This is a genomic window from Telluria sp. PB2R4 (genome assembly GCF_059685695.1).
Genome location: NZ_JCASIC010000018.1, coordinates 1 through 56391 on the forward strand (window position 1 = coordinate 1; position 56391 = coordinate 56391).

The 56391-nt window shown below is 65.4% G+C and carries 54 protein-coding genes, 1 tRNA gene and 1 pseudogene (1 of these 56 only partly in view); 40 read left to right on the forward strand and 16 right to left on the reverse strand.

The genetic code is table 11. The features are described 5' to 3' along the window. From AC56LU_RS22370 to AC56LU_RS22430, 13 genes and pseudogenes are all read left to right on the forward strand, one after another. A pseudogene (locus AC56LU_RS22370) lies at positions 1-214 on the forward strand (IS1595 family transposase); the annotation flags it as partial. Between the two features lie 266 nt (positions 215-480). Beyond that, positions 481-565 (forward strand) — tRNA-Leu (locus AC56LU_RS22375). A gap of 106 nt (positions 566-671) precedes the next feature. Further along, positions 672-1466 (forward strand): hypothetical protein, encoded by a 795-nt coding sequence (locus AC56LU_RS22380; protein ID WP_497177803.1) that lies wholly within the window; start codon positions 672-674, stop codon positions 1464-1466. 23 nt (positions 1467-1489) lie between these two features. After that, entirely contained in the window at positions 1490-3748 is a 2259-nt protein-coding gene (locus AC56LU_RS22385) for a penicillin acylase family protein (RefSeq protein ID WP_497177804.1), read from the forward strand. A 21-nt stretch (positions 3749-3769) separates the two neighbouring features. Further along, positions 3770-4312 (forward strand): sugar O-acetyltransferase, encoded by a 543-nt coding sequence (locus AC56LU_RS22390; RefSeq protein WP_497177805.1) that lies wholly within the window; start codon positions 3770-3772, stop codon positions 4310-4312. A gap of 85 nt (positions 4313-4397) precedes the next feature. Continuing rightward, positions 4398-4955 carry a thymidine kinase gene (locus AC56LU_RS22395; protein WP_497177806.1) on the forward strand — a complete coding sequence of 186 codons (558 nt, stop codon included), beginning with the start codon at positions 4398-4400 and terminating at the stop codon, positions 4953-4955. Between the two features lie 38 nt (positions 4956-4993). Beyond that, entirely contained in the window at positions 4994-5527 is a 534-nt protein-coding gene (locus tag AC56LU_RS22400) for a hypothetical protein (RefSeq protein ID WP_497177807.1), read from the forward strand. Positions 5528-5710: 183 nt separating this feature from the next. Continuing rightward, positions 5711-8023 (forward strand): carboxy terminal-processing peptidase, encoded by a 2313-nt coding sequence (locus AC56LU_RS22405; RefSeq protein WP_497177808.1) that lies wholly within the window; start codon positions 5711-5713, stop codon positions 8021-8023. 351 nt (positions 8024-8374) lie between these two features. Then, a complete protein-coding gene (locus AC56LU_RS22410; protein ID WP_497177809.1) occupies positions 8375-9163 on the forward strand; it encodes a PEP-CTERM sorting domain-containing protein in 789 nt (262 codons plus the stop codon). Between the two features lie 148 nt (positions 9164-9311). After that, positions 9312-10514: an acyl-CoA dehydrogenase family protein gene (locus AC56LU_RS22415; protein WP_497177810.1), complete on the forward strand. Its 1203-nt coding sequence runs from the start codon at positions 9312-9314 to the stop codon at positions 10512-10514. 11 nt (positions 10515-10525) lie between these two features. Further along, positions 10526-11665 (forward strand): acyl-CoA dehydrogenase family protein, encoded by a 1140-nt coding sequence (locus tag AC56LU_RS22420; protein WP_497177811.1) that lies wholly within the window; start codon positions 10526-10528, stop codon positions 11663-11665. Between the two features lie 9 nt (positions 11666-11674). Then, complete coding sequence (locus tag AC56LU_RS22425) at positions 11675-12151, forward strand: MaoC family dehydratase (RefSeq protein WP_497177812.1); 477 nt, start codon at positions 11675-11677, stop codon at positions 12149-12151. Continuing rightward, the gene (locus AC56LU_RS22430; protein WP_497177813.1) at positions 12144-12602 is read left to right on the forward strand and encodes a MaoC family dehydratase; all 459 of its coding nucleotides are present in this window, start codon (positions 12144-12146) and stop codon (positions 12600-12602) included. Before AC56LU_RS22425 ends, AC56LU_RS22430 begins: the two co-directional genes overlap by 8 nt. 87 nt (positions 12603-12689) lie before the next feature. On the opposite strand, the gene AC56LU_RS22435 is transcribed toward AC56LU_RS22430, so the two are convergent. The 3 genes from AC56LU_RS22435 to AC56LU_RS22445 form a co-directional block, all read right to left on the reverse strand. Further along, the gene (locus tag AC56LU_RS22435; protein ID WP_497177814.1) at positions 12690-13913 is read right to left on the reverse strand and encodes an acyl-CoA dehydrogenase family protein; all 1224 of its coding nucleotides are present in this window, start codon (positions 13911-13913) and stop codon (positions 12690-12692) included. Between the two features lie 31 nt (positions 13914-13944). Then, entirely contained in the window at positions 13945-15021 is a 1077-nt protein-coding gene (locus AC56LU_RS22440; RefSeq protein WP_497177815.1) for a phosphotransferase, read from the reverse strand. A 71-nt stretch (positions 15022-15092) separates the two neighbouring features. After that, positions 15093-15815 carry a histidine phosphatase family protein gene (locus AC56LU_RS22445; RefSeq protein WP_497177816.1) on the reverse strand — a complete coding sequence of 241 codons (723 nt, stop codon included), beginning with the start codon at positions 15813-15815 and terminating at the stop codon, positions 15093-15095. A gap of 160 nt (positions 15816-15975) precedes the next feature. Between AC56LU_RS22445 and AC56LU_RS22450 the strand changes: the two genes are divergently transcribed. From AC56LU_RS22450 to AC56LU_RS22525, 16 genes are all read left to right on the forward strand, one after another. Then, complete coding sequence (locus AC56LU_RS22450; protein ID WP_497177817.1) at positions 15976-17679, forward strand: GspE/PulE family protein; 1704 nt, start codon at positions 15976-15978, stop codon at positions 17677-17679. Further along, entirely contained in the window at positions 17679-18920 is a 1242-nt protein-coding gene (locus tag AC56LU_RS22455; protein WP_497177818.1) for a type II secretion system F family protein, read from the forward strand. Before AC56LU_RS22450 ends, AC56LU_RS22455 begins: the two co-directional genes overlap by 1 nt. 68 nt (positions 18921-18988) lie before the next feature. Beyond that, positions 18989-19492 (forward strand): hypothetical protein, encoded by a 504-nt coding sequence (locus tag AC56LU_RS22460; protein WP_497177819.1) that lies wholly within the window; start codon positions 18989-18991, stop codon positions 19490-19492. After that, complete coding sequence (locus AC56LU_RS22465) at positions 19489-19956, forward strand: type II secretion system protein (RefSeq protein ID WP_497177820.1); 468 nt, start codon at positions 19489-19491, stop codon at positions 19954-19956. The genes AC56LU_RS22460 and AC56LU_RS22465 overlap by 4 nt, the downstream gene beginning before the upstream one ends. 97 nt (positions 19957-20053) lie before the next feature. Beyond that, positions 20054-20584, forward strand: coding sequence for a prepilin-type N-terminal cleavage/methylation domain-containing protein (locus AC56LU_RS22470; protein ID WP_497177821.1), 531 nt, complete (start codon positions 20054-20056; stop codon positions 20582-20584). After that, complete coding sequence (locus AC56LU_RS22475) at positions 20574-21176, forward strand: type II secretion system protein (protein WP_497177822.1); 603 nt, start codon at positions 20574-20576, stop codon at positions 21174-21176. Before AC56LU_RS22470 ends, AC56LU_RS22475 begins: the two co-directional genes overlap by 11 nt. Beyond that, on the forward strand, positions 21173-22063 hold the full coding sequence (locus AC56LU_RS22480; protein ID WP_497177823.1) for a prepilin-type N-terminal cleavage/methylation domain-containing protein: 891 nt from the start codon (positions 21173-21175) through the stop codon (positions 22061-22063). Before AC56LU_RS22475 ends, AC56LU_RS22480 begins: the two co-directional genes overlap by 4 nt. Continuing rightward, on the forward strand, positions 22060-22515 hold the full coding sequence (locus tag AC56LU_RS22485) for a pilus assembly PilX family protein (RefSeq protein WP_497177824.1): 456 nt from the start codon (positions 22060-22062) through the stop codon (positions 22513-22515). The genes AC56LU_RS22480 and AC56LU_RS22485 overlap by 4 nt, the downstream gene beginning before the upstream one ends. Continuing rightward, entirely contained in the window at positions 22512-25499 is a 2988-nt protein-coding gene (locus tag AC56LU_RS22490) for a hypothetical protein (RefSeq protein ID WP_497177825.1), read from the forward strand. Before AC56LU_RS22485 ends, AC56LU_RS22490 begins: the two co-directional genes overlap by 4 nt. Before the next feature lie 178 nt (positions 25500-25677). After that, positions 25678-26574 (forward strand): type IV pilus biogenesis protein PilM, encoded by an 897-nt coding sequence (pilM, locus tag AC56LU_RS22495; protein ID WP_497177826.1) that lies wholly within the window; start codon positions 25678-25680, stop codon positions 26572-26574. Beyond that, positions 26571-27206: a PilN domain-containing protein gene (locus AC56LU_RS22500; protein ID WP_497177827.1), complete on the forward strand. Its 636-nt coding sequence runs from the start codon at positions 26571-26573 to the stop codon at positions 27204-27206. Before pilM ends, AC56LU_RS22500 begins: the two co-directional genes overlap by 4 nt. Beyond that, positions 27203-27892: a hypothetical protein gene (locus tag AC56LU_RS22505; RefSeq protein WP_497177828.1), complete on the forward strand. Its 690-nt coding sequence runs from the start codon at positions 27203-27205 to the stop codon at positions 27890-27892. Before AC56LU_RS22500 ends, AC56LU_RS22505 begins: the two co-directional genes overlap by 4 nt. Then, positions 27889-28257, forward strand: a complete 369-nt coding sequence (locus tag AC56LU_RS22510; protein ID WP_497177829.1) for a hypothetical protein — start codon at positions 27889-27891, stop codon at positions 28255-28257. The genes AC56LU_RS22505 and AC56LU_RS22510 overlap by 4 nt, the downstream gene beginning before the upstream one ends. Beyond that, a complete protein-coding gene (gene mshL / locus AC56LU_RS22515; protein ID WP_497177872.1) occupies positions 28257-30044 on the forward strand; it encodes a pilus (MSHA type) biogenesis protein MshL in 1788 nt (595 codons plus the stop codon). Before AC56LU_RS22510 ends, mshL begins: the two co-directional genes overlap by 1 nt. Continuing rightward, positions 30044-30934: an ExeA family protein gene (locus tag AC56LU_RS22520; protein ID WP_497177830.1), complete on the forward strand. Its 891-nt coding sequence runs from the start codon at positions 30044-30046 to the stop codon at positions 30932-30934. The genes mshL and AC56LU_RS22520 overlap by 1 nt, the downstream gene beginning before the upstream one ends. 10 nt (positions 30935-30944) lie before the next feature. Beyond that, positions 30945-32072, forward strand: coding sequence for a tetratricopeptide repeat protein (locus AC56LU_RS22525; protein WP_497177831.1), 1128 nt, complete (start codon positions 30945-30947; stop codon positions 32070-32072). A 69-nt stretch (positions 32073-32141) separates the two neighbouring features. Here the strand turns inward: AC56LU_RS22525 and AC56LU_RS22530 are convergent. The 3 genes from AC56LU_RS22530 to AC56LU_RS22540 form a co-directional block, all read right to left on the reverse strand. Continuing rightward, positions 32142-33517, reverse strand: a protein-coding gene (locus AC56LU_RS22530) for an IS3 family transposase (RefSeq protein ID WP_497177873.1) whose coding sequence is annotated in 2 segments (ribosomal slippage) — positions 32142-33058 and positions 33058-33517 — 1377 coding nt in all. Because the reading frame shifts where the segments join, the coding sequence is not laid out codon by codon here. 144 nt (positions 33518-33661) lie between these two features. Continuing rightward, positions 33662-34819, reverse strand: a complete 1158-nt coding sequence (locus AC56LU_RS22535) for a pyridoxal phosphate-dependent aminotransferase (RefSeq protein ID WP_497177832.1) — start codon at positions 34817-34819, stop codon at positions 33662-33664. Between the two features lie 26 nt (positions 34820-34845). Further along, positions 34846-35301, reverse strand: a complete 456-nt coding sequence (locus AC56LU_RS22540) for a putative toxin-antitoxin system toxin component, PIN family (RefSeq protein ID WP_497177833.1) — start codon at positions 35299-35301, stop codon at positions 34846-34848. Between the two features lie 45 nt (positions 35302-35346). On the opposite strand from AC56LU_RS22540, the gene yaaA reads away from it, so the two are divergent. Continuing rightward, entirely contained in the window at positions 35347-36117 is a 771-nt protein-coding gene (gene yaaA / locus AC56LU_RS22545; protein WP_497177834.1) for a peroxide stress protein YaaA, read from the forward strand. A gap of 39 nt (positions 36118-36156) precedes the next feature. Here yaaA and AC56LU_RS22550 read toward each other — a convergent pair whose 3' ends face one another. After that, complete coding sequence (locus tag AC56LU_RS22550; protein ID WP_497177835.1) at positions 36157-36990, reverse strand: outer membrane protein assembly factor BamD; 834 nt, start codon at positions 36988-36990, stop codon at positions 36157-36159. Positions 36991-37087: 97 nt separating this feature from the next. Here AC56LU_RS22550 and AC56LU_RS22555 point away from each other — a divergent pair, with 97 nt between their 5' ends. Then, positions 37088-38125 carry an RluA family pseudouridine synthase gene (locus tag AC56LU_RS22555; RefSeq protein ID WP_497177836.1) on the forward strand — a complete coding sequence of 346 codons (1038 nt, stop codon included), beginning with the start codon at positions 37088-37090 and terminating at the stop codon, positions 38123-38125. After that, a complete protein-coding gene (gene pgeF, locus AC56LU_RS22560) occupies positions 38125-38901 on the forward strand; it encodes a peptidoglycan editing factor PgeF (protein WP_497177837.1) in 777 nt (258 codons plus the stop codon). Before AC56LU_RS22555 ends, pgeF begins: the two co-directional genes overlap by 1 nt. A gap of 25 nt (positions 38902-38926) precedes the next feature. Here pgeF and AC56LU_RS22565 read toward each other — a convergent pair whose 3' ends face one another. Then, complete coding sequence (locus tag AC56LU_RS22565) at positions 38927-39238, reverse strand: hypothetical protein (protein WP_497177838.1); 312 nt, start codon at positions 39236-39238, stop codon at positions 38927-38929. Between the two features lie 60 nt (positions 39239-39298). Here AC56LU_RS22565 and phaC point away from each other — a divergent pair, with 60 nt between their 5' ends. The 4 genes from phaC (at position 39299) to AC56LU_RS22585 (ending at position 44577) form a co-directional block, all read left to right on the forward strand. Next, on the forward strand, positions 39299-41041 hold the full coding sequence (gene phaC, locus AC56LU_RS22570; protein WP_497177839.1) for a class I poly(R)-hydroxyalkanoic acid synthase: 1743 nt from the start codon (positions 39299-39301) through the stop codon (positions 41039-41041). 213 nt (positions 41042-41254) lie between these two features. Next, entirely contained in the window at positions 41255-41821 is a 567-nt protein-coding gene (gene phaR, locus AC56LU_RS22575; protein WP_497177840.1) for a polyhydroxyalkanoate synthesis repressor PhaR, read from the forward strand. A gap of 147 nt (positions 41822-41968) precedes the next feature. Beyond that, positions 41969-43420, forward strand: coding sequence for a 30S ribosomal protein S12 methylthiotransferase RimO (gene rimO / locus AC56LU_RS22580; protein WP_497177841.1), 1452 nt, complete (start codon positions 41969-41971; stop codon positions 43418-43420). After that, a complete protein-coding gene (locus AC56LU_RS22585; protein ID WP_497177842.1) occupies positions 43417-44577 on the forward strand; it encodes a cystathionine beta-lyase in 1161 nt (386 codons plus the stop codon). Before rimO ends, AC56LU_RS22585 begins: the two co-directional genes overlap by 4 nt. A 37-nt stretch (positions 44578-44614) precedes the next feature. Here the strand turns inward: AC56LU_RS22585 and AC56LU_RS22590 are convergent, their stop codons facing one another. After that, positions 44615-44974: a DUF4870 family protein gene (locus tag AC56LU_RS22590; protein WP_497177843.1), complete on the reverse strand. Its 360-nt coding sequence runs from the start codon at positions 44972-44974 to the stop codon at positions 44615-44617. Between the two features lie 119 nt (positions 44975-45093). Next, a complete protein-coding gene (trxC, locus tag AC56LU_RS22595) occupies positions 45094-45531 on the reverse strand; it encodes a thioredoxin TrxC (protein WP_497177844.1) in 438 nt (145 codons plus the stop codon). Positions 45532-45653: 122 nt separating this feature from the next. Between trxC and AC56LU_RS22600 the strand changes: the two genes are divergently transcribed. The 4 genes from AC56LU_RS22600 (at position 45654) to AC56LU_RS22615 (ending at position 48129) form a co-directional block, all read left to right on the forward strand. Beyond that, the gene (locus tag AC56LU_RS22600) at positions 45654-46454 is read left to right on the forward strand and encodes a DUF72 domain-containing protein (protein ID WP_497177845.1); all 801 of its coding nucleotides are present in this window, start codon (positions 45654-45656) and stop codon (positions 46452-46454) included. Next, positions 46448-47230 (forward strand): Mut7-C RNAse domain-containing protein, encoded by a 783-nt coding sequence (locus tag AC56LU_RS22605; RefSeq protein WP_497177846.1) that lies wholly within the window; start codon positions 46448-46450, stop codon positions 47228-47230. Before AC56LU_RS22600 ends, AC56LU_RS22605 begins: the two co-directional genes overlap by 7 nt. A 5-nt stretch (positions 47231-47235) precedes the next feature. Continuing rightward, positions 47236-47655: a hypothetical protein gene (locus tag AC56LU_RS22610; RefSeq protein ID WP_497177847.1), complete on the forward strand. Its 420-nt coding sequence runs from the start codon at positions 47236-47238 to the stop codon at positions 47653-47655. Between the two features lie 84 nt (positions 47656-47739). Next, entirely contained in the window at positions 47740-48129 is a 390-nt protein-coding gene (locus tag AC56LU_RS22615; RefSeq protein WP_497177848.1) for a cupin domain-containing protein, read from the forward strand. 66 nt (positions 48130-48195) lie between these two features. Here the strand turns inward: AC56LU_RS22615 and AC56LU_RS22620 are convergent, their stop codons facing one another. The 6 genes from AC56LU_RS22620 to AC56LU_RS22645 form a co-directional block, all read right to left on the reverse strand. Further along, positions 48196-48648, reverse strand: a complete 453-nt coding sequence (locus AC56LU_RS22620; protein WP_497177849.1) for a hypothetical protein — start codon at positions 48646-48648, stop codon at positions 48196-48198. 86 nt (positions 48649-48734) lie between these two features. Continuing rightward, positions 48735-50069, reverse strand: a complete 1335-nt coding sequence (locus AC56LU_RS22625) for an SGNH/GDSL hydrolase family protein (RefSeq protein ID WP_497177850.1) — start codon at positions 50067-50069, stop codon at positions 48735-48737. Positions 50070-50296: 227 nt separating this feature from the next. Then, positions 50297-51139 carry a phosphoserine phosphatase SerB gene (gene serB / locus AC56LU_RS22630; protein ID WP_497177851.1) on the reverse strand — a complete coding sequence of 281 codons (843 nt, stop codon included), beginning with the start codon at positions 51137-51139 and terminating at the stop codon, positions 50297-50299. Between the two features lie 21 nt (positions 51140-51160). Further along, positions 51161-54607: a transcription-repair coupling factor gene (gene mfd, locus AC56LU_RS22635; RefSeq protein WP_497177852.1), complete on the reverse strand. Its 3447-nt coding sequence runs from the start codon at positions 54605-54607 to the stop codon at positions 51161-51163. Positions 54608-54841: 234 nt separating this feature from the next. Further along, positions 54842-55105: a hypothetical protein gene (locus tag AC56LU_RS22640; RefSeq protein WP_497177853.1), complete on the reverse strand. Its 264-nt coding sequence runs from the start codon at positions 55103-55105 to the stop codon at positions 54842-54844. Positions 55106-55238: 133 nt separating this feature from the next. Beyond that, positions 55239-56391: the 3' portion of a putative bifunctional diguanylate cyclase/phosphodiesterase gene (locus AC56LU_RS22645; protein ID WP_497177854.1), read on the reverse strand. The gene runs 611 nt beyond the window's last position; 1153 of the gene's 1764 nt are visible here — the last part of the coding sequence; its start codon lies beyond the right edge, outside the window; it ends in the stop codon at positions 55239-55241.

A 56391-nucleotide genomic window follows, 5' to 3' on the forward strand; every position in this document is an offset into this window, starting at 1 on the left:
ACGGGTCCGCCATCACGCAGCCGGAGCCATTCATGTCCAGAACGTCAATGCCTACCACCAACGATTGCGCCAATGGCTGGCCCGGTTTCATGGCGTGGCCTCGCGCTACTTGCCGAACTACCTGGGCTGGCATCGGGCACTTGATTGCGAACGAGTTACTACTGCTGAGCAATTGCTGCGCATCGCAGTTGGAGTCATCAATACGAAACGGTGACAGCGCCAAATATTTTGATGTTTGTCCGATCACGCTGACAAACGCGCGGGGAAAAACAGTGCTTGTAAGTCCGGCATCCGGACTTATCTTCGTTATGGTCTCGGGTGCTTCGTTCCACCTTTCTCCGTGTGTCTCCAGCTCAGTATCGACTGAGTTATTGGCCGCTGCCCCAACCAGGCAGCGGCATTTTTTTGCGTGCTTGCTTCCGCCGCCGATGCTCGAGCACTAACACTGTGCTCGCGGCACGGTGTACAATCCCCGCCGGCGCGGGCATGGCGAAATTGGTAGCCGCAGCAGACTTAAAATCTGCCGACGCAAGTCTTGCCGGTTCGATTCCGGCTGCCCGCACCACGATTTCAAGACCTCTACGCTGGCCCATCCATTGGTCTCGGCGCGTGGATGGTGTAGCATGCCGGACGGCGGTTTATCCGTTGCCGCCGCAGCATGAGGACACCAATTGAACATCACCATCAACGACGAACTCCGTGCCTTCGTCGATCCACTGACCGATATCGAATACGCCGCGCTCGAGCGCAGCCTCCAGGCCGAGGGCTGCCGCGACGCGCTGGTACTGTGGCGCGACACCCTGATCGACGGGCACAACCGCTACGAAATCTGCCAGAAGCACGGCATTCCCTTCCGCACCGTCCACAACAACAACTTCGCCTCGATCGACGACGTGATGCTGTGGATGATCGACAACCACCTGGCGCGCCGCAGCGTGTCCGATTTCCAGCGCGGCGTCCTTGCCCTCAAGAAAAAGGAAATCGTCACCGCGCGCATGGCCGAGCAGCTGGCCCAGGAGCCGCCGCAGCCGGAAGCCGACGACATGGACGCGCGCCCGCCGCCGCCGTGGAATACCCGCGAGGAAGTGGCCAAGGCCGCGCGCGTGTCGGCCAATACCATCAGCCAGATCGAACGCATCCAGAAGGCCGCGACGCCTGAATTGCGCGAGGCGGTGCGCACCGGCACCATCTCGATCAACGCCGCCGCCAACGTGGCCCAGCTCTCGGAGCAAGAGCAGAAGGCCGCTGTCGCCGGTGGACGCAAGGAGCTGCAGCAGGCCGCGCGCCAGGTGCGCGAGCAGAAGATGGCGACCCGGCCGAAGAAGGAGACCGCCTCCGGCGACCCGGCCGACGAGCTGGCCGCCGCGCGCGCCGAGATCGCCTCGCTGAAGGACCGCGTCGCAACCCTGCTGACCGAAAACGAAGTGCTCAAGCAGCGCCTGGTGCACGCCGGCGTAACACAATAAGCACAATAAGAAGGAGACCTTGCATGACGACCACCCGCATCATCCTGCCAAGCATTCTGGCCTGCGCCCTCGGCGCTGCCGCTTCTACTGCGCTGGCTGCGCCGGCCGCGCCGGCCACGGCGCCCGCTGAAGGTCAAGCCACTCAGCAGGCAGCCGGCGCGCTTGAGCTGGCGCGCTGGAAACAGACGGCAGGGCGGGTGACCATCATGCGCGACAAGTGGGGCATTCCCCACGTGTTCGGCAAGACCGACGCCGACGCCGTGTTCGGCCTGCTGTACGCGCAGGCCGAGGACGACTTCAACCGCGTCGAGCTCAACTACATCAATGCGATGGGCCGCCTGGCCGAGGTCGAGGGCGAAAAGCAGCTCATGCGCGACCTGCGCATGAAAATGTACATTTCGCCTGCCGACATGCAGGCCAAGTACGCCGCCAGCCCGGCCTGGCTGAAGGAGCTCATGAACGCCTTCGCCGACGGCCTGAACTACTACCTGCACACCCACCCGGAAGTGAAGCCGAAGCTGATCACCCGCTTCGAGCCCTGGATGGCGCTGAGCTTCAGCGAAGGCAGCATCGGCGGTGACATCGAGTCGATCGACCTGAAGGACCTGGAGCGCTTCTACGGCAAGCGCCCGCAGGCCACGATGGGCGTCAAGGTGGCCTCGCTGGACAACAGCCTCGACGCCGAGCCGCGCGGCTCCAACGGCTTCGCCATCGCGCCCAAGCTGTCCGCTTCGGGCAATGCGCTGCTGCTGATCAACCCGCACACCTCGTTCTACTTCCGTCCCGAGGTGCATATGGTCAGCGAACAGGGCCTGAATGCCTACGGCGCCGTGACCTGGGGCCAGTTCTTTATCTACCAGGGCTTCAACGACAAGGCCGGCTGGATGCACACCTCGGGCGGCGGCGACGTCATCGACGAGTACCTCGAAACCGTGGTCGAGAAGGACGGCAAATTCTTCTACAAGTACGGCAAGGAAGAGCGCCCGGTCCAGGCGCGCGCGATCACGCTGCCGTACCGGACCGCCTCGGGCGCCATGGCGAGCAAGACCATTACGGCCTACTTCACCCACCACGGCCCGATCGTGCGCGAGGAGGGTGGCAAGTGGGTGTCCGTCAAGATGATGGACGAGCCGCTCAAGGCGCTCACCCAGTCGTACAGCCGCACCAAGGCGCGCGACTACGACGCCTTCTACAAGGCGATGGAGTTGCGCACCAATTCCTCGAACAACACGGTGTACGCCGACGCGAAGGGCAATATCGCCTACTTCCACGGCAACTTCGTCCCGAAACGCGACCCGCGCTTCGACTGGAGCAAGCCGGTCGACGGCAGCACCCCCGCCACCGAATGGCAGGGCCTGCACGCCATCCAGGAAACCATCACCCTGTTCAACCCGGCCAGCGGCTACATCTCGAACACGAACAACTGGCCCTTCAGTTCCTCGGGCGCAAGCAGCCCGAAGCGCCAGGACTGGCCCGCCTACATGTGGTCGCTGCCGGAAAACGCGCGCGGCCGCCACGCCGAGCGCGTGCTCAAGGACGCCAAGGGCTTCACCCTCGACAGCCTGATCGCCGCCGCCTACGACAGCCACCTGACGGCCTTCGAGCCCCTGGTGCCGCAGCTGCTGAAGGACTACGATGCCTTGCCGGCGAACGACCCGCGCAAGGCGGCGCTGGCAGCCCAGGTGGCGGCGCTGCGCGGCTGGGACCTGCGCTTCGGGGTAGCCTCGGTACCGACCTCGCTGGCGATCTACTGGGGCCAGGACATGGTGGCCCAGCATGCCCCGCGCGCCCGCGCCGCCGGTGTGCCGACCATCGACTTCATCAGCGCCAGCCTCAATGCGGAAGAGCGCCTGGCCTCGCTGCAGCGCGCCAGCGACAAGCTGGCGGCCGACTTCGGCACCTGGCAAACGCCCTGGGGCGAGATCAACCGCTTCCAGCGCATCAGCGGCGACATCGACCAGCAGTACGACGACAGCAAGCCGAGCTGGCCGGTGGGCTTCGCCTCGGCCAATTGGGGCTCGCTGGCCTCGTTCGGCATGGTGGCCAAGCAAAAGACCAAGCGCATCTACGGCGACCGCGGCAACAGCTTCGTCGCGGTGGTGGAATTCGGCCCGCGCGTGCGCGCCAAGAGTATCCTTGCTGGTGGCAACAGCAATAACCCGGCCTCGAAACACTTCGCCGACCAGGCCGGGATGTACAGCCGCGGCGAGTTCAAGGACGTGCTGTTCTACAAGGAAGACATCGAGAAGCACCTGGAGCGCAAGTACCACCCGGGCATGTAGGGATCAACAGGAGCAGCGCAGATGCGGATGAGCGAGCGGCACAAGATGCTGGACGGGCAGCGCTACCACGCCAGTGATCCGGAACTGGTGGCCGAACAGGCCGTCACGGCCGCCTGGCTGGCGCGCTACAACGCCGCGCTTGGCCAGGGCGCCGTGGTCTGGCGCACGCTGCTGGCAGAGCGCCTGGCGGCATTGGGCGAGGGCAGCATCGTGCGACCTCCCTTCCACTGCGATTACGGCTGGAACATCCGCCTCGGCAGCCGGGTTTTCATCAACTTCAATTGCGTGATCCTCGACGTTGCCGCGGTCACGATCGGCGACGACACCCGCATCGGCCCGGCGGTCCAGATCTATACCGCCGAGCATCCCCTCGACGCGGCAGTGCGCCGCAGCGGGCTGGAATCCGGGCGGCCCGTGACGATCGGCCGCAATGTCTGGATCGGCGGTGGCGCGATCATCCTGCCCGGTGTGAGCATCGGCGACGATGCGGTGGTCGGCGCCGGCAGCGTGGTGACGCACGATGTCCCGGCCGGCGCCCGGGTGGCCGGCAATCCGGCCCATTGAAGGCAAAGCCGCTGGTGCCGGGGCAGCACCGCTTGTTATAATCCGGCAATTCTTCAACGTCTAATCGCAGTTTCAGGGCAGCGCCGTGGCTAAACTCTATTTCAGGTATTCGGCGATGAACGCCGGCAAATCCACTGCCCTGTTGCAGGTGGCGCACAACTACGAAGAGCAGGGCCAGGGGGTCAAGCTCTATACGGCGGCGATCGACAATCGTTACGGCGTCGGCCTGATCACCTCGCGCCTCGGGCCGCAGCGCCAGGTCGACCTGTTCGACAGCGACACCGATTTCCTGGCCAGTGCGCCGCCGGTGGCCTGCATCCTGGTCGACGAAGCCCAGTTCCTCAGCACGCTGCAGGTGCAGCAGCTGCACCAGGTGGCGCAGGTGCGCGGCATCCCGGTAATCTGTTATGGCCTGCGCAGCGACTTCCGCGGCGAGCCATTTCCCGGTTCGGCCTATCTGCTGGCGCTTGCCGACGACATCGAGGAAATCAAGAACATCTGCAGCTGCGGCAAGAAGGCGACCATGAACATTCGCGTCGATGCCGAAGGGCGCCGCATCCGCGAGGGCGAGCAGGTCAGTATCGGCGGCAACGAAAGCTACCGCCAGGCCTGCGGCCGCTGCTTCTACTCCGGCGCGCATTGAATCGCGCGGCAGATCTGCCGGACCATTGATCGCCGCAGATGAGCGACATCCTGCTGTACCTGCTTCCTTCGGCCGCGCTGGCGCTGCTGCTCTGGATCGGCTCGGGCGCGCATCCCTTCTTCTTCGTGTTCACGGTCGCCGGCACGCTGTGCCACGAGCTCGCGCATTTCTCGGTCGGCCTGCTCACCAATGCCGAGCCGGTCGGCCTGAGCGTCATCCCGAAGCGCATCAAGACACCGCGCGGCGGGGGAAGTTCGGGTCACAACTGGGAGCTCGGCTCGGTCACTTTCGCCAACCTGCGCTGGTACAACGCGGCGCCGAGCGCGCTGGCGCCGCTACTGGTGCTGGGCCTGCCGTTCGCGGTGGGCTGGTGGCGCACCCGCCACGGCCTGCTGTTCGAGCCGCTCGACCTGGCCTTGGCCTTGTTGCTGGCGCCGCAGTTCCTGTCGTTCTGGCCATCCCCGGTCGACTGGCGGCTGGCGGCGCGCTCCTGGCCCTGGATTCCGGTGCTGCTGCTTGCCGGTCTTGCCACGGTTTACGGCGCCGAGCTACTCCGGCTTGTAAAAGGGTGAGCAAAAGCGCAATGCCTGGCTTATGCCAGCCTTAATTGGCGGGCGTAAATGCGCAGATGGCGGCTCTGCCACCCGCTGGCTTCCTGTAGAATGGCCTTCAAAGGGCGTATTGACCGGCCTGCTTATCTACAGCGATCGCCGGTCGCGCCGAGGCACAGTGATTCCGTTTCGGAGAGACGACCAATGAAGAAGCACCACCTTGTCATGGCCGCAATGGCCTTTGCGATGTCCGCCCACGTGGTGACTGCCCAGCCCGAGAAAGCAGCGACGCTTGCTGCCGCCGTGCCTGCCAAGGCTGCCGGCGCAGGGGGCGGCGCCGGTTCGGCCGCCGCCACGCTGCAGCTCAAGCCGCTCGCCGAGCAGACCCAGGCGGCGTTGTGGGCATCGCGCGTGCTCGGCCGCTACCACTACAAGGCGGTGCCGCTCGACGATGCGATGTCGGTGAAGATCTTCGACAAGTTCTTCGAGGGGCTCGACAGCGAGAAGCTGTATTTCATCCAGGCCGACGTCGACGGGTTCGCCGCGATGCGCACCAAGATGGACGACGCGATCAACAACGAGAACCTCACCGTTCCGTTCGCCATCTACAATCTCTACCAGCAGCGCTTCACCGAGCGCATGAACTACGCGCGCCAGCTGCTCAAGACCCGGCCCGACTTCAGCCTGGACGAAGCGATCGAGCTCGACCGCGAGAAGTCGCCGTGGGCCAAGAGCGAAGACGAGGTCCGCGAACTCTGGCGCAAGCGCGTCAAGAATGACTGGCTGCGCCTGAAGCTCGCCGGCAAGGAAGACAAAGCCATCCGTGAGACGCTCGACAAGCGCTACGAGAACTACGTCAACCGGCTGCGCAAGCTGAACAACGAAGACGTGTTCCAGATGTTCATGAACGCCTACGCCACCGCAATCGAGCCGCACACCAATTACCTGGGCCCGCGCTCGGCCGACAACTTCGACATCGCCATGCGCCTGTCGCTGGAAGGCATCGGCGCCGTGCTGCAGTCGCGCGACGAATACACGGTCATCCGCGAAATCGTGCCGGGCAGCCCGGCCGCGCTGTCGGGCAAGCTGAAGGTGGGCGACCGCATCGTCGGCGTGGCCCAGGGCGACAAGCCGTTCACGGACGTGCTGGGCTGGCGCATCGACGACGTCGTGCAGCTGGTGCGTGGCGAGAAGAACACCACCGTGCGCCTCGACGTGCTGCCTGGCGATGCCGGTCCGGACGCCAAGCATGTCACCGTGACCATGGTGCGCAAGAAGATCAGCATGGAAGAGCAGGCCGCCAAGAAATCGATCATCGAAGTCAAGGATGGCGCCTTCAAGCGTCGCGTGGGTGTGATCTCGCTGCCGACCTTCTACCTCGATTTCGAGGCGCGCCGCCGCGGCGACAAGGATTACCGCAGCGCCACCCGCGACGTGGCCCGTATCCTCGGCGAACTCAAGAAAGACAAGGTGGACAACGTCCTGATCGACCTGCGCAACAACGGCGGCGGTTCGCTGACCGAGGCGATCGAACTGACCGGCCTGTTCATCGACAAGGGCCCGGTGGTGCAGCAGCGCGACGCGCAGGGCCGCATCGAGGTCGAGTCCGACCTGCAGCCCGGCCTGGCCTGGGACGGCCCGATCGGCGTGCTGATCAACCGCGGTTCGGCCTCGGCGTCGGAAATCTTCGCCGCCGCCGTCCAGGACTACGGCCGCGGCCTGGTCATCGGCGAGCCGAGCTTCGGCAAAGGTACTGTGCAGACCCTGATCGACCTGGACCGCTTCTCGCCGGCCGAGAAAGTGCGCTACGGCGAACTCAAGATGACCATCGCCCAGTTCTTCCGCATCAATGGCGGCACGACCCAGCTGCGCGGCGTGGTGCCGGACATCAAGCTGCCGGTACTGGCCGACATGGAAAGCTTTGGCGAATCGTCCTACGACAATGCGCTGCCATGGGTGGCGATCAAGCCGGCCAGCTACCAGGCAGCCGGCGATCTCAAGGAGCTGATCGGCCCGCTGCAGAAGCGCCATGAAGCCCGCATCGCGAAGGACAAGGAGTTCCAGTTCCTGCAGGAGGACATCGCCGAGGTGCTGAAAATCCGCAAGGAGAATTCGATCTCGCTGAACGAGACCGTACGCCGCAAGGAACGCGATTCCCAGGATGCCCGCGCCAAGTTGCGTGAAGCACGCCTGGCCGGCGCCAGCGGCATCAATACCGACGAGCCGGCAGCCGGCCCGGCGGGCAAGGAAGCGCGCGGCAAGGTGCCGGCGCCGACCAAGCCTGCCAAGGCCGTGACCGCCGTGCGCGGCGCGCCACGCCAGGATGACGGCCTGCAATACGACGAGCGTGACCTGGCGGCGGAACTGGCGGCCGAAAAAGCGGCCAAGGACGCCAAGGACATCCTGCTGCAGGAAGCCGCCAATATCCTGGCCGACGAAGTAGGCATGCTGCGTACCGATACCCGGATGGCGTCTCGCGCGATGCCCTATATGGCGACCCCGCGCAGCGGAAACTGAGGATCCTGGCGCGTAACGCGCCGCCTGCCGACCGGCACGATGGCCGGGCCTTGCACTGCAAGGTCCGGCCATTTTCTTTCCGCATCCGACTGCCGCACAGTTATTCCGTAGGTAACTTCGTGGTAGCACTGTGTTGTCTGTGAAGAAATTAAATGAGACAAGCGGTTACCGCTGTCTTTCACCGCCGGATACTTGCGGTAGGATCAATCCTACTTATTTTCGGGTGATTATCTGAAATTCATACCCCGCGCACTGTTGAGTTGCGCCAAAAGGAGCTTTTTTTACGGCTGTGTTAGCATGTCTCTACGGTTGTAAAAACAACAATTAAACATCGATTAAGGAGTTATTGCCATGCTAATTCGCCGTCTCGTGATTGCAAGCCTGATTGCTGGTGCCGCCACTGCCCAGGCCGGAACCATCACCACCCCAGCGGCGTCGCCGTCGAATGTCGTCAGCGGTTGGACCACCGGCAACGGTACCGACGTGCTGGGATCGGGCGTTCTGCAAGGTAACATGAACCTGGTTGCCGGCATCGCCCACAGCGCAGACGCCAGCTTGTCTGACCTGCTGATGGGTAAAGTGGCGGGCACCGTCGCCAACGTCGATGGCCAGACCAAACTGTTCTTCCAGCGCGGCATCGAAGCGAATTACCTGCTGGCTTCCGGCCATGGCATCCTGGCAGCGACCCAGGGTCTGGGCAAGTCGGTTGTCGCCGACGCCGATGGCGCCATCATTTCGGACGGCGTCAGCAAGGCGCCGGGCATGACGGGCGGCGGCAATAACAGCATTCCGGGCGCTGGCTCGGGCAACAGCGGCTCGAGCAACAGCGGCTCGAGCAACGGCGGCTCGAGCAACGGCGGCTCGAACAACAGCGGCTCGAACAACAGCGGCTCGAGCAACAGCGGCTCGAACAACAGCGGTTCGAGCAATAGTGGCAATAACGGCCAGGCCGGTTTGAATCCAGGCAATGGCCAACAGGACAGCATCATCCTCCCGCCACAGGCCAGCAATCCGAACGATAACGGCATGGCGATTCCAGCAGCAGACCTGGTCGCGGAAGTACCGGAACCATCCAGCATCGCCCTGATGTTGCTGGGCATGATCGGCGCCGGCGCGGTCACCCGTCGCCGCAGCCGCTGAATCCCCGCTGATTCCGCGTTACGCGCCCTGTGCAGGGTGTGGCCGCCCGCCCTGCATCGATGCAAAATTCTGACTAGGCGCCAACACTGTCGGGTACAATCCTTGTGAACGGTCGTGCTTTTCCGGGCGACGCCAATAAGGAGACGACATGGACCCGCACTACACGGACGAGGACCTGGCCTTTCGCGACCAGGTCCGCGCCTTCCTCGATTCCCACCTGCCGAAAGACTTGCAAGCCAAGGTGCTGAAACACCTGCGGCTGGACAAGGATGACTTCGTCCGCTGGCACAAGATTCTTGCGGAGCAAGGCTGGGTGGCGCCGGGCTGGCCCGTCGAGTTCGGCGGGCCTGGCTGGACCCCGATCCAGCGCCATATCTTCGAAGAGGAATGTGCCCGCGCGGGCACGCCGCGCGTGATGCCCTTCGGTATCGACATGGTCGCGCCCGTCATCATGGCCTTCGGCTCCCAGCAGCAGAAGGATTACTTCCTCCCGCGTATCCTCTCTTGTGAAGACTGGTGGTGCCAGGGCTATTCCGAACCGGGTTCGGGCTCCGACCTGGCCTCGCTCAAGACCCTGGCCGTGCGCGGCGTGGACGACGAGGGCGAGCACTACATCGTCAACGGCCAGAAAACCTGGACCACGCTGGCCCAGCACGCAGACATGATCTTTTGCCTGGTCCGCACCGACACCTCGGTGCGCAAGCAGGAGGGCATCTCCTTCCTGCTGATCGACATGCATGCGCCGGGCATCACCGTGCGCCCGATCGTCATGCTCGACGAAGACCACGAGGTGAACGAAGTCTTCTTCGACAATGTCCGGGTGCCGGCGGCGAACCTGGTGGGCCAGGAAAACCGCGGCTGGACCTACGCCAAGTACCTGCTGGGCCACGAGCGCACCGGCATCGCTGCGGTCGGCCGCAGCAAGCGCGAGCTGGCATTCCTGAAGCGCCTGGCGCGGCGCGAACAGAAGAGCGGCCGGCCGCTGCTCGAGGATCCGCTTTTCGGCGCCAAGGTCGCGGCGCTGGAAATCGAGCTGATGGCGCTCGAGATGACGGTGCTGCGCGTTCTCGCCCAAGAAAACAAGGCCCCCGGTCCGGAAGCTTCGGTACTGAAGGTGCGCGGCACCGACATCCAGCAGACGCTGACGGAACTGATGCTGGAGGCCGCCGGTCCAATGGCCTTGCCTTTCGATGCGGATTACCTGGCCGGCGAGACTGAACACAGCATTGCCGGCGACGACGATGCCGCGCCGCTTGCGTCCTACTACTTCAACTACCGCAAGACCTCCATCTACGGGGGCTCGAACGAGATCCAGCGTAACATCATCTCCCAGATGATCCTGGGGCTGTAAGGAGAATCCCGATGAATTTCGATGTCAACCCGGACCAGCTCCAGTTCGCCGACGCGCTCAAACGCTGGATCGGCCGCGACTACAGCTTCGAGCAGCGCCGCGCCATCGTCCGCTCGGACGCGGGCACGTCCAGCCGCGCCTGGGCCACGCTGGCCGAGCTGGGCATGACTGCGCTGCCGGTGCCGGAGGCGCAGGGCGGCTTCGACGGCACGGCGGTGGACCTGTACGTCGTCATGCGCGAACTGGGCCGCGGCCTGGTGGTGGAACCCTATTTCGCGACCGTGCTCGGCGCCCGTTTCCTCGCACTGGGAGGCGGCCATGGCGACGCCCTCGAAGGTGTCGCCACGGGCGAGCTGAAACTAGCCTGTGCGCTGGGGGAACGCCAGTCGCGCCACGAGCTGCGCGACATCGTCACGCGTGCCGAACCGGCGGGCGAGGGCTGGCGCCTGAGCGGCGCAAAGAGCGCCGTCGTGCATGGCGCCGAGGCGGGCCTGCTGATCGTTGCGGCGCGCAGCGCCGGCGGCCAGCGCGACGAAGCGGGCATCACCCTGTTCGCGGTGCCGGCCGACGCGCCCGGCGTACACGTGACCGGCTACCGCACGCTCGACGGCCAGCGGGCCGCCGAGATTCGCCTGGAGGGCGTGCAGTTGGGCATCGAGGCGCTGATCGGCGCGCCCGGCGCCGGCTGGGACATCCTGGAAGAGGCGGCCGACTACGGCGCCGGCCTGCTGTGCGCCGAAGCGCTGGGCGTGATGGAAGCGCTGTTCGACAGCACGCTCGACTACCTCAAGACACGCCAGCAATTCGGTGTTCCGATCGGCAAGTTCCAGGCGCTGCAGCACCGCATGGCCGATATGTTCATCCACCTGGAGCAGGCGCGCTCGATGGCGCTGCTGGCCGCCATGAAGCTCGATGGCACCGATGCCGCCGAGCGCCGCCGCGTGGTGTCCGCGGCCAAGTACCGTGTCGGCCAGGCGGCGCGTTTCATCGGCCAGCAGGCGGTGCAGCTGCATGGCGGCATGGGCGTGACCGACGAGCTGGCGGCCGCGCACTACTTCAAGCGCCTGTCGATGATCGAGCTGACCCTGGGCGACTGCGACCACCACCTGGCGCGCTTCATGGCCCAGCCTGGCTTCCAGCAGGCCGCGTGAGGAGGGCACATGAAGCGTCCATGGTATTTCGAAGATTTTTATCCGGGCCAGGAGATCGACCTGGGTGAGCGCGTGGTCAGCGAAGAAGAGATCATCGACTTTGCCCGCCAGTTCGACCCGCAGCCCTTTCACGTCGACCGCGAGGCGGGCGCCGCGTCGATCTACGGCGGCGTGATCGCCAGCGGCTGGCATACCTGCAGCATGATGATGCGGATGGTGGTCGATGGCCTGATGTGTTCGGCCTCGAGCATGGGTTCCCCCGGCCTCGACGGGGTGCGCTGGCTGCGTCCCGTGCACGGCGGCGACACGCTCAAGCTGCGCTACCTGACCACGCGCGTCAAGGCCTCGAACTCGAAACCGGACCGCGGCGTGGTGTGGTCGACGTGGACCGCGACCAACCAGCATGCCGAGGACATCTGCACCATCGAGGGGATGGGCATGTTCGGGCGCAGGCCACCCGATGGCGCGGGAGCAGCCGATGACTAGGACGATCGATTTTGCCGGGTTGCCGGAGCTGGTCGGGCGCGAGCTTGCGCTGTCCGACTGGTTCGACATCAAGCAGGAGCGCATCGACGCCTTTGCCGAGGCGACCGAAGACCGGCAGTGGATTCACGTCGACCCGGAGCGCTGCGCGCGCGAGTCGCCCTTCGGCGCGCCGGTGGCGCATGGCTTCCTGACGCTGTCGCTGCTGCCGGCCATGCTGGAGAGCGCGCTGCGCATCGAGGGCATGCGGATGGGCGTGAACTATGGACTGAACCGGGTGCGGTTTCCGGCGCCGCTGCCAAGCGGGAGCCGGGTGCGCGGGCGCTGGGTGCTCGCGGCGCTCGAGCCGGTCGCGGGTGGGGTGCAACTGACGTGGAGCGTCACCGTCGAATCGGAAGGGCAGGGCGGGAAGCCGGTGTGTGCGGCGGAATTCCTGGTGCGTGCTTACACCTGATTTTCGTAGGGTGGTCGGCTTCGCCGACCGCGCGTTCAGCTCACGGATGATTTGCCAGGACGCTCGCACTGTTTTCCCGCGCCCACCCTACGACGCATACTTCGCCAGCTCCAGCTTGGCCACCGCATTCCGGTGCACCTCGTCCGGCCCGTCGGCCAGGCGCAGCGTGCGATTGGCCGCCCACTGGTAAGCCAGCGGGAATTCTTCCGACACGCCCGCCGCGCCGTGCGCCTGGATCGCCCAGTCCAGCACGTCCTGCGCCACGTTCGGCGCCAGCACCTTGATCATCGCGATCTCCGCCTGCGCCAGCTTGTTGCCGACCGTGTCCATCATGTAGGCCGCCTTCAGCGTCAGCAGGCGCGCAGTGTCGATGCGGATGCGGGCTTCGGCGATGCGCTCGCGCCACACGCCCTGTTCCGAGAGCTTGCGTCCGAAGGCCACGCGGCTGTCCAGGCGCCGGCACATCAGCTCGAGCGCGCGCTCGGCCACGCCGATGGCGCGCATGCAGTGGTGGATACGGCCCGGCCCCAGGCGGCCCTGGGCGATTTCGAAGCCGCGGCCTTCACCCAGCAGCATGTTGGCCGCCGGTACCCGCACGTTCTCGAACAGCATCTCGCAGTGGCCGTGCGGCGCATCGTCATAGCCGAACACCGGCAGCGGGCGCACGATCGTGATGCCGGGGGTATCGGCCGGCACCACGATCATCGACTGCTGGCGGTGGCGCGGGGCAGCCGGATCGGTCTTGCCCATCACGATGAACACCTTGCAGCGCGGGTCGCCGGCGCCGGAAATCCACCATTTGTGGCCGTTGATGACGTAATCCTCACCGTCTCGTTCGATGCGGGTGGCGATGTTGGTGGCGTCCGACGAGGCGACGTCGGGTTCGGTCATGGCGAAGGCCGAGCGGATCTCGCCGCGCAGCAGCGGTTCGAGCCAGGTGCGCTTGATGTCCTCGGAGGCGTAGCGTTCCAGCGTCTCCATGTTGCCGGTATCGGGCGCCGCGCAGTTGAAGACTTCGGGCGCCCAGGGCACCCGGCCCATGATCTCGCACAGCGGCGCGTAGTCGAGGTTCGATAGGCCCGCCAAGGCGCGGGTCGACCGCGGCAGGAACAGATTCCACAACCCGGCCTCGCGCGCCAGCGGCTTGAGGCGCTCGATGAGCTCGAGCGGCAGCCAGCGCGTGCCCCGGTCGCGCGCGTTGGCGGCGATTTCCTCGGCGAAGGCGCGTTCGTTGGGGTAGATGTGCGCGTCCATGAAGGCGAGCAGGCGTGCCTGCAACTCCTGGCAGCGCTCCGAATAAGCGAAATCCATGTCCTGTCCTTGTCCTTGTCCTTGTTTGCGTTCAGCGGCTGCGCGAGGCGAACTGCCACGCCATCTCGGCCATCGGCCGCGCCGCCTTGCCGTTTTCCAGCGCTTGCGCGCTCGCGGCGGTGCCGTCGACGTAGCGCTTCATGATCCCTTGCATGATGCCGGCGAGCCGGAACATGTTGTAGGCCAGATAGAAGGCGAAGTCTTCCTCCCGGATAATCTTGCCGGTACGATCGCAGTAGCGCGCCACATAGTCTTCCATTGACGGGATGCCGAGCGCCGCCAGGTCGAGGCCCGCGATACCGCGGAAGCGCCCGGGCGGGATGTGCCAGCTCATGCAGTGGTAGGAAAAATCGGCCAGCGGGTGCCCCAGGGTGGAAAGTTCCCAGTCCAGCACCGCCAGGATGCGCGGTTCGGTCGGGTGGAAGATCATGTTGTCCAGCCGGTAGTCGCCATGCACGATGCTGGTGTCCTCGCCCGGCGGGATGTGCCGCGGCAGCCAGTCGATCAGGCGCTCCATCTCCTCGATCGGTTCCGTGACGGACGCCTGGTACTGTCTGGTCCAGCGCTCGATCTGGCGCGCGAAGTAGTTGCCCGGCTTGCCGTAGTCACCCAGGCCAAGCGCCGTGTAATCCACGGTATGCAGTTGGCTGATCACCCGGTTCTGCTCGTCGTAGATGGCGGCCCGTTCCTCGCGCGTCATGCCCGGCAGCGACTGGTCCCACAGCACCCGGCCCTCGACGCACTCCATCACGTAGAAGGCGCGCCCGATGATGGCTTCGTCCAGGCACAGCGCGACCTGGCGCGGCACAGGGAAGCCGGCGCCGTGCAAGGCCTGCATGACGCGGAATTCGCGGTCGATCGCGTGGGCCGAAGGCAGCAGCTTCGCGGCCGGCCCGGGCTTGGTGCGCAGGACGTAGCGGGCGCCGTGGTCACCGCGGCCGGTACTCAGCCTGAAGGTGGGGTTCGATTGGCCGCCCTTGAATTGCTCGACCTCGAGCGGGCCGCCGGGATAGCCGTCGACATGCGCGGCGAGCCAGGCGCCGAGGGCGGCGACGTCGAAGCGCTGGCGTTCGGACACGGGCTTGGTGCCCATCATTTCCTCGTACATCGCGTCTCCATTCCGATCATTGTTCTTTATTCTAGCGTGGAAGCGTACGGGCGTGCTATTTCTTTGTGTGGCTAGCGGCCGCGCTTGTATTGCTGGAACAGCTGTTCCATCGTGGTGACGCGCGCCTCAGGCTGCAAGGGCCCGGGCGGCACGTAGTTGACGAAGCGGATCACCCAGTCGAGCGGGTCGTCGCCGACGTCGAGCGCGTTGATGCAGCCTGCCGCCTGGGCCAGCGCGCCGAGGAACAGGCGCTGTCCGGTCAGGGCCAAGGACAGGATCGCGCAGTTCACGCCGCCATGCAACACCAGCAGCACCGTGTCCCAGTCGGGCTGCGCGCGCAGGCGCGCAATGGCGGGATGGACCCGGTCCATCATCGCGCCGACCGATTCACCGCCGAGGAAGCGCTGGTTTTCGTCCACCAGCCCCTCGAAAGCGCCGGTAAAGGCACGCCGCAGCTCGGCGTCAGGAATGCTCGAGAGGCGCCCGCCGCGGATCTCGTGCAGCTCGGGCCAAATCTCGGGAGACCGCGCAGGCGCGAGCTCCTGGCCGCTGGCGGCGAGCACCCGGCGTGCGGTTTCGATGGTGCGCGGCAGGTCCGAGGTGATCACGCGGTCGAAGCGCACGCCGGCTGCGCGGAACGCATGGCCGGCGCAATCGGCCTGGGCCCGGCCCGCCTCGTTCAGCGGCACGCTCTCCGGGAGAAAAGGTTTGCCGGTCTCGTCGAAGTAGGTAACGCTGCCATGGCGCATCAGGTAGATGCGACGTCGCTGGGCCGGCGTAAGAGTCTCGTCCATCGAACATCCTTGTGGTTTTTTCGAGGCCATCTTACACGCGATGCCATTTCGTCGAGGCGAAACAACGACACTTCATCGCCATGCGTTAATTCCATCAGTCAATTTTTGATGGTTCTGGCATAAAATGTTTGCTGCAAGATATAACTAAAAGGGATGTTCCATGGCAAGGCCGGAAAAAATTCGCCTCGGCGAGGTGCTGATCCAGCAGAAGCTGCTGTCGGAAGAGCAGCTCAACCAGGCGCTGGCGGACCAGAAGCGCACCGGGCGCAAGCTCGGCCGCGTGTTCGTCGAAAGCGGCTTTGTTACCGAAGAGCAGATCTCGGGCGCGCTGGCGCGCCAGCTGAACATCCCTTACATCAACCTCAAGTTCTATAACATCAACGCCGAGCTGGTGCGCCTGCTGCCGGAAACGGCCGCGCGCCGCTTCCGCGCCCTGGTGCTGGAAGACCGCCGCGAAACCCTGCTGGTGGGCGTGTCCGACCCGACCGACCTGTTCGCCTACGACGAGATCGCGCGCCTGCTGCGCAAGACCGTCGAGCTGGCGGTGGTCAACGAGACCGAGGTGCTGGGCGCGATCGACCGCATCTACCGCCGCACCGGCGAGATCACCGGCCTCGCACGCGAGGTCGAGCAGGACCTGGGCGACACCTCGATCGACTTCGGCGCGCTGGCCGCCAACCCGGGCCTGGAAGAGGCGCCCATCGTCAAGCTGCTGCAGTCGGTGTTCGACGATGCCGCCCAGGTGCGCGCCTCCGACATCCACATCGAGCCGCAGGACGGCCGCCTGCAGATCCGCTTCCGCATCGACGGCGTGCTGCACCTGCAGACCGAGGCCGACCTGAAGGTCGCGACGCCCCTTGCCCTGCGCCTCAAGCTGATGGCCGACCTCGACATCTCGGAAAAGCGCCTGCCGCAGGACGGCCGCTTCGCGGTCAAGGTGCGCAACCAGCGCATCGACGTGCGTATCTCGACCATGCCGACCCAGTACGGCGAGTCGGTCGTCATGCGTCTGCTGAACCAGGGCGGTACGACGCTGCGCCTGGATGCGATCGGCATGCCGCCGCGGATCGTGGAACGCTTCCGCGCGCTGGTCCAGCGTCCGAACGGCCTGGTGCTGGTCACAGGCCCCACCGGCAGCGGCAAGACCACCACCTTGTACAGCGCGCTGTCCGAGCTGAACTCGGTCGAGAAGAAGCTGATCACGGTCGAGGACCCGGTCGAATACCGCCTGAAGGGCGTCAACCAGGTGCAGGTGAACGACAAGATCGAGCTGTCGTTCGCCCGCGTGCTGCGCTCGGCGCTGCGCCAGGATCCGGACATCGTGCTGGTCGGCGAGATGCGCGACCAGGAAACTGCCCAGATCGGCCTGCGCGCCGCCATGACCGGCCACCTGGTGCTCTCGACCCTGCACACCAACGATGCCGCCTCGACCCCGCTGCGCCTGATGGACATGGGCGTGCCGCGCTACATGGTGGGCGGCTCGCTGCAGGCGGTGCTGGCCCAGCGCCTGGTGCGCGTGATCTGTGAAAGCTGCAGCACCCAATACCAGCCGACTCCCGGCGAAGTGACCTGGCTGCGCGCGGAGCTGGGCGAGCGCGCGGCCACCACCGCCTTCTTCCACGGGAAGGGCTGCTCGCACTGCAACGGCACCGGTTTCCGCGGCCGTACCGGTGTCTATGAACTGCTCGAGATGACGCGCGCCGTCACCGAGGCCGCCAACCATCCGGATCCGGGACACTTCCTGAAAGTGGCCCAGGCCGAGATGGAGGGCGAGACGCTGCGCCGCCACGGCGTGAGCCTGGCGGTGCAGGGCAGGACCACCATCGCCGAAGCCATGCGCATCAGTAACCAGTACGACGACTGATGCCGTATTTTTCCTACAAGGCGCGCAACGGCGCCGGCGAACTGATGCAGGGCATCCTCGAGGGCGCCGACAGCGGCGCCATCGCCGACCAGTTGTTCGGCAGCGGCGCCACGCCGATCGAGATCAGCCCCAGCCGCAAGGGGCCGGGCGCGAAAGAGGGCGGCGGAGGCCTTCTCGCGCGCCTGACGGAGAAAAAGGTCACGTCGATGGACGTGCAGCTGTTCAGCCGCCAGATCTACACGCTGCTCAAGTCCGGCGTGCCGATCATGCGCGGCCTGGCGGGGCTGCAGGAATCGGCCATTAACAAGTCATTCGCCAAGGTCATCAAGGATTTGCGCGAGTCGCTCGACGCGGGCCGCGAGCTGTCCACCGCGATGGCGCGCCATCCCAGGATCTTCGATACCTTCTACCTGTCGATGGTGCGGGTGGGCGAGATGACCGGCCGCCTGGAAGAAGTGTTCCTGCGCCTGTTCGACCACCTGGAATTCGACCGCGACATGCGCGAGCGGGTCAAGACCGCGATGCGCTACCCGACCTTCGTCGTGGCGGCGATGGCGATCGCGATGGTGATCGTGAACGTGTTCGTGATTCCGCAGTTCGCGGCGGTGTTCAAGTCCTTCAATGCCGAGCTGCCGCTGATGACGCGGATCCTCCTGGCGACCTCGCAGTTCACGGTCGCCTACTGGCCCGCCATGCTGGCCCTGGCGGGCGGCGCCGTGTTCGGCTTCCGTTCCTGGGTCGCCACCGCCAAGGGGCGGCTGGCCTGGGACCGGCACAAGCTGCGCATCCCGATCGCGGGCAAGATCATTCACAAGGCGACGATGGCGCGCTTCGCGCGCAGTTTCGCGCTGTCGACCCGCAGCGGGGTGCCGATCGTGCAGGCCCTGACGGTGGTGTCGCAGACCGCCGACAATGCCTGGCTCAGCGCGCGTATCGAGGGCATGCGCGACGGCGTCGAGCGCGGCGAGAGCATCCTGCGCACGTCCACTGCCGCCAATGTCTTCACGCCGATCGTGCTGCAGATGATCGCCGTGGGCGAGGAGTCCGGCTCGCTGGACGAACTGATGGACGAGATCGCGCAGATGTACGAGCGCGAGGTCGACTACGAGCTCAAGACCCTGTCGAGCCAGATCGAGCCGATCCTGATCACCTTCCTGGGTGTGATGGTGCTGGTGCTGGCCCTGGGCATCTTCTTGCCGATCTGGGACCTGGGCAAGGCTGCCCTGCATGGAGGCAAATGATAAAGCCGCGGGCAGTGCCCAGGCACCCCCGGGGAGCGACCCGCTTCGAGTTCGCGGTCTGCGTCATCTTGATTGGATTGCTGGCCGGCTTCCTGCTGGGCCGCCTGCTCGAATGGCGGGTGCAGTCGGAACGGACCGCCGCCTACCATGTCGTCGCGGCCATGCGCACTGCGCTGGCGGCGCGCACGGCGCAGCTTGGGGTGGCCGGCGGCGAGGAGGTCGCATTGGCATTAATGCAAGAAAATCCGATGAGCTGGCTCCAGCGCCATCCCGCAAATTACCTCGGAGAATACTATTCGCCCGACCTGGCAACGCTGCGCAAAGGCGCCTGGTTTTTTGACCGCACCGACCGAACCGTCAATTATTTGCTAAGTAGCGACACTTTTTCTTTTGAGACATCTAAATTGCTCAAATTCAAGGTAGAATTGTTCACATCGTCTCTTCCGGCCGGCAACATGGGGCAGGGCGGGACCCAAGGCACACTGGTCATCGACGAAGTCGGGGCCGGGTTCCACCAACCTCAAGACCGCGGGCTCAGATCCGCATCACTTCCACGGAGAGAAACAGAATGAACAAGTATTCCAGCAAGAGCTCGCAAGGTGGTTTCACCCTGATCGAACTGATCGTCGTGATCGTGATCCTGGGCATCCTGGCTGCGACCGCGCTGCCGAAGTTCGCCAGCCTGGGCGGCGATGCCCGCGTGGCCAGCCTGCGCGCCGCCAAGGGTGCAATGAGCGCAAGCGCATCGATGGTGCATGCCAAGTACCTGCTCAAGCCCGCCACCGGTCCGATCACCATCGAAGGTACGGCGGTTTCGCTCACCAACGGTTACCCGACTGCGGATCTCAATTTCGCCGCCGCTGCGGGCCTGAGCGCTTCGGACTACAAACTCGTCGTCGCTGGCACTGCGCTGACGGTTATTCCGCAGAGCGTTGCAGGCAATACGGCGCTCGAAGCCACCTGTTTCGTCCGCTACACGAGTGCTGCGGCGAACGCTGCTCCAACTTACACGGAAGCCTTGAGCAAGTGCGAATAAGGTAGAAGGTGAACCTGGCTGGCCCGCTGCTTCTGTAGCGGGCTTGTGCATTCTGAAGCCAGGTTTCACGCTGAACAAACCCGATCTCGTGAACGTCATGCAAAGCACTCATCCGCGTCCGTGTGTCGCGCGTGGTTTTACGATGGTCGAACTGATCATCGTGATGGTGCTCATCGGCATACTATCGGCCATTGCCGCCGGTCGGTTCTTCGATCGCAGCGGCTACGATTCCGCAGCCTTTGCCGACCAGGCGCGCGCCTTGCTGCGCTACGCGCAGAAGGCAGCCATCGCCCGCAATACCCCCGTGTACGTCCAGCTCGACGACAAGCGTATCGCCCTTTGCTACGCGGCGCCGCAGGGCAACTGCGCGCCGGCCGACCGCGTCGCCGCTCCCGGCAGCGGCCTGGGCGGGCCCCCTTCCGAGACCCATTGCCAGGATGAGCGCTGGTACTGCATCGGCCTGCCGCAAGACGTGCAGCTGTCTGCCGCCATGACCGAATTCGGCTTTGACGCCCTGGGTCGCCCAATCAACCCGAATGGCAGCTTCGACGGTCTCACCGTGACGATCGCCAGCCCCGGCGAATCAAGCAGCATTTCTGTCAACCAGGAAACCGGGTATGTCCAGTAAGCCCGGCAAGCCGATGGGAAAGCGGGCCCAGGCCGGCCTGACCCTGATCGAGCTGATCATGTTCATCGTGATCATCGGTGTCGCCTTGTCCGCCATCATCGGCGTGCTGAGCATCACCACCAAGGGCAGCGCCGACCCGCTGCGGCGCAAGCAGGCCTTGATGATCGCCGAAGGCCTGCTCGAAGAAGTGCAACTGGCGCGCTTCACTTTTTGCGACCCGACCGACGACAGGGCGGGCGACGAGACCGTCAAGGGCAGCGCCGACTGCACTGTGCCCGAGAACTGGGGCCCGGAGCCGGACGGCAAGCGCCCCTTCGACAATATCAACGACTATGCAGGCGCGGCAAACCTCGCCGCCAGCCCCTTCGACAACGCCGATGGCAAGCTGGCCGATGCCAACGGCGACCCGATGAACGTGGACGGCTACAGCGCTACGGTGACAGTGACCCCGGAATCGATCGGCGGTATCGGCGTGGCCGGCGCGGCGTCGGCCGACGCCGACGTGCTGCGCGTCCGGGTCGAGGTGCGCTACGACGGCGAGACGCTGGTTCTCGACGGCTATCGCACCCGCTACGCGCCGAATTTCCTATGAAACTGCCCCAGCCAATGCACCGCGCCGGCGGCTTCACGCTGATCGAGGCAGTGCTCGTGATCGTCATCATCGGCATCGTCGGGGCCATTGTCGCCGTGTTCATCCGCGCGCCGGTGCAGGGCTATGTCGATACGGCCGCACGCGCCGCCGCCAGCGACGAAGCCGACCTGGCGCTGCGCCGCATCGCGCGCGACCTGCGCCTGGCGCTGCCCAACAGCGTGCGCGTGAGCGACGACGGCAGCGCGGTCGAATTCCTGCTCACCAAAACCGGTGGGCGCTACCTGACGCTGGACGATGACGTCGACAATTTTCCTGTCCTCGACTTCGACAACGCCGACCAGCGCAGTTTCACCGCCGTGGGCGGCACCATGCGCCGCATCGAGCCGGGCGACTTCATCGTCGTCTACAACGTCGGCGATGCCGAAGACGGCGAGTCGGACGCCTACCGCTATGTCCCGAACGGCAAGGCCCTCAATATTGCGCAGGTCGAGGCCGTTGATGGCCCCGCGTCCAGCAATCCCGTGATTACCCTGGTGAACAACCCTTTCGCCACCCAGTCCACGCCGATGCGTTCGCCCAGCGACCGTTTCCAGGTCGTGACCGGCCCGGTCACCTATGCCTGCGAGCCGCGCCGGGATGGAGGCAATGAGCTGGTGCGCTACTGGGGCTACCCGATCGCAGGCACACAGCAGACCCCGCCTGCGGGCGATGCGCAACGCGCCGTGATCGCCGCGCGCGTGGCCGACTGTGCCCAGGTGTTCCGCTATGGCAGCGACGCGACCCGGCGCAGTGCGCTGGTGATCCTGAACCTGGCGCTACGCGCCGGCAACGACGACGATTCCCTGGTGCGGTTGGCCAGCCAGGTCCACGTCGACAACACGCCATGAAGCATCTCAATCAACTTGCCCGCACCCTGCGGCGCCAGGCCGGCGTCGGCCTGGTCACCGGCATCTTCCTGCTGGTGGTGCTGGCCGGCCTGGGCGTTGCCTCGGTCACCCTGTTCACCTCGCAGCAGGCCAGCGCCAACCTCGACCTCGAGGGCGCCAAGGCCTACCAGGCGGCGCGCGCCGGCATCGAGTGGGGCCTGTACGAACGGCTGCGCCAGGGGCGATGTACTGCCGGCAACTCCTTCGGCTTCCCGGTGGCGAGCGTGCTGGGCAGCTTCCGGGTGACGGTGAGCTGCACCGCGATCGACGAGCTCAAGAATGCCGAAGGCAATCCCGTCATGCGCTGGCGCATCGGCGCGGTGGCCTGCAACCAGCCGGTCGACGGCGCCTGCGGCCAGCAAGCCCCCAACAATCCCGATTACGTCCAACGCCGGCTCGAGGTAGAGATATGAAAACGCTATTCAATGTCACCCGTGCGGGACTGTGTGCCGGCCTGGCGGTCCTTGCCCTTCCAGCCGCGGCGACGCCGCTGGCCCTGACCAAGAGCTTCGAGGGCAACATCAACATCTCTGGCACGCAGGCGAGCGTGCAAAGCAAGAACAACGGCGCCAAGGCCTGCGAACTGCTTGCCAGCGCTGGGGCGAGCCTGACACTGCCGCCCGGGTCGAACGTCATCGCGGCCATCCTGTACTGGGTCGGCACCGGGCCGGTCGATACCGAGGTGCTGCTCAACGGCAGCAAGGTGACGGCCCCGAGCGACCGGCGCTACAGTTCGACCATCGATGGCCTGAGCTACTTCGCCGCGGCGGCCGACGTCACCACCCTGGTCAAGGGCAGGACCGCCTTTACGTTCAGCGGCCTGGACGTGTCGAAGGCCGACATCTACTGCGCCAAGCAGCAGAAGGAAAACGCGATGGTGGCCGGCTTCTCGCTTGCGGTGGTCTATGCGCGCGAGGGCGAGCCTTACCGCGCGGTCAATGTCTACGAAGGCCTGCACGCCATCAAGAACAGCAGCGTCACGGTGCAGATGGGCGACTACGTGCCGCCCGCCGTCAACACGGGCCTGGGTCGCCTCGCCTACATCGTCTGGGAAGGCGACAAGACCGGCCAGCAAAAGGGCGATTCGGTCAGCTTCGCCGGCGAGGTCCTGGAGGCCGCGCCCTACGTGCACAAGGACGACGCCTTCAATTCGAAGAGCGGCGCCAATGGTGACGAGACCAGCAACGGCATCGACTTCGATATCGTCAACCTGCCCAGCCTGCCGGCGTCCCCCGCCAATGCCAAGGCGGTGTTCACTACCCAGGACGACCGCGTGTTGCTCGGCACTGCCATCGCCGTCCTGCCTGCCAAACCTTCGGACCTGAGTATCAAGAAGACGGCCTCGGGCGAATTCAAGACCGGCAACGAGATCATCTATACCCTCAGCGTCACCAACGAGGGCGGCCGTGCCGACAGCAATGTGGAAGTCAAGGATACGCTGCCCGATGCAGTCGCCTTCGTGTCGGCCAGCGGTACCGACTGGACCTGTTCCGTGCTTGGCAAGACCGTCGCATGCAAATACGGCAAGCCACTCGCGGCCGGCGCCACCGCCAGCATCCAGCTCAAGGCGAAGATCACGGGCAACGGCAAGATCACGAATACCGCCACGGTGACGGGAACGGCCGACTCCGTCTCGGGTAACAATAGTTCGACGGCCGAGGGCAACGCCGGAGGCCCGCAGGTCGGGACCAATCCCTTCGTGTTCACGGTGGGCGAATGCAAGGACGGCGAGCCGATCAAGACCTCCGGCGATGGGGCTTGCACTTTGTTTACCGGCCCGGTCGTCGCCGGCAGCACGCCAGAGATTTATCTGACCCATGCGCTCAATGGCACTGCGAAGGCGGTCAGCGGCGCAATCAGTCTCGATGTGCGCTACAGCCTGCAGTGCAATAATCCGGAAAAGGGGGCAGGCACCATCGCCGTCTACGCGGGCAAGTCGCTGCCTGCCTGCATCGACAATGGCGCAGTCGTGAGTGACACCGACGGTGAAGCGGCGAAGCTGGAGCTGGAAGCTGGAAAGGCGTCGAAAAAGGCCACATTCTCGTACGCGGACGCGGGGCGCGTGACGCTGCAGATGCGCGACAGCGCCGGCAATGTCGCCAAGACCACCTTTATATCGATGCCGAAGAACCTGAGCGTGGTCTACCGGCGCGTGGTTGACGGCGCTCCCAATCCGCCGGCGCTTGACGGGTTCGGCTTTGCCGAGGCGGGCGAGCCCTTCCAGGCGATCGTGTCCGCCTATGCGATGGACGGAAAAACAATCCTGAAGAATTTTGGCAGGGAGTCGGGGGAATACGCCCTCACCAACAGGCTCGCCGTGCAGGCCGAACAGCCGAATCTGCTCGAGGCACAGGATGAATGGGATGGTGCGGGCTCGGTGGCCCGGACTTTCGTGTGGAACGACGTCGGTACGGCGAGCCTGGGCATCGCCTTCGGCGCCTATCTGGGCGCTGGAAAGGAGCTGGATATCACGGCTGTCCCTGTGGGCCGTTTCTACCCACAGTATTTCGAGACCGAGCTCACCGGCGGCTTCCCATGCCTCAAGCGCATGGCTTGCCCGGCCGCGGCGCCGGGCCTGATCACGCAGGCGGTTTTCTCGAAGCAGAAGTTCGATGCCACGGTCCGCGCCTACGGCCGCAACGGCCTGCTGCTGAGCTACGAGAACAAGCAGGACCTGATCCCCCGGATTTCCTTGGTGGCGGTAAGCGCGCCGGACAAGAATGGCAAGGCGCTCGACAAGTTCGTCGACGGCGACCCCGCAGCGAACATGGCGCGCAAGCTGAGCTACCGTCTTGCCACTGCCTACGACGCAAAGGCCGACGACAAGGCATCGCGCGACTGGACCCCGCCGAGCGCCGTGTACGCGCGGGCCGTGGCGCAGGAACAGCGCAGCGCGCCCGGCGGCGGCGCCGTCACGGTACAGATCAGCTCGCTGCGCGAAAAAGACAGCGTGGAAGGCGGGCTCATGGTTGTCAACGGAAGGCTGTTTGTGGCGAATACGATCGGCACCCCGCTGGCGAAGACCGCCGTGCCACTGCGGGCCCAGTACTGGAGCGGCATGGGGTGGGAGCAGAACAGCGCCGTCGAGCAGGAGCAGGCGGTGATGGGCTCGGTGGATTTCTTGAAATGCCGGCGCAGCCTGCGTCCGTCAGGGGTCACCGGCGATGCCTGCGACCTCGGCATCGTCAAGCTGGTCGGCGTGGAGGCCGGCGTCAAGGAAGTGGCGCTGCCGATGCTCAAAAACGGCAAGGCCAACCTCATTCTGGCGCCTGTCGGCGACAAGAGCGGCAACGTCGACCTGTTCGTCAATGGCGAGGAATACCTGCCGAGCACATTCGGCCGCGTCAGCTTCGGGAGCTTCAAAAGCCCCGTGATCTATGTGCGCGAGATGTATTGACAACGAAACGTGGCAAAGAGCCCCAAAAACGCCTTTGTTTTGTGGGACAACCCCACATTTTGTGATCGCAGGCGGCTAGGCTTGAATATAATCAAGTCTTTGCCGTACCGAATCATTTTCGCGATCACAGTCTGCCTGCATGCGTTTTTTTAAGAGAGCAAAGAAGAAAGATGGCTGGTTGACCATCGCTGTCCAGCAGGACGGCGTGGCGGCGACCAGCGTCAAGACTGTCGCGGACGGCAAGCCCTTCGTGCGCTTTGCGCATTTCATGCCCGGTCAGCCCAGTGCGGAAGTGCTCGAGAAAGCCGCGCGCGAGGGCCATGCCAATGCCTATCGCTGCCTGACCCTGCTCGCGCCCGGCGACTACCAGGTGATCAGCATCGAGGCGCCCAAGGTGCCGGTCGACGAACTGAAAACGGCGGTGCGCTGGCGCCTGAAGGACATCCTCGATTTCCCGGCCGACCAAGCCACCATCGACGTGCTCGACATCCCGGTCGACGCCAGCCAGATGCGCGCCCAGCAATCGGTGTTCGTGGTGGCGGCGCGCAATTCGGTCATCCAGCCACGGCAGCAGCTGTTCCGCGATGCCAAGATCGGACTCAACGCGATCGACATTCCCGAGATGGCACAGCGAAATATTTCGGCACTGATCGCGCCCGAAAGTCGCGGCGTGGCCATGCTCTCGTTCAGCCCCGAGGGCGGGCTGCTGACGGTGACCTATCGCGGCGAGCTGTACCTGTCGCGCCGGATCGACATCACGCTCGAGCAACTGCGCGAGCCGGACCACGAACGCAGGCACGCCGGCTTCGACCGCATCACGCTGGAGCTGCAGCGTTCGCTCGACAATTTCGAGCGCCAGTATTCCTTCATCAGCATCGCCAAGCTGGTGCTCGCGCCGTCGCCGGCGGACGGGCTGGACGCCTACCTGTCGAGCAACCTGTACACGCCGGTCGAGACGCTCGACCTGGCCTCGGTGTTCAACATCGAGCGCACCTCCGAGCTGCTCGACCCGGTGATGCAGGGACGCTTCTTCATCCCGCTGGGCGCGGCCCTGCGCGCGGAGGCGGCGGCATGAGTCAGCAGATCAACCTGTTCAATCCGCTGTTCGAGCCGCAGAAGAAAGTGCTGTCGGCGGCCACGATGGGGCTGTCGCTGGCGGTGCTGGTGCTGGGTATCGCCGCGCTCGCCAGCTATGGACACGCCCAGACCGGCGCCCTGCAGGCGCAAGCCGCGTCCGGCGCCACGCGCCTGGAGCAGAAGCAGGCGCGCCTGGCCAGCGTGCGCCTCGAATTCGCGCCGCGTCAGAAGAACAAGGAGCTCGATGCCGAGATCGCCGAGGCCCAGGCCCAGCTGCTGGCATTGCGGAACATCGCGCGCGTGATCGAACGCGGCGAACTGGGCGATACCAATGGGTATGCCGGCTACTTCAAGGCGCTGGCGCGCCAGGGCGTGCCCAGGCTGTGGCTGACGGGCGTGTCCGTCTCCGGCGGTGGCCGCGACATCGGCATCCGCGGCCGCACCACCGATCCGGCGACCGTGCCGGGCTACCTGTCGCGCCTGACCGGGGAACCGCTGTTGCAGGGGAAATCCTTTGCCAGCCTGTCGATCAGCCAGCCCGTCCCGGTGAATGGCGCCGACGGCAAGGCAGTCGCCGCGCCCTATGTGGAATTCAATCTGCAGTCGGTACCCGAGGAGCCGCGCAAGTGAAGGCGAAACTTGTCGATCTGCTGGCGCGCGTCGACGCGCTCACGCTGCGCGAGCGCGGCCTGCTGTTCGCCGCCGCCGCCGCGGTGATCGTGTTCGTCGGCCATACCGCCGTACTGGGTCCGGTCTACAGCGAGCAGGAAGCGCTGCGCGACCAGATCAACCAGCAGCAGAACAACCTGATGGGCCTGGACGGCGAGATCGCCGCCAAGGTGCAGGCCTACCAGGTCGACCCGGACGCGCCGGCGCGCCAGAAGCTGGACGCCATCCGCCAGGAGACGGCCGTCCTGGGCGATTCGCTGCTGGCGATGGAACACGGCCTGGTGCCGCCCGAGCGCATGGCGCCGCTGGTCGACACCATCCTGCGTGCCAACGCCCGCCTGACCCTGGTGTCGATGCGCACGCTGCCGGTCGAATCGATGTCGGCGCTGGGCGGGCAGGGGGCGGCGACGCAAGCCGCGCCTGCGGCGGCCCCGGCCAAACCCACCGAACTGCTGTACCGCCACGGCGTGGAAGTCACCGTGCGCGGCAATTATCTCGACATGGTCGAATACATGAGTGCGCTCGAAGCGATGCCGACCCGGCTGTTCTGGGGCAGGGCGCAGCTCGACGTGGAAGAATACCCGGCGTCGCGACTGACGCTCACGCTCTATACCCTGAGTCTGGACCGCAAATGGATGAAGCTGTGAAAAAACTGATCCTCGCCTTGAGCATGGGCACCGCGCTGGCAAGCCTGCCGGCCGCGGCGCAAACCCTGGCCGATCCGACCCGTCCGCCGGCCGGGCTGGACGGCAGCCGGCTGGAAGCCGCCGGCGACGGCTTGCCGCGCCTGCAGTCGGTGCTGATCTCGCCGCGCGCGGGCGGACGCCATGTGGCCGTGATCGACGGCGAGACGGTGCGCCTGGGCGACAGCTTCCGCGGCGCGCGCGTGGTCCGCATGCGCCAGGACCTGGTCGAGCTGGTGCGCGGCGGCGAACGCCAGGTGCTGCGCCTGGAGCTGCCGGCGGCCACGGTTGCCGGCATGGGTTCGGGCATGACCCCCGCGGCCCAATGATGAACCAGCGCTTCCTGACAAGCAGCGCCCTTGCCGGCCTGGCCCTGCTGGCCGGCTGCCAGACGGCCCCGCAGCACGAGACCTATGAGGCGATCGGCAAGGAAATGGCGCGGGCCCAGGCCAAGCCGGCGGCCGCACCCACGGTCGAGAATGCCGTCGCCGACGCGCTGCTGCCCCCGGCAAGCGCGCTCGCCAGCCAGCTGCCCAAGGCCCGGCCGGCGCTCGAGGAGCGCTTCAACGTCGCGTTCAACAACGTGCCCGCGCAGCAGTTCTTCCGCTCGATCGTGGCCGGGACCCGCTACAACATGCTGGTCCACCCGGAGGTCAGCGGCAGCATCAGCGCCAACCTGAAGGACGTGACCATCGCCGAAACGCTCGAGGCGATCCGTGAGATGTACGGCTACGACTACCGGATCGACGGCACCCGCATCACGATCCGCCCGCTCACGATGCAGACCCGGATGTTCCAGGTTAACTACCTGACCGCCAAGCGCCGCGGCAGCTCGAACCTGCGGGTGAGCTCGACCTCGGTCGCGGAGGCGGGCCGCGAAGGGGCCGGCAATCGTGGCGGCCAAGGCAACGGCCAGGGTTCGGGCAGCGGCCAGGGCAGCCAGGGCAACGACAGCGGCTCGAACACCCTGGGCGGCAACGTGCAGGTCGACAGCACCGACATCCGCACCACCTCCGACAACGATTTCTGGAGCGAGCTGCGCACCGCGCTGGAAGCCATCGTCGGCTCGAAGGAGGGCGGGCGCAGCGTCGTGATCAGCCCGCAGTCGGGCGTGCTGGTGATCCGTGCCATGCCGGACGAGCTGCGCAGCGTCGACGCCTACCTGAAAGCGACCCAGCTGGCGGTCGACCGCCAGGTGATCCTGGAGGCCAAGATCCTCGAGGTCGAGCTGAACGACAGCTTCCAGAGCGGCATCAACTGGGCTTCGTTCGCCTCGATCAAGAGCTCGCACCCGAACCGTGTGTCCAGCGGCATGATCGGGCCGGGCGCCAGCCTGGCGCCGCTGCCCTACAACGGCGGCCAGCCCCCAATCATCAGCAACGGCCAGGGCCTGGCCGCCAGCACCGGCTTCTCGCTGTCGAACGCGGCGACCGCTGCCGGCTCGCTGTTCGGCTTCGCCTTCCAGACCAATAACTTCGCGGCCCTGATCTCCTTCCTGGAATCGCAGGGCCAGGTGCACGTGCTGTCCAGCCCGCGCGTGGCGGCGATGAACAACCAGAAAGCGGTGCTCAAGATCGGCACCGACGAGTTCTTCGTCACCGGCGTCACCAACACCATCAACAACAACGACAGCGGCAGCACCGTCACCCCGAGCGTCACCCTGCAGCCCTTCTTCTCGGGCGTGGTGCTGGACGTGACCCCGCAGATCGACGACAAGGGCAACATCCTGCTGCACGTGCACCCGTCGGTGAGTCAGGTTACGACCGTCACCAAGAACGTCGACCTCGGGTCGGGCGGCACCTTGACCTTGCCGCTGGCGGCGTCGGCCACCTCGGAACTGGACAGCCTGGTGCGCGGCCAGAGCGGCCAGGTGGTGGCGATCGGCGGCCTGATGCGCCAGGTGTCGAGCGGCGACACCGACCAGCTGCCGGGCGCCGGCAGGGTACCGGTGCTGGGGGCGCTGTTCCGCAACAAGACCCGCGTCAACCAGAAGCGCGAGCTGGTCGTGCTGATCAAGCCGACCATCGTCGAAGGCGCCAACGACTGGAGCCAGGACCTGATGGACGCCAGCCGCCGCATCGAAGCGCTCGATCCGCGCGCGCGGGAGCGCCAGTAATGTACGCGGCCCACTTCGGCCTGCGCGAGCCGCCCTTCGGGATTACGCCGGACACCAGCTTCTTCTTCGGCAGCGCGCGTTCGCAGGAAGCGCTGAACACGCTGCTGGTGGCGGCGCGCGGCGGTGAAGGCTTCATCAAGATCACCGGCGAAGTCGGCACCGGCAAGACCCTGTTGTGCCGCAAGTTCATGGCCACGCTGGGCGAAGGTTTCGTGACTGCCTACATCCCGAACCCTTATCTGGAGCCGCGCACCCTGATGCTGGCCCTGGCCGACGAGCTGGAAATCGGGCTCGAGCGCGACGTCGACCAGCACCAGGTGCTCAAGGCGATCAACCTGCGCCTGCTCGAACTGGCGGGCCAGGACCTGCGCGTGGTGCTGTGCCTGGACGAGGCGCAGGCGATCCCGGTGGAGAGCCTGGAAGCCCTGCGCCTCTTGACCAACCTGGAAACCGAAAAGCGCAAGCTGCTGCAGATCGTGCTGTTCGGCCAGCCCGAGCTGAACCGCAAGCTCGAGCTGGAATCGATCCGCCAGCTGGCCCAGCGCATCACCTTCCATTATCACCTGGGCGCGCTCAGCCGCGACGACCTGGAATACTACGTGGCGCACCGTCTGCGGGTAGCCGGCTTCGGCGGCGCGCGCCTGTTCACGCGCGCCGCGATCCGCGGGCTGTACCGCGCCAGCGGCGGCGTGCCGCGCCTGGTCAACATCATGGCGCACAAGGCGCTCATGCTCAGCTACGGCGAGGGCAAGCGCGAGGTGGCCGGCAGCCATGTGGCCACGGCGGCGCGTGATACGATCGGCGTGCGGCGCACCATCTGGGCCTGGCTGCTTGGTGGCGCCGCGGTGTTCTCGGCGGCCGCCGGCCTGGCATGGGTGTTTGCACGATGAGCCTGACGCGATGAGTTTGATTAATCGGATGCTGCAGGACCTCGACGCGCGCGCCGGCCAGCCCGGTGCCGCGCCGTTGCCGTCTGACGTGCGGCCAGTGGGGCCGCCCGAGCGCGACTGGCCGTGGAAGCGTGTCGCGATCGGGGTTGCGGCATCGGCGGCGGTGGCGGCAGCCGGTGCGGCTGCCTGGCGCATGCTGGGAGATCGACCCGCTGCGGCGCCAACGCCGGCGCCGGTCATCGCGCCGGTGGCCAAGCCAGCGGCGCCCGTCTCGCCGGCGCCGGCCCCTGTCGTGGCCTTCGAGATTCCCGTACCGCCGCGCCAGGACAGGGCGGAGACCGTGGACGCACCTGCGGCACCGCCCGCTCCCCCGGCCGAGCCGCCCGCAGTGCCGAAAGCTCCGGAGCCTGCGGCCAAGGTCCCTGCGCCTGTGAAGGCGAAGCCGGTCCTCGAGAAGCCGGTGGCGAAGGCCGTCACGCCCGCCGCTGCGCCTGCGACTGCGCCCGCCAAGGCGCCCAAGCCGGCAGCATCGAAAGCGGTGGCTCCCGCCAATAGCGGCAGGCAGGAAACCCCGCTGCAGCGGGCGGATAACGCCTATCGCCGCGCGCTCGCCAGCCTGGAGGACGGCCGGGTCACCGAGGCCATCGCCGGCCTGCAGGCGGCCCTGAAGGTCAATCCGCGCCACGAAGCGTCGCGCCAGACCCTGGTCAGCCTGCTGATCGAAGCGAAGCGTCCCGACGAAGCGATGGCGCAGCTGCAGGCGGCGCTCGCGTTGGATGCGCGCCAGCCTGCGCTGGCGATGCTGCTGGCGCGGCTGCAGATCGAGCGCGGCGGCCCCGGCATCGACACCCTGTTGCGCAGCTTGCCGCATGCGGCGGGCAACGGCGACTACCATGCCTTCCTGGCCGGCGCGCTGGCCAGGGAAGGCCGCCACCGCGAGGCAGCCGAGCATTATCAGGCGGCGCTGCGCACGGCGCCGCAGAACGGCGTGTGGTGGATGGGTCTGGGCATGTCGCTGCAGGCCGAAAAGCGCAACCCGGAGGCGGCAGGGGCGTTCCAGAAGGCGCTGGACAGCGGCACGCTGTCGGGGGAGCTGCAGGGGTTTGTGGAGCGCAGGCTGAAGCAGACCGCTCGTTGACGGGCATGTGTTTCCGCTTTTGTAGGGTGGTCGACTATGAACTGACCCCAAATAGTTGGACGATAGTTTCTAAGCGCCCATGGCCTGGGTCCTGTACTGCACGGGACTCAGGCCTCGCAGTTTGAGTTTGATGCGGTCGTTATTGTAGTACCTGACGTACTCGGCAAGTCCCGCTTGCAGCTCTGCAATGCTCGTAAATTTGTTCAGATAGAAGAACTCGGTTTTGAGCACACCAAAGAAGCTCTCCATGGCGGCGTTATCGTGGCAGTTCCCCTTCCTCGACATGCTTTGCACGATGCCTCGTTCACTCAGCGTAGCTTGGTAGTGCGGCATCCGGTAATGCCATCCCTGGTCGGAATGCAACAATGGACGTTCGTGTGGTAGCAGCGTAGCGATCGCTTTGTGCAGCATTGAACGGACCATTTCGAAGACAGGTCGCCTAGATGTTTCGAAAGCGATGATCTCGCCGTTGTACAGATCGAGAAGCGGCGACAAGTACAGCTTCTCATCGCCGACTTTGAACTCGGTAACGTCCGTTACCCACTTCTGGTTGGGCGCCTTGGCTTCGAACTGTCGCGCCAGCTCATTAGGCGCGACAAGTCCCATGTCGCCCTTGAAGGAGCGGTATTTCTTCGGACGCACCAACGACTTCAATTTCAGCTCGCCCATCAGCCGTTGAACGGTCTTGTGGTTGATTTTCTCTCCCAGCTGGGCAAGCGCTGCTGTGATCCTGCGATAGCCGTAACGGCCCTGGTGCTCATCGAAGATCAAACGAATACGCTTTTTTACCGCGTCAGACTTGTCTTCTGCACCTCGAGCTTGCCGATGATAGTAGAAGACGCTGCGAGCCAAGTCGGCCGCTTTGAGCAGGACCCTCAGTGGAAACTGTGGCCTTAGTTCGTGCACTACTTGCGCTTTTTTTGCGGCGCTTTCGGTTGGGAGTTCACTTGCTCCTCCGAACGAACTAAGGCATCGAGCTTTTTTAGGTAAGCGACCTCCGCACGCAGGTGCAGTAGCTCATCGAGTAGCTCCTCACGGCTGCGGTTGTCGCCATCTTCGGTGGGTTCAGACTTTTTCTGCTCGGGCTGCATTCTTATTCTTTCTACCGGACGGGGCTCCAGGGCTGCGATGCCGCCCTCACGATAAGCCTGCTCCCACGAACCCACCGACGCATGACGCCGTATGTTGAATGCCGTGGCAGCTTGTCCTTTTGATAGCTTATTGTCCCACATGTGCTGTAGAACGGAGAGCTTGAAGGCTCCATCGTACGACGCACGTTTCCGCTTGAGCCCATCCTCGCCATGTAGACGAAAGAAGCCAATCCATCGTTGAACAATTGATGGATTGGATATGCCGAAGTGTTCGGCCAGCGTCCGGTAACCCATCGAACCATCTAGATACCGCTGCACGACTAGCAGCTTGAAGGCAGGTGTGTACTTCCCCATTAAAAACCCCATAAAGTTGATGTCCAACTTTATGGGGTCAGTTCACTATGCCGACCGCGCGTTCAACATGCGGGTGCTGATCGGCGACGCGTCCTTGCATAGGTGATTTGAACGCGCGGACGGCGAAGCCGTCCACCCTACGACCTACAGGCGGCTTAAGGTGTCGAGTGCCTTGTGCAGCGTCTCGTCCTTCTTCGCAAAGCAGAACCGCACCACCCCCGATTCGGTCGGCTGGCTGTAGAACGCCGACACTGGAATCGCCGCCACCTTCGCTTCCACCGTCAGCCATTTCGCAAACTCCGCCTCCGGCAGATCCGAGATCGCGCCATAGCGCACGCACTGGAAATAGGTGCCGTTCGAGGGCAGCAGCTCGAAGCGCGAGCCGGCCAGGCCGGCGCGGAACAGGTCGCGCTTCTTCTGGTAGAACGCGGACAGCTCGAGGTAGGGTGCGGCATCCTGCATGTAGCTGGCGATCGCGTGCTGCATCGGCGTGTTCACGCTGAACACGTTGTACTGGTGGACCTTGCGGAATTCGGCCATGAGGGCGGCGGGAGCGGCCACGTAGCCGACCTTCCAGCCGGTCACGTGGTAGGTTTTGCCGAAGCTCGAGATCACGAAGGCGCGCTCGGCCAGGACCGGGTGGCGCGCTACCGAGGCGTGCTCTTCGGCGTCGTACACCATGTGCTCGTACACCTCGTCCGACAGGACCAGGATGTCGGTGCCTGTAACGATCGCGCCAAGGGCTTCCAGGTCGGCGGCGCGCAGGATCGAACCGGTCGGGTTGTGCGGCGAGTTCACCACGATCATGCGGGTGCGCGGCGTGACCGCGGCCGCCACCGTGTCCCAGGGGACGCTATAGCCTTCGCCATCCAGGCGCATCGCCACCGGCACCACCACACCACCCGCCAGCGCGATCGCGGGCGCATAGCAATCGTAGGCCGGCTCGATGACGATCACCTCGTCGCCCGGATGCACGCTGCACAGGATCGCCGACTGGATCGCCTGGGAAGCGCCGTTGGTGACGGTGATCTCGGTGGCCTCGTCGTAGCGGCGGCCGTACAGCTTCTCGATCTTGGCGGCGATCGCCGCGCGCAGGACCGGGATCCCGGTCATGGGTGCATACTGGTTGTGGCCCGCGCGCATGGCCTGGTCCACCAGATCGATCAGCCGTGGGTCGCAGCCGAAATCGGGGAAGCCCTGGCCTAGGTTAACCGCGCCGTGCTCGAGGGCGAGCTGCGACATCCGGGTGAAAACGGTGGTGCCCACGGCGGGCAGGCGGGTACGCAGTACGGGAGTGCTCATGGTCGGCAGGAGAGTAACGATGGGCTTTATTCTAGCGCGGCGGCGGCCCGGGCCTTGAGCCAGGCCTCGGGCAACATGATCTTGAACAGTCCCTCGCGCGCGGTGCGCCGGGCCAGCTTGAGCAAGGCCTTGTCCTTGGTGACCAGCACCTCGGCGTCGATATCGCGGGCCAATTCCAGGAATTTCTGGTCGTCGCGGTCGGTGCACACCGGCAGGCGCACGTGCTTCGCATCCGGGGCCACCAATACCAGCAGGGCATCGAAGCGTGCGACGGCCTCGAGACGCGATTCGTCATTCAGCGGCAGGTGAGGGTACTTCAACACCGCCAGGTATTCGTCGCGGCACTCGGCACGCGTCACGGCAATCGTCTCGCCGGACTCGAGCGCAGCGAGGATCGGCACGAAGCGCGGGTCCTTGAATACGAACAGGTCGAGGCAGACATTGGTGTCGATGACGATGGGTTTCTTTGAAGCGAGTATCATGTGGGAAATTTTCTTCGAATTTTCTTAGTACTGCTGTATAAACCGATGCTGATTGTCCTGTCGCCCGCCAAATCCCTCGATCTCGAGTCCCCAAGCACCACCAGGAAACACACTACCCCGGATTTCATTCCGCATGCCGCCGAGTTGATCGAGGAGCTGCGAACCTATTCTCCCGGACAGATTGCCGAATTGATGGACTTGTCCGATAACCTGGCCATGCTCAATGTGTCGCGCTATGCGCACTGGAGCGAAGATCATGGCAAGGCGCGCCAGGCGATCATGGCCTTCGACGGCGACGTATATGGCGGCCTCGATGCACGGACGCTCGGCGCCAAGGAAATCGACTACCTGCAAAAACACCTGCGCATCCTGTCCGGTCTGTACGGACTGCTGCGTCCGCTGGACCGCATGCATCCCTACCGTCTGGAAATGGGCACGCGCCTGAAGAATGCGCGCGGCAGCAATCTCTACGCCTTCTGGGGCGACAGCGTGACGGAGGCCCTGAACGCCCAGCGTGCGGAAACCAAGGCGAAGGCGCTGGTCAACCTGGCGTCGGAAGAATACTTCAAGTCGGTCAAGCCGAAGCTGCTGGACGTGCCGGTGATCACGCCGGTCTTCGAGGACTGGAAGAACGGCAAGTACAAGATCATCTCGTTCTTCGCCAAGCGCGCCCGCGGCCTGATGGCGCGCTACGCCGCGCAGCACGGCATCAAGAACCCGGAACGGCTCAAGGACTTCGACGTCGACGGCTATGCCTTCGACGAAGCTGCTTCCAGCGAATACAGTTGGGTGTTCCGCCGCCGACTGGAAGGGTAAGCAACAGGGGCGGCCCAGCCGCCCCACGCGCTTACTGCCTTACTTGACCGCGTCGACCGGCGCCGGGCGCGGACCCGACTTCGACCAGAAGCGCCACCACGGTGCATCGCCCTTGGCATTCGGGTTCAGGAAGCGGCTGTTCGGATAGTTCAGCACCAGCACGCGCTGGGCATCGTCGCGCAGCACCGGCATGCCGAGCTTGTCGTAAGAACGCGTCATGAGGAACAGCGCTTCTTCACGCGCAGGCGCATCGCTGTAGTCCTGCACGGCGGACTGGGCGCGGTTCAGCGCGGCCAGGTAGGCGCCGCGGCGGAAGTAATAATTCGCTACGTGCACTTCGTACTGGGCCATTGCATTGACCAGGTAGTTCATGCGCGCGATCGAATCGTCGCGATACTTACTGTTCGGGAACTTGTCGACCAGGGCCTTGAAAGCGGCGAATGCTTCGCGCGTGGCCTTCGGGTCGCGCTCGGTCGGGTCCTGCGAATAGATGAAGCTCAGGAAGCCCAGCTGGTCGTTGAAGTTGATCAGGCCGCGCAAGTAATACATATAGTCGACCTGGGCATGGTTCGGGTGCAGCTTGATGAAGCGCTCGACCGCGGCCAGCGCCTCGGCCTGGTCCTGGGCTTTGTAATGGGCGTAGGCAATTTCCATCTGCGCTTGCGCGGCATAGGTGCCGAACGGGTAGTTCGATTCGAGCTGCTGGAACAGCTTGATCGCCGCTTCATAGTGGCCGCCATTCATCTCATCGCGTGCCTCAGCGTATAATTTCTCCGCTGTCCAATTTTTAGTGTCGTCCGCCTTCGGCAAGATGCTGCACGCTGACAGACTCAGAACACAAGCGGCGACCAACACAGACAATTTTTTTTGCATAGCTCTTTGCAAGAAAGTTTTACCTAGATTCAACGAACGGCTGATTATAGCCGATGGGACTCACGTGATATTAACTCCTGCGCCGAATTCGGCGGAAATGCCTCTCGACCCCGACCTGGATGCGCTTTTAGACGATGAGCTCGAGGGCGGGTTCGACCTTGCCGCGGGTCCAGACCTGTCGCCGATCACCCTGCAGCTCGATCCCGCCGCTTGCGGCCAGCGCCTCGACAAGGTGGTGGCCGGCCTGGTGCCGCAGTTCTCGCGCAGCCGCCTGCAGCTCTGGTTCGACGGCGGCTTCGTCAAGGTCGACGGCAAGCCCGCGCGCGGCAAGGACACGGCCTACGGCGACGAGACCATCGTCATCGAGCCGCAGGCGGCGCCGGAAGACACCGCCTTCGCACCCGAAGCGATGGAACTGAACATCGTCTACGAAGACGACGACATCCTGGTCATCAACAAGCCGGCAGGGCTGGTGGTACACCCGGGCGCCGGCAACTGGTCGGGCACGCTGCTCAACGGCTTGCTGCACCATTGCCCGCAACTGGTGGGCGTACCGCGCGCCGGCATCGTGCACCGCCTCGACAAAGATACGAGCGGCCTGATGGTGGTCGGCAAGACCCTGGCCGCCCAGACCGACCTGGTGCGCCAGCTGCAGGCGCGCAGCGTCAAGCGCGAGTATTTCGCGCTGGTCTGGGGAACCCCGCAACTGTCCGGCACCATCAATGCATCAATGGGCCGCCATCCGCGCGACCGCGTCAAGATGGCGGTGTCCACCGGCATGTTCGGCAAGCCGGCCATCACCCACTACCAGCGCGTTGCCGTGGGCAGCCTGGACCGTCGTCCGGTGACGCTGGTGCGCTGCAGCCTGGAGACCGGCCGCACCCACCAGATCCGCGTCCACATGCAGCACCTGGGCTTTGCGCTGGTGGGCGATTCGGTGTACGGCAAGCAGCACCTGGTGCCGGTGTTCCACCGCCAGGCGCTGCAGGCGCGCCGCCTCGGCCTGGTGCACCCGGCCACAGGCGAAGCCTGCGAGTGGACCGTGCCGCTGGCCGCCGATTTCGCCGAGCTGATCGCGAAGGCCGGCATCGACGAGCCGGGCGACGAGAACGACAGCGAAGCCGGCGAAGAGTGATGGAGCGGTCTGCGCTCGTATGGCCGGACTGGCCCGACCTGCCGCCGGGCATCGGCGCACTGGCGACCAGCCGCGACGGCGGCGTCAGCCGGGGGGCTTACGATGACGGCAAGGGCGGCGGCGGGCTGAACCTCGGCCTGCATTGCGGCGACGATCCCGATGCCGTGCGCCTCAATCGCGAACGCCTGCAAGAGTTCCTGCCGGGCCGTCCGGCCTGGATCGCACAGGTGCACGGCGCCGCCGTGGTCGACGCCTGCACGGTCGGCCCCGGCCAGCCGGTGCGCACCGGCGACGCCAGCATCGCGACGCAAGCGGGCGTGGTGTGCGCAATCCTCACCGCCGACTGCCTGCCGGTGCTGTTTGCAAGCCTCGACGGCAAGGTGGTGGGTGCGGCCCACGCCGGCTGGCGCGGGCTGGCCGCGGGTGTGCTGGGCGAAACCGTGCGCGCGATGCGCGCCGCCGGGGCAGGGGAGATTACCGCCTGGATGGGGCCGGCGATCGGGCCGGACGCCTTCGAGGTGGGCGAGGACGTGCGCGATGCCTTCCTGGCTGCGCTGCCCGGGCAGGCCACGCCGGCGGCGTTCAGGCCGAAATCTGACCAACCGGTAAAATTTTTGGCGGATATGCCGGCGCTGGCCCGCCTGATGCTGGCGCGCGACGGTGTGACGCGCGTCCATGGCGGCAATCTCTGCACCGCCAGCGCGCCGCAGCGTTTCTATTCTTACCGCCGTGACGGCATCACCGGCCGCCAGGGCAGTCTAATCTGGATCAAGTGATGTTGGCGGTACCGGGCGAGAATGTTCAGTCGCCGCCGCCGCCATCGCCGCCGTCGCAGCCGACATCATTCGCCCCGCAGTGCTTCGAGCCGGAGAATGCCGGAACGTTGTCGGCACCTGTGCCGGCTGCTGTCGCGGGCGTCGCCCGCCCTTGTGCTCGCTCATGCGCCTGCGCTTCGCGCCGCGCACGGCGCCGTTTCGACCCGGTCAGGTAGAAAACAATGGATAATGGCAGGGCGCAATAGAACACGAACGTCATCATGCCGTGTACCAGGCTCGGTTCGGTCGCTGCCATCAGGGCGACCACGTAAATCCAGGCAACGGCGACGATCCACATGCAGTTTCTCCCAAGCTAGTACACGAATAGTAAGCCCGATTCTAACTAACGGATGCCGACATGAACATGCCTGACCCCCAAGCTTTTGCCGCCTCCTGGATGACCCAGATCACCGATCCGAGCCTGTGGCAGGGCTGGATGACGATGCCGACGGTGGCCCCTGGCGCCGGCGGCGCCAATCCACTGGCCGGCGTGCTGAAGGATTTCGGCGCCGGCATCGCTCCTGCCAAACTCGAAAGCATCCGTGACGATTATCTCAGGAAGGCTGGCCAGCTATGGCAAGACTTCCTCAGCGGCAAGTCGCCCGAGATCCACGACCGGCGCTTTTCCAGCTCGGAGTGGCGCGAGCACCCGCTTTCGAGCTTCTCGGCCGCGTCCTATCTGCTGAACTCGGAATTCATGCTGGCCCTGGCCGACGCCGTCGAGGCCAGCCCGCGCGATCGCCAGAAGATCCGTTTCACGGTCCAGCAGATGGTCGACGCCATGTCGCCGGCTAACTTCTTCGCCACCAATCCGGAAGCGCAGAAGAAGCTGATCGAGACCAAGGGCGAGAGCCTGACCACGGGCTTGGCCAATATGCTGTCCGACATGCAGAAGGGCCGCATCTCGCAGTCCGACGAGTCGGCCTTCGAAGTCGGCCGCAATGTCGGCACCGCGCCGGGCCAGGTGGTGTTCGAGAATGAACTGTTCCAGCTGATCCAGTACACCCCGAGCACCCCGAGCGTGAAGGCGGTGCCGCTGTTGATGATTCCGCCGTGCATCAACAAGTTTTATATCCTCGACCTGCAGCCGGAGAATTCGCTGGTGCGCTACGTGGTGGAGCAGGGCAATACCGTGTTCATGGTCTCGTGGCGCAATCCGGACCGTTCGCTCGGCAACACCGGCTGGGACGATTACGTCGAGACTGGCGCCATCAAGGCGATCGAGGTGGTGCGCGAGATCACCGGGCAGGAAAAGACCCACGTGTTCGGCTTCTGCGTCGGCGGGACCATCGCCGCCACCGCGCTGGCGGTGCTGGCGGCGCGCGGCCAGCAGCCGGCCGCCAGCCTGTCGCTGCTCACCACGCTGCTCGACTTCCAGGACACCGGCGTGCTCGAAGTCTTCGTCGACGAAGCCCAGGTGGCGCAGCGCGAGCAGAAACTGGCGAACGGCGGCCTGATGCCGGGCCGCGACCTGGCCACCACCTTCTCGGCCCTGCGCCCGAACGACCTGGTATGGAACTACGTCCAGCAGAACTACCTCAAGGGCAAGGAACCGCCAGCCTTCGACCTGCTGTACTGGAACGCCGACAGCACCAACCTGCCGGGCCCGATGTTCTGCTGGTACCTGCGCAACACCTACCTGGAGAACAAGCTCAAGCAGCCGGGCGCGCTCACCGTCTGCGGCGTGCCTGTGGACCTGGGCAAGATCGACTGCCCGGTCTTCCTGTACGGCTCCAAGGAAGACCACATCGTCCCGTGGGAAGCCGCCTTTGCGTCGATGGACCTGCTCAACCCCAAGAACCCGAAGGCCAACCGCTACGTGCTGGGCGCGTCGGGCCACATCGCGGGCGTGATCAATCCGGCCTCGAAGAACAAGCGCAGCTACTGGGTCAACGAAAAGACCGGCAAGGCGCGCCCGAAGACGGCCGCGGCCTGGTTCGAAGGCGCCACCGAGCAGAAGGGCAGCTGGTGGCCGGAGTGGGCCAAATTCCTGGCGCAGAACGGCGGCGCCGACGTGCCGGCGCCTGCCGCATTCGGAAACGCGCGCTACCAGCCGACCGAGCCGGCGCCTGGCCGCTACGTCAAGGCCAGGGCTGACTGAGCCGTACGGCGGGCGGTGTCTTAACCCGCTGTACATATCAGAATTGCCACGGAAGTTTGTAGTCTAATAATTGCTGCACCTGCGCGCGGGTCGTGGTATGGTGTTGGCCTATACGTCCCGTCGGGCAACATTCGCCCCGGCGTTTTTGCTAAATAATCAAAGAAAAATAGCTTGCGGTTACCGCTGCCGCGACGCACAACGAAGAGACACGAGATGAGCAGTGTGAAGAAGAGTACCGAGCGCCTGATTAAGAAATACCCGAACCGCCGTCTGTACGACACCCAGACCAGTTCTTACATCACCTTGACCGACGTGAAGCAGCTGGTGCTCGACGCCGACGAATTCACTGTTGTCGACGCCAAGTCCAACGAAGACCTGACCCGCAGCATCCTGCTCCAGATCATCCTGGAAGAGGAGGCCAACGGTGTGCCGATGTTCTCCAGCTCGGTGCTGGCCCAGATCATTCGTTACTACGGCCATGCCATGCAGGGCATGATGGGTTCCTACCTCGAGAAGAACGTGCAGGCGTTCACCGACATCCAAAACAAGTTCACCAGCAACGCCGCCGGCGCCCTGGAGGGCAAGCCCTTCAGCCCGGAAATGTGGACCCAGTTCATGAACGTCCAGGGCCCGATGATGCAGGGCATGATGAACAACTACATCGACCAGTCGAAAAACCTGTTCCTGCAGATGCAGGAACAGATGCAGAACCAGAGCAAGACCTTGTTCGGCGCCTTCCCCTTCCCGGGCATGACGCCACCGCCGACCGACAAGAAGTAAATATTAAGTCAATAAGAAGTCGTCTTTTCGAGACAGTCGCCGGCCCCGTAGTGCGTTTGCGTGGGCCGGCGAACATCCCCGCCGGTAGCACTGGCGCACCCTGTTCGGGTACAATCGCGGATTGCCCAGCTTCTTTGTCGTCCGCCCATGACCGAACTTCGCCGTAATCCTTCCTCAGCCAACACCGCAGCCACCCCGGCCGCACCCGCCGCCCCGTCGCTCGTCATCCCGAGTCCGGCCGCCGGCACGGTCGCGCCCAAGGTCGGCTTCGTGTCGCTCGGCTGCCCGAAGGCGCTGGTCGATTCCGAGCAGATCCTGACCCAGCTGCGCGCGGAGGGTTACCAGACCGCCAATTCCTACGACGGCGCCGACCTGGTGATCGTCAACACCTGCGGCTTCATCGACGCCGCCGTGCAGGAATCGCTCGATGCGATCGGCGAGGCGCTGGCCGAAAACGGCAAGGTCATCGTCACCGGCTGCCTGGGCGCCAAGAAGGATGCGGCCGGCGACGACATCATCACCAAGGTGCACCCGAAGGTGCTGGCCGTGACCGGCCCGCACGCCGTGACCGAGGTGATGGAATCGGTGCACTTGCACCTGCCGAAGCCCCACGATCCTTTCGTGGACCTGGTGCCCGACCACGGCGTCAAGCTCACCCCGAAGCACTACGCCTACCTGAAGATCTCGGAAGGCTGCAACCACCGCTGCAGCTTCTGCATCATCCCGTCGATGCGCGGCGACCTGGTCTCGCGCCCGATCCACGAGGTGCTGAAGGAAGCCGAGAACCTGTTCAAGGCCGGCGTCAAGGAACTGCTCATCATCTCGCAGGACACCAGCGCCTACGGCGTCGACGTCAAGTTCCGTACCGGCTTCTGGAACGGCCGCCCGGTCAAGACCCACATGACCCAGCTCACTGAAGAACTGGGCAAGATGGCGCGCCAGTACGACGCCTGGGTGCGCATGCACTATGTCTACCCGTATCCGCACGTCGACCAGGTGATTCCGCTGATGGGCGACGGCCACGTGCTGCCTTACCTCGACATCCCGATGCAGCACGCTCACCCGGATGTGCTCAAGCGCATGAAGCGCCCGGCCAGCGGCGAGAAGAACCTCGACCGCATCCTGGCGTGGCGCCGCATGAACCCGGACCTGACCATCCGCTCCACGTTCATTGCCGGCTTCCCGGGCGAGACCGAGGAAGAATTCGAGTACCTGCTGGACTTCCTGCGCGAGGCGCAGATCGACCGCCTCGGCTGCTTCGCCTACTCGCCGGTGGAGGGCGCCACTGCCAACCTGCTGGATAACCCGGTGCCAGAAGCGGTGCGCGAAGAACGCCGTGCGCGCGTCATGCTGCTGCAGGAAGAAATCTCCCTCAAGCGCATGCAGGCCAAGGTCGGCAAGACCATGCGCGTGCTGGTCGACGAAGTCGGCGCCCGCGAAGCGATCGGCCGCACCGCCGCCGACGCCCCGGAGATCGACGGCGTGGTCCACATCAAGCGCGCGCTCCAGCCAGGCAAGGCCAAGCCGGCGGTCGGCCAGTTCATCGACGTGGTGATCACCAGGGCCGATGCCCACGACCTGTGGGCCACGGTGGCATGAAGAAGCAGCCCCAGACTGCCCTGATCCACAGCGATTACGAGGCGCCTGGCGGCTTCGACGCCTTCCCGCCAGCCGTGCACCGCGCTTCGACCGTCCTGTTCGAGAACGTGGCCGCGATGCGCTCCGGCCAGTGGAAGGACAAGACTTCCTACACCTACGGCCTGCATGGCACGCCGACCACTTTCACGCTGGAAGCGCGCCTGGCGCAAATCGAGGGCGGTAATCACTGCCTGCTGGCGCCTTCCGGCCTGTCGGCGATCGCGATGATCAACTTTGCCCTCTTGAAGAGTGGCGACGACGTGCTGTTGCCGGAGAACGTCTACAACCCGAACCGCGAACTCGGACGCTGGCTGTCGCAGGACTTCGGCGTGAGCGCGCGTTTCTACGATCCGATGATCGGGGCCGGCATTGCGGCGCTGATCCAGCCGAACACCAGGCTGGTCTGGGCCGAGGCCCCGGGGTCGGTGTCGATGGAAGTGGCGGACTTGCCAGCAATCTGCCGGGCCGCCAAAGCACGGGGCGTGCCGGTCGCGCTCGACAATACCTGGGCTGCCGGCCTGGCGCTGCGTGGCTTCGATGTCGGCGCCGACATCGTCATGCATGCGCTCACCAAATATCAGTCGGGCGGCGCCGACCTCCTGATGGGTGCAGTGATTACACGGGATCGCGCCTTGAACGACCATCTGGCGCAGGCGCACATGCGCCTCGGCCTGGGTGTCGGCGCCGACGACGCCTACCTGGTGATGCGCGGCCTGCCGACCATGAAGCTGCGCTTCGAGGCGCACGACGCGGGCGCACGCAAGGTGGCGGCGTGGCTGAAGGCCCGTCCCGAGATTAGCAAGGTGCTGCATCCGGCCTTCGAGGACTGTCCGGGGCACGAACACTGGCAGCGTGATTTCAAGGGTGCGGGCGGGCTGTTCTCGGTGCTGTTCGATCCGCGTTACACGGAAGAGCAGACTGACCGCTTCGTCGATGCCTTGACGCTGTTCGGCCTCGGCTACAGCTGGGGCGGTCCGAACAGCCTGGTGATGCCTTACCGAATCAGGGCGATCCGCAGCCGGTGGCAGGAAGAGGGCGTGCTGGTGCGTTTCAATATCGGGCTGGAAGAGACGGACGACCTCATTGCCGACATCGCGCAGGCGCTGGCGCGAATGTGACGTGGGCGGCACCGCCGCCCACCGTACGACAATCACATTACGGCATTGCCCGATTATTGTTCAGATCCAGGAAGCCGCGAATGATGCGGTAAGCCGCCCACAGCCAGGCTGCGCCCCAGACGACCACGGCGATCGGAATGCCGATGATGGTCACCGCGAGCACCCATGCAACGATCGACCACACCAGGTACCACCAGAACGAGCGGATCATCCAGCTGTGGTGCGAATAGACGATGGTGCCCTGGGTCTCCGGGCGCTTGACGTAGTTGACGATCAGCACCAGGATCGACAGCAGGCCGGCCGAGAACAGGAAGGTGAGGGCGTGTGCGACGTACAGGATGCGCGCGAACTGCTTGGCGTCCTCGGTTCCGCGATCCATTACCAGGTCTTGCGACATCAGTTTTCTCCTTCAAGGGGAACACGGGAACGCCCGTACGCGACACATTGTAGCAGCGAGTGCTGCCGTTTTGCCAACATGAGGGCCCCCGGCCTTTTCTTCAAGACCGGCCCGTCCCTTTACCCCAGCTGCGACTCGACCCAGGCCACCAGCCGCCCGGCATCCATGGCGCCCGACTGCCTTGCCACCTCGCGCCCGCCGCGGAACAGGGCCAGCGTGGGAATGCTGCGGATCGCAAACTGCGCGGCCAGGTCCTGGCTGCGCTCGGTGTCCACTTTCAGCAGGCGCACCCTCGGCTCGAGGCGCTGCGCCGCCTGCGCGTAATGCGGCGCCATCATCTTGCAGGGGCCGCACCATTCGGCCCAGAAATCGACCAGCACCGGCAGCTCGCTGCGCGACACGTGTTTGGTGAAGCGGGCGCTGTCCACGTCCAGCGGACGGCCCGTGAACAAGGGCTGGGCGCACTTGCCGCAGACGGGGGCATCGTTGAGACGCTCGGCCGCCAGCCGGTTCACCGCATCGCATTGCGGGCAGACGACATGGATCGGGTCGCTCATTGTTTTCTCCTCTGTTCAACATGTTGGCGACCATTGTAAGTCGATCATCCCGCGTCTGCAGGCATGCGCCGCCGTTACCCCGCATTCCGTAGAATCGGGTCATTGCCATTTTTACCAGACCAATGACCGCTCAAGCAAGAGTTGAAGGAAACGCACCCGGCCGTCTGCTGGTCGGCTGCGCCGGCTGGAGCCTGCCCAAGGCCGAAGCCGCCCACTTTCCCGTCGAGGACAGCCACCTCGAGCGCTACGCCGCCGTGTTCCCGGCGGTGGAGATCAACTCGTCCTTCTATCGTCCGCACCGCGCGGCGACCTACGCCAAGTGGGCCGGCTGCACGCCCGACGATTTCCGTTTCGCGGTGAAGGTGCCGCGCGCCATCAGCCACGATGCGCGCCTCGAAAACGTCGAGCAGCAGTTGGTGCAATTCGCGGCCGAGGTCGGTGAGTTGGGCGAGAAGCTGGGCTGCCTGCTGGTACAGCTGCCCCCCAAATTCGGTTTCGTCGACGAGACGGCGCGCCTGTTCTTCCGCCAGTTGCACGCCATCGTCGGCTGCGCGGTGGCCTTCGAGGCCCGGCATCCGACCTGGTTCTCGGAAGCGGCCACCGCACTGCTGATGGAGAGCGGCGTGGCGCGGGTGATCGCCGACCCGGCGGCCGGCCAGCCGGGCCCGCACGTCCCGACCAGCACCAGCATCGTCTATGTGCGCCTGCACGGGACGCCACGCATTTATTATTCGCGCTATTCGCCCGAATACGTCGAATCGGTGCGCCGCGAACTGGCGCGGCAGGCTGCCGCGGGCCGTACCTGCTGGTGCATCTTCGATAACACCGCGGCGGGTGAGGCCGTGCCGAATGCGCTGCAGCTGCTGCATGGCCTGGACGGGCAGCCATTGGACGAGGCCGCGATCCTGTCGCCGCCGTGGTGACGGCCACCTTCCGCTTCTACGACGGACTGGGCGACTTCCTGCCGCGCGCGCGGCGCGGGCGCGCATTCAGCACTGCCTGCGCGCGCGAGGCCACGGTCAAGCACATGATCGAGGCGCTCGGCGTGCCGCATACCGAGGTCGAGCTGGTGCTGGTGAACGGCGAATCGAGCGGCTTCGGGCGCTTGCTGCGCGAAGGAGACCGGGTAGCGGCGTATCCGGCCTTCGGCCTGCTGGACGTGCGTCCATTGCAGTGTCTCCGTACGTGGCCCGAAGAGCGCCTGCGTTTCGTCGCCGACGCCCACCTGGGCGCTCTGGCGCGACTGCTGCGCATGGCCGGCTACGATACGCTGTACGACAACGGCTACCACGACGACGAGATCGAGCGCATTGCCCGCGAGGAGGCCCGGGTGCTGCTCACCCGCGACCGCGAGCTGCTCAAGCGCCGGACCGTGGAACTCGGCTGCTACCTGCATGCCCTTGACCCGACGGAACAGTTGGGTGAACTGTTTGCGCGCTTGCGCCTCGGCGCCGGCATGCGTCCTTTCTCGCTGTGCCTGCGCTGTAACCTGCCGCTGAGGCCGGTAGCGAAGGACGATGTGCTCGATCGCCTGCCTCCTCGGGTGGCCGCCAGCCACGAGGAGTTCACCCTCTGCGACAATTGCGGCCGGGTTTACTGGAAGGGCTCGCACCATGCGCGCATGCAGGGGCTTCTGGAAGACGTGGCGGCGCCTGCGGCTGATGTAAAATTGCCGTCGACCCCAGACTCCCATCCTTGACCAGCGTGAGCGACGCCGTTTCGCCGTTTCCTTTCCCCGTCCGCATCGAGTGCCCGCCCGGCGCCTGCGTGTGCGAGCGCGAGCGTGTCATGGCCGACCCGCGGGCCGACCACCGGCCGCTGGCGTTGACCCGCCAACAGGAGCAGAAGCTGTGCGAGCGCATCGAGCGCATCGACACCTATGACGACCTGAAGCACGTCCAGGCGCTGATCCGGAAAAACATCGGCGCCGAGCTGCGCATCGAGCCGGGCCCGAACGAGGTGCGGTCGGTGCGCGGCATCATCGTCGTGCTGGAAGAGAAGCCGGGATTGTGCAAGAAGGCGCGGCAATCGGTGCCCGCGGCGGTGCGGCGCTGCCTGAACGCGCGGCCCGAGATCGCCTATGCGCTGCTCGACGCCCACGACTTGTTCGGCTCCCGCGGCTAGCCCTCGCGCACGCGATCCGCTTGGCTCTTATACAATATGGACGAGGCGGCAACAGCCGCGTGTCGCGTTATCAGGAGAAGAACCATGTCGGGTTACAGCATCAATATCGAAGAGAAAACGCTTGCCGGAAATAACTTCCGCGAAGTGCTCTACACCACGCAGCGCAGCCAGCTGGTCATCATGACCTTGCAGCCGGGCGAAGAGATCGGCATGGAGCACCATGAAGGCCACGACCAGTTCATCCGGGTCGAAGCGGGTGAGGGTGTGGCGATCCTGGACGGCGAGAAGCACGCGCTGGAAGACGGCGTCGCGGTGGTGATCCCGGCCGGCACCGAGCACAATGTCATCAATACCTCGCAGACCGAGCCGATGCGCCTGTACACGCTGTACACGCCGCCGGAGCACCCGGATGGCATCGTCCACGCCACCAAGCATGATGCGGACGAGTACGAGAAGCACCACCACGGGCACTGATCCCACCCTGGGCAAGTGGGGGCTAAGAAAAGCCGGCCTTGCTGCCGGCTTCGATACCCGCTCGCCTCAGCGGCGGCGGTAGTGGAGCGGGAAGCGGGTACCGACGTGCCCACCCCAGCGTCCGTGGCGGTGGTGTCCCCAGCCGCTGCCGAAGTTGAAGCCGAGGCCGATCGTGACCGGCGGGTAGTAATAGCGCGGCTGGTACACCGGCTCCGGCACGTATACCGGCTGCGGCTGGTATACATAGGCCGGACGCTGCTGCACATACACCGGCTGTTCCTGCACATAGATCGGCTGTTGAGACGCCGGCGCCGGGCTGTAGGTCGTGGTGGCCCCGGTGTCACCGGCAGCCGCTGCGCGGGCGCCAGTGCCCAGCGGTACCGGTGTCACCGACACCACTTGCCACTGGCTCGGATCGCCCGAGCGCGGGTAGGCCTGGCTGCCGTAATAATTCGGGCCGGGCGCGGCGCAACCGGCCAGTACGGCCAGCGACGCGGTAACGAAAATAAGTTTTTTCATGGCGGTCCTCCTGATTCAGCCATGATAAGAAAACCCGGCGCAAATTCTGCGCGGAATTACAACTCCTTACAAACGGCAGCAGCATCCTATACCAGCAGCGAGGTGAGCTCTCCCAGCGGCACGGCGGCAGCCAGGGCTTGGCAGCCGGCGTCGTTCGGATGCAGCCAGTCACGGCTGTTATACGCGCTGCGCAGCCGCGTCGGCGCCGCCGGGTCGCGCAGCACCATGTCCCAGTCGATCAGGGTGTCGAATTCGTTCGCCGAGCGCAGCCAGCCGTTCACCTGCTGGCGTACCGCTTCGCGCGCCGCCGTGTAGTAGACGAATCCTAGCATCGGCGGCAAGGTGGCGCCGAGCGCCGCCAGGCCGCGTGCGTGCGCACGTGCGATCAGCTGGCGGTAACCGGCAATCAGGTCGTCGCGCATTTCGCTCAGCGCCGTGCCGGAGGCGTAGACGATGTCGTTGATGCCGATCGCCGCGATCACGGCGCGCACGCCGGGCGTCGCCAGCACGTCGCGGTCGAAGCGTTCCAGCACGTCGTTCCCGGCCAGCAGCGCATCCGGATGGTCCAGCAGCAGGCGGTTGCCGGCAATGCCGCGGTTGACGACGCCGATCCGGCCCGCGCTGCCGAGTTCCGCCTGCAGCCTGCGCGCCAGGTAGTCGGGCCAGCGACGGCTCTGGTTCCCCGTGCTGCCCTGGCCATCGGTGATCGAATCGCCGATGGCGACCACGCAGGGCGCACCGCCATCGACATCGACCTCGCTCAGGAAGGGCCAGGACGCAAGCGACCGTGACAGTGTGAACGTGGTGTTGGCCGTGAAGTTGCCGGCGGTGGACACGTAGTTCGTTTGCCAGGAATCCCGGTGGATCGTGGTGGCGTACACGGTACCCGGGAAATACAGGCTGATTGCCAGGTCGGCGAAGGCCGGGATCTGGAAGAACACCGGGTCGGAGACCACCGGGGTGCCGGGCTGGATGGTGACCGCGCTGCGGCCACCGAAGGTCAGGGCACGGTTCGATCCCGCAACGACGGCCTGCCCCGCGCTGCGCAGGCCGATCTGTGCGGCGCCGATGGTCAGCGGCGTGCGGCCCATCTCGTTGGTCAGGCGCACCCGCACGCGGTTGCCGCCGATGCTGGCGCGTACGATCATGCGCAGCGTTTGTGCGCTGAAACTCATCGTGCTCGCGGACGGCGGCGGGCCCGCGGGCGCGCATCCCCAGGTAGCGCACCAGCCGTCGGTGCGCCTTGTCTGCGCGGATGCGGAATCCGGCGCCAGCGCCGCCGTTCCGGCAAGTGTGCCGGCCAGTGCGGGAACGCCGCGCAGGAATTGCCGGCGTCCATGGCGCAGCGCGTCCCCATTGCGCGCCGAATCGTGAGGATTGGAAAGGGATGAAGACGACGTGCCGAAAGCCGGGTTGGACATGGCATGCTCCTGTCGAATGAGGTGCAACCGCGGCGCGGCCGCATCACTAACATAGACCAGCAGCGCCGCTCATCCAATCGTGCATCTCACATCTTTTGCGCTGGCTCGTACTTGTGCGCTGAACTTACGGAACAGAGGAAACTTATGCGAAACGCGACGGTTCGCCTCCGCATGAAGTTTCGTATTGAAATCGCATATCGCCCGTCAATCCAGGCGGTATGCAAGTTTTACTGTAGGATATTCATCAGGCCGTCGAGGCCGCAGAAGTTCAGGGCAACGGCCGCCTGCGCGCGCACCACCGGCTTGGCGCGAAAGGCCACCGACAGGCCGGCAATGCCCATCATCTTCAGGTCATTGGCGCCGTCGCCCATCACGATGGCCTGAGCCGGATCGATGCCAAGCTCCTTGCAGACGCGCTGCACGGTACGCCTCTTTTCTTCCGCGTCGACAATGCCGCCGAGCACGCGGCCGGTCAGCTTGCCATCCGCCACTTCGAGCACGTTGGCGTGGGTGAAGTCGAGCGACAGGCGCCCTTTCAACCGGTCGGTGAAGAAGGTAAAGCCGCCCGACACCAGCAGGGTCTTCAGGCCGGCCGCCTGCACCGCCTGCAGCATGGCTTCGCCGCCCAGCGAGATGCGCAGGCGTTCGTCGTAGACGCGCTGCAGCGCGCCGGCGTCGAGGCCCTCGAGCAGCGCCACGCGGCGCGTCAGGCTGGCCGCGAAATCGAGCTCGCCGCGCATCGCGGCCTCGGTGATCTCGGCCACCTGCGGCTTGAGGCCTTGCATGTCCGCGATCTCGTCGATGCACTCGATGGTGATCAGGGTCGAATCCATGTCCATGGCCACCAGCCCGAAGTCGCGCAGCGTGCGGCCGGCCTCGATGAAGCAGGCATCGACCTGGGCGGCGTAGGCCGCGGCGTCGATGCGCTCCTTGAGTTCGTTTGAGAACGGCACATCCTCGCAGCGGATGGCATGGTCGCCGAGGCGGGTGACGCGCGCCGGTGCAGCCAGTGCGGCCAGGCCGTCGAGTGTTTGGAACGAGGCCTGCGGCCCCTGGAGCACCAGGTTCATGGTCATGGAATCAATGGGAAACTAGGCGAGAAGCTGTTTGATGGTCTGTTTTACCTGCGTCACGCGGGCCGCCAGGTCGGGCATGCTGGCGCTGATGCGCAGCTTGTCCTGGCCGGCCAGCTTGATGTGGCGGTTCTTCTGGATCAGCGTGATGATCTTGATCGGGTCGATCGGCGGCTTCTCCATGAACTGCAGGTTGGCCGCTTCGCCATGGGCGTCGATCTTGACGATGCCGACCGACTTGGCGGCGATGCGCAGGCGATGGGTCTCGATCAGCGCCTTCACCGGTTCCGGCAGCTTGCCGAAGCGGTCGATCAGTTCCTCCTGCATGCCGTCGATCTTGTCCTGGCTTTCGCAGTTGGCCAGGCGCTTGTAGATCGACAGGCGCTCGTGCACGTCGCCGCAGTAGTCCGACGGCAGCAGGGCCGGCACATGCAGGTTGATCTCGGTGGTGGAAGACAGCGGCGCGGCCAGGTCGGGCTCCTTGCCCGCCTTGAGCGAGCGCACCGCCTCGTTCAGCATGTCGGAATACAGCTGGAACCCGACTTCCAGCATCTCGCCGGACTGGTTCTCGCCCAGCACCTCGCCGGCGCCGCGGATCTCCAGGTCGTGCATCGCCAGGTAGAAGCCGCTGCCCAGTTCTTCCATCGCCTGGATCGCGTCCAGGCGGCGCTGCGCCTGCTTGGTCAGGCCGGATACATCGCTGACCAACAGGTAGGCATAGGCCTGGTGGTGCGAACGGCCGACGCGCCCGCGCAGCTGGTGCAGCTGGGCCAGGCCGAAGCGGTCGGCGCGGTGCATGATGATGGTGTTCGCGGTCGGCACGTCGATGCCGGTTTCGATGATGGTGGTGCACAGCAGGATGTTGTAGCGCTGTGCGACGAAATCGCGCATGACCTTTTCCAGGTCGCGCTCGTGCATCTGGCCGTGCGCCACGCCGATGCGCGCTTCCGGCAGCAGCTCTTGCAGCGTCGCGCGGCGGTTCTCGATGGTCTCGACCTCGTTGTGCAGGAAGTAGATCTGGCCGCCGCGCTTCAGTTCGCGCAGGCAGGCTTCGCGGATGACGGATCCGTCTTCGCTGCGGACAAAAGTCTTGATCGCCAGGCGTTTCTGCGGCGCGGTGGCGATGATCGAGAAGTCGCGCAGGCCTTCCAGCGCCATGCCGAGGGTGCGCGGGATCGGGGTCGCGGTCAGCGTGAGCACGTCGACCTCGGCGCGCAGGGCCTTCAGCGCTTCTTTCTGGCGCACCCCGAAGCGGTGTTCCTCGTCGATGATCACCAGGCCCAGGCGAGTGAACTTGACGTCGGGCGAGAGCAGCTTGTGGGTGCCGATCACGATGTCGAGGGTGCCGTCGGCCATGCCCTTGATCGCGTTGTTGATTTCCTTGCCGGTGCGGAAGCGCGACAGCTCGGCGATCTTCACAGGCCAGTCGGCGAAGCGGTCGGCGAAGGTCTGTGCATGCTGTTCGGCCAGCAGCGTGGTCGGCGCCAGGATGGCGACCTGCTTGCCGCCCATGACGGCGATGAAGGCGGCGCGCAGCGCGACCTCCGTCTTGCCGAAACCGACGTCGCCGCACACCAGGCGGTCCATCGGGCGCCCCGAGGTCATGTCCTTGATGACGTTGTGGATGGCCTCGGCCTGGTCCGGCGTTTCGTCGAAACCGAAGCTGCCGGCGAAGTTCTCGTAGTCGATGTTTGAGTATTCGAAAGCGTGGCCCTGGCGCGCGGCGCGGCGCGCGTACAGGTTGAGCAATTCGGCGGCGGTGTCGCGCACCTGCTCGGCGGCCTTTCTCTTGGCCTTGTCCCACTGGCCGGAGCCGAGCGCGTGCAGCGGCGCGTCTTCGGGCGAGGTGCCGGAGTAGCGCGAGATCACATGCAGTTGCGAGACCGGGACGTAGAGCTTGGTCTCCTTGGCGTATTCCAGGTGCAGGAACTCGGTCTCGCCTTCGCCCAGGTCCATGCTCATCAGGCCCATGTAGCGGCCGATGCCGTGGTTGATGTGGACCACCGGGTCGCCGATCTTCAGCTCCGACAGGTCGCGCACCATCGATTCAACCTGGCTGGTGGCTTCTTGCTTCTTCTTGCCGGCGCGCCGGCCCGAGCCCGCGTACAGCTCGGTCTCGGTGACGAAGACCAGGTGGCCGGCAGCGTCCTCGATCAGTTCGAAGCCAGCCTGCAGCGGCGCCACGCCCAGCGCCAGCCTGGCGTCGGTGGCACGGAAGCCCCCGAAGCCTTCGACCGGCACCAGCTCGAGCCCGTATTCGTGGAAGTACTGCTGCAGGGTTTCGCGGCGGCCGGCGGAATCGGCGACGATCATTACGCGCGCATCCTGGCGCGCCAGGTAGGCCCGCAGGCTGCTGAGTGGATCGTCGAGGCGGCGGTTGACCGCGATGTCGGGGATCGGCGCCGACAGCTCGGAGGCTGGGGCGGCCGGGTCCTTGCCGATGGTCCAGCGCCCGTGCGGCTTGGCGCAGGTGAAGAACTGCTCGGCGCCCAGGAACAGCTCGCGCGGTTCGAGGATCGGCCGTTCGCGGTCGCTCTTGAGGAATTTGTAGCGCGACTCGGTATCGAGCCAGAAGCGCTGGATCGCCGCTTCGATGTCGCCGACCAGGGCCAGCGTGGTGTCTTGCGGCAGGTAGTCGAACAGGGTCGCGGTCTCGTCGAAGAACAGCGGCAGGTAATACTCGATGCCGGCCGAGGCGATGCCGTTGCCGATATCGCGGTAGATCGGCGAGCGCGAAGGATCGCCCTCGAAACGCTCGCGCCAGCGGCCGCGGAAGGCGGTGCGTGCCGCTTCGTCCATCGGGAACTCGCGGCCCGGCAGCAAGCGCACTTCCTTGACGGGGTACAACGAGCGCTGCGTATCGGCGTCGAAGGTACGGATCGATTCGATCTCGTCGCCGAACAGGTCGAGGCGATAGGGCAGCACCGAACCCATCGGGAACAGGTCGATCAGGCCGCCGCGCACCGAGTATTCGCCCGGCGACATGACCTGCGATACATGCGTATAACCGGCGAGGGTTAGCTGGGCCTTGAGCTTCGCTTCGTCGAGGCGTTCGCCCTGGCGGAAGAAGAAGGTGTAGGCCGCCAGGAAGGAGGGCGGGGCCAGCCGCACCAGCGCGGTGGTGGCCGGCACCACCAGTACGTCGCACTGGCCGTTGCGGATCTCGTGCAGCGTGGCCAGGCGTTCGGACACCAGGTCCTGGTGCGGCGAGAACGCGTCGTAGGGCAGGGTTTCCCAGTCGGGCAGCAGGTGGCATGCCAGTCGCCCGCCGGCGAACCAGGGAATCTCGTCGAGCAGGCGCTGGCCGTCGCTGGCATTGGCCACGATGACCGTAAGGATTTGCTGCTTGTCCTTCAGCGCGAGCGCGGCGGTGGCGAGCGCATAGGCATCGCTTGAGCCGTGCAGGGCGGGAAGGGCGAAACGGGTTCCTGGCTTGGGAAGATTTTTCTTGAGATCGAAGGGCATTGAGCGCGCAGTGACGTTCGCAACAGTGACCGTGCATTATAGACGAATGGCTGCTGCGCCGCCGGGCGGCTCGGGCTGCACCAGGGGTTGGCGCGATGGGCCTGGCCAGCGCGCGATAGTGGCGAATCTACAACGAGCGAGGCAAACGGCAGAGCAGAATAAGGACAGCCCGGCTGCGACCGGGCTGCGCGGCCGGGTGTCCGGCCAGAAAAGAGCAGAGCCCGCAACAGCCGCTCAGCGGCCGGTGCCCGAGGTTGACGAACTGGTGGCCGGCGGCGTGGTGGTGGTGGCCGGCGGCGTGGTAGTGGCCGGGGTGGCCAGGTCGTTCGTCGTCCCGGTGTTGGTGCCGCTCTGGCCCGACGGGCTGCTGGTGCCGGTGGCGCCGGTGCCCATCGACGAGCCGGAGCTGGTCGAGTCGGTGGTGGTGTCGGGGGTGGTGCAGGCTGCCAGCGACAGCGCCATGATGCCGCCCAGCAGTGCAGTTTGGATCTTGCTCATTCGAATTCTCCTCGGTATTCATGTGGATGGGTCAGGCCATCATGCGAGGTGCGCGTTATGCGGAAAATAGGAACAGGGCGTCAGTCGATGTAGGACCGTGCGTACATACTTAACCGCGTGGCCCGACAGTAGGTCAGGCAGCCATCTCCTCATGGCTCAGCAGCCATGCCAGCAGGGCGTCCGACGCCAAGGGGCGGCTGTAGAAATAGCCCTGGCCCTTGGCGCAGCTCAGCGTGCGTACGACCTCGGCCTGCGACGCCGTCTCGATGCCTTCGGCCACGGTCTTCATGCCCAGGCTCTGCGCCACCTTGACGGTGGCGTCGATCAGCACGCGGTGATGGTGGCTGGTGTCGGCCTGGCTGACGAAGGAGCGGTCGATCTTGACCGTGTCCACCGGCAGCAGGTGCAGGCTGGACAGCGAGGAATAGCCGGTGCCGAAATCGTCGAGCGCCAGCTGGATGCCGAGCGCCTTCAGTTCGTGCAGGCGCTGCTGGATGCCCTGGTCCTGCGCCGCCAGGCTCTCGGTGATCTCGAGCTGGAGCTGCTCGGGCGGCATGCCGGTCACTTGCAGGACACGGCGCACGCTGTCGATCCAGCCCGGCTGCCCGAGCTGGGCGCGCGACAGGTTCACCGCGATCAGGCGCGGCGCGCCGCTTCCCAGGCGGGCGCGCCAGTCCATGAAGTCGCGGCAGGAACGTTCGAGTACGAAGTCGCCCACGGCACCGATCAGGCCGCACTCTTCGGCCACGGTGATGAACTCGATCGGCGGCACGATGCCGCGTACCGGATGACGCCAGCGCACCAGGGCCTCGACGCCGGCGGCGTGGTCGGTGCCGCCATCCGGCCGCAGGCCGACCACCGGCTGGTACACGACGAACAGCTGTTCCTCGGCCAGCGCCTGGCGCAGCTCGGCCTCGATGCCGGCACGGTGTTCGGCGCGTTCGCGCATCGAGGCCTCAAACACCAGGTGGCGTGCGCCGCCGGCGCGCTTGGCTTCGACCATGGCGATGCCGGCGTCGCGCAGGATCTCGTCGGCGTCGCGAGCGCCCTCGTGTTCGCCCGCGGCGCCCCAGGCCAGCCCGAGGCTGGTGCCGCACACGACCTCGGTGCCGTGTACGCGGTAGGGGCGCGCCAGCGCATCGAGGATGCGTCCGGCGACGCGCTCGGCGTCGTCGCGCGAACGCATCCCGTCGAGCACCACGACGAATTCGTCGCCGCCCACGCGCGCGGCCAGCTGGCCGCTGCCGCTGGCGGTGTCGATGCGGTCGTTCGGCGGGCGCAGCGCG

Coding starts and splice junctions, on each gene's coding strand:
- AC56LU_RS22415 (WP_497177810.1), top strand. CDS start 9,312: ATGGACCCGCACTACACGGACGAGGACCTGGCCTTTCGCGACCAGGTC.
- trxC (WP_497177844.1), bottom strand. CDS start 45,531: ATGAGCGACCCGATCCATGTCGTCTGCCCGCAATGCGATGCGGTGAAC.
- AC56LU_RS22485 (WP_497177824.1), top strand. CDS start 22,060: ATGAAGCATCTCAATCAACTTGCCCGCACCCTGCGGCGCCAGGCCGGC.
- AC56LU_RS22400 (WP_497177807.1), top strand. CDS start 4,994: ATGAGCGACATCCTGCTGTACCTGCTTCCTTCGGCCGCGCTGGCGCTG.
- AC56LU_RS22385 (WP_497177804.1), top strand. CDS start 1,490: ATGACGACCACCCGCATCATCCTGCCAAGCATTCTGGCCTGCGCCCTC.
- AC56LU_RS22625 (WP_497177850.1), bottom strand. CDS start 50,069: ATGTCCAACCCGGCTTTCGGCACGTCGTCTTCATCCCTTTCCAATCCT.
- AC56LU_RS22410 (WP_497177809.1), top strand. CDS start 8,375: ATGCTAATTCGCCGTCTCGTGATTGCAAGCCTGATTGCTGGTGCCGCC.
- AC56LU_RS22590 (WP_497177843.1), bottom strand. CDS start 44,974: ATGTCGCAAGACCTGGTAATGGATCGCGGAACCGAGGACGCCAAGCAG.
- phaC (WP_497177839.1), top strand. CDS start 39,299: ATGAACATGCCTGACCCCCAAGCTTTTGCCGCCTCCTGGATGACCCAG.
- AC56LU_RS22525 (WP_497177831.1), top strand. CDS start 30,945: ATGAGTTTGATTAATCGGATGCTGCAGGACCTCGACGCGCGCGCCGGC.
- AC56LU_RS22465 (WP_497177820.1), top strand. CDS start 19,489: ATGAACAAGTATTCCAGCAAGAGCTCGCAAGGTGGTTTCACCCTGATC.
- AC56LU_RS22435 (WP_497177814.1), bottom strand. CDS start 13,913: ATGGATTTCGCTTATTCGGAGCGCTGCCAGGAGTTGCAGGCACGCCTG.
- AC56LU_RS22600 (WP_497177845.1), top strand. CDS start 45,654: ATGACCGCTCAAGCAAGAGTTGAAGGAAACGCACCCGGCCGTCTGCTG.
- AC56LU_RS22475 (WP_497177822.1), top strand. CDS start 20,574: ATGTCCAGTAAGCCCGGCAAGCCGATGGGAAAGCGGGCCCAGGCCGGC.
- AC56LU_RS22455 (WP_497177818.1), top strand. CDS start 17,679: ATGCCGTATTTTTCCTACAAGGCGCGCAACGGCGCCGGCGAACTGATG.
- AC56LU_RS22490 (WP_497177825.1), top strand. CDS start 22,512: ATGAAAACGCTATTCAATGTCACCCGTGCGGGACTGTGTGCCGGCCTG.
- AC56LU_RS22420 (WP_497177811.1), top strand. CDS start 10,526: ATGAATTTCGATGTCAACCCGGACCAGCTCCAGTTCGCCGACGCGCTC.
- AC56LU_RS22535 (WP_497177832.1), bottom strand. CDS start 34,819: ATGAGCACTCCCGTACTGCGTACCCGCCTGCCCGCCGTGGGCACCACC.
- AC56LU_RS22470 (WP_497177821.1), top strand. CDS start 20,054: ATGCAAAGCACTCATCCGCGTCCGTGTGTCGCGCGTGGTTTTACGATG.
- AC56LU_RS22615 (WP_497177848.1), top strand. CDS start 47,740: ATGTCGGGTTACAGCATCAATATCGAAGAGAAAACGCTTGCCGGAAAT.
- AC56LU_RS22430 (WP_497177813.1), top strand. CDS start 12,144: ATGACTAGGACGATCGATTTTGCCGGGTTGCCGGAGCTGGTCGGGCGC.
- AC56LU_RS22445 (WP_497177816.1), bottom strand. CDS start 15,815: ATGGACGAGACTCTTACGCCGGCCCAGCGACGTCGCATCTACCTGATG.
- AC56LU_RS22550 (WP_497177835.1), bottom strand. CDS start 36,990: ATGCAAAAAAAATTGTCTGTGTTGGTCGCCGCTTGTGTTCTGAGTCTG.
- serB (WP_497177851.1), bottom strand. CDS start 51,139: ATGAACCTGGTGCTCCAGGGGCCGCAGGCCTCGTTCCAAACACTCGAC.
- AC56LU_RS22520 (WP_497177830.1), top strand. CDS start 30,044: ATGTACGCGGCCCACTTCGGCCTGCGCGAGCCGCCCTTCGGGATTACG.
- AC56LU_RS22480 (WP_497177823.1), top strand. CDS start 21,173: ATGAAACTGCCCCAGCCAATGCACCGCGCCGGCGGCTTCACGCTGATC.
- AC56LU_RS22450 (WP_497177817.1), top strand. CDS start 15,976: ATGGCAAGGCCGGAAAAAATTCGCCTCGGCGAGGTGCTGATCCAGCAG.
- AC56LU_RS22640 (WP_497177853.1), bottom strand. CDS start 55,105: ATGAGCAAGATCCAAACTGCACTGCTGGGCGGCATCATGGCGCTGTCG.
- rimO (WP_497177841.1), top strand. CDS start 41,969: ATGACCGAACTTCGCCGTAATCCTTCCTCAGCCAACACCGCAGCCACC.
- phaR (WP_497177840.1), top strand. CDS start 41,255: ATGAGCAGTGTGAAGAAGAGTACCGAGCGCCTGATTAAGAAATACCCG.
- AC56LU_RS22620 (WP_497177849.1), bottom strand. CDS start 48,648: ATGAAAAAACTTATTTTCGTTACCGCGTCGCTGGCCGTACTGGCCGGT.
- pgeF (WP_497177837.1), top strand. CDS start 38,125: ATGGAGCGGTCTGCGCTCGTATGGCCGGACTGGCCCGACCTGCCGCCG.
- AC56LU_RS22540 (WP_497177833.1), bottom strand. CDS start 35,301: ATGATACTCGCTTCAAAGAAACCCATCGTCATCGACACCAATGTCTGC.
- AC56LU_RS22500 (WP_497177827.1), top strand. CDS start 26,571: ATGAGTCAGCAGATCAACCTGTTCAATCCGCTGTTCGAGCCGCAGAAG.
- mshL (WP_497177872.1), top strand. CDS start 28,257: ATGAACCAGCGCTTCCTGACAAGCAGCGCCCTTGCCGGCCTGGCCCTG.
- AC56LU_RS22425 (WP_497177812.1), top strand. CDS start 11,675: ATGAAGCGTCCATGGTATTTCGAAGATTTTTATCCGGGCCAGGAGATC.
- AC56LU_RS22555 (WP_497177836.1), top strand. CDS start 37,088: ATGCCTCTCGACCCCGACCTGGATGCGCTTTTAGACGATGAGCTCGAG.
- yaaA (WP_497177834.1), top strand. CDS start 35,347: ATGCTGATTGTCCTGTCGCCCGCCAAATCCCTCGATCTCGAGTCCCCA.
- mfd (WP_497177852.1), bottom strand. CDS start 54,607: ATGCCCTTCGATCTCAAGAAAAATCTTCCCAAGCCAGGAACCCGTTTC.
- AC56LU_RS22390 (WP_497177805.1), top strand. CDS start 3,770: ATGCGGATGAGCGAGCGGCACAAGATGCTGGACGGGCAGCGCTACCAC.
- AC56LU_RS22440 (WP_497177815.1), bottom strand. CDS start 15,021: ATGTACGAGGAAATGATGGGCACCAAGCCCGTGTCCGAACGCCAGCGC.
- AC56LU_RS22405 (WP_497177808.1), top strand. CDS start 5,711: ATGAAGAAGCACCACCTTGTCATGGCCGCAATGGCCTTTGCGATGTCC.
- AC56LU_RS22565 (WP_497177838.1), bottom strand. CDS start 39,238: ATGTGGATCGTCGCCGTTGCCTGGATTTACGTGGTCGCCCTGATGGCA.
- AC56LU_RS22585 (WP_497177842.1), top strand. CDS start 43,417: ATGAAGAAGCAGCCCCAGACTGCCCTGATCCACAGCGATTACGAGGCG.